The 55,185-nt window shown below is 59.9% G+C and carries 64 protein-coding genes (2 of these 64 running past the window's edge); 60 read left to right on the plus strand and 4 right to left on the minus strand.

Annotated features, from left to right (window positions below):
- From LOY69_RS05920 to rpoS, 3 genes are all read left to right on the plus strand, one after another.
- Positions 1–484, plus strand: the 3' portion of a protein-coding gene (locus LOY69_RS05920) for a protein-L-isoaspartate(D-aspartate) O-methyltransferase (RefSeq protein WP_170001073.1). Its footprint begins 152 nt before the window's first position; 484 of the gene's 636 nt are visible here — the last part of the coding sequence; the start codon falls outside the window, past its left edge; its stop codon occupies positions 482–484.
- Positions 485–696: 212 nt separating this feature from the next.
- On the plus strand, positions 697–1,557 hold the full coding sequence (locus LOY69_RS05925) for a peptidoglycan DD-metalloendopeptidase family protein (RefSeq protein ID WP_265074247.1): 861 nt from the start codon (positions 697–699) through the stop codon (positions 1,555–1,557).
- Between the two features lie 106 nt (positions 1,558–1,663).
- Complete coding sequence (gene rpoS / locus LOY69_RS05930; protein ID WP_016964675.1) at positions 1,664–2,671, plus strand: RNA polymerase sigma factor RpoS; 1,008 nt, start codon at positions 1,664–1,666, stop codon at positions 2,669–2,671.
- A gap of 517 nt (positions 2,672–3,188) precedes the next feature.
- Here rpoS and fdxA read toward each other — a convergent pair.
- Both fdxA and mutS read right to left on the minus strand, forming a co-directional pair.
- Positions 3,189–3,512, minus strand: coding sequence for a ferredoxin FdxA (fdxA, locus tag LOY69_RS05935; RefSeq protein ID WP_102861392.1), 324 nt, complete (start codon positions 3,510–3,512; stop codon positions 3,189–3,191).
- 142 nt (positions 3,513–3,654) lie between these two features.
- On the minus strand, positions 3,655–6,234 hold the full coding sequence (mutS, locus tag LOY69_RS05940) for a DNA mismatch repair protein MutS (protein ID WP_102861393.1): 2,580 nt from the start codon (positions 6,232–6,234) through the stop codon (positions 3,655–3,657).
- 186 nt (positions 6,235–6,420) lie between these two features.
- On the opposite strand from mutS, the gene LOY69_RS05945 reads away from it, so the two are divergent.
- From LOY69_RS05945 to recX, 55 genes are all read left to right on the plus strand, one after another.
- Positions 6,421–7,167 carry a helix-turn-helix transcriptional regulator gene (locus tag LOY69_RS05945; protein ID WP_102861394.1) on the plus strand — a complete coding sequence of 249 codons (747 nt, stop codon included), beginning with the start codon at positions 6,421–6,423 and terminating at the stop codon, positions 7,165–7,167.
- Positions 7,168–7,687: 520 nt separating this feature from the next.
- Positions 7,688–8,038, plus strand: coding sequence for a phage holin family protein (locus LOY69_RS05950; RefSeq protein ID WP_110596488.1), 351 nt, complete (start codon positions 7,688–7,690; stop codon positions 8,036–8,038).
- Between the two features lie 86 nt (positions 8,039–8,124).
- Positions 8,125–8,646 carry a hypothetical protein gene (locus LOY69_RS05955; RefSeq protein ID WP_170001071.1) on the plus strand — a complete coding sequence of 174 codons (522 nt, stop codon included), beginning with the start codon at positions 8,125–8,127 and terminating at the stop codon, positions 8,644–8,646.
- A complete protein-coding gene (locus tag LOY69_RS05960) occupies positions 8,643–9,233 on the plus strand; it encodes a phage baseplate assembly protein V (RefSeq protein WP_170001070.1) in 591 nt (196 codons plus the stop codon). The genes LOY69_RS05955 and LOY69_RS05960 overlap by 4 nt, the downstream gene beginning before the upstream one ends.
- 103 nt (positions 9,234–9,336) lie before the next feature.
- The gene (locus LOY69_RS05965; RefSeq protein ID WP_102861398.1) at positions 9,337–9,540 is read left to right on the plus strand and encodes a hypothetical protein; all 204 of its coding nucleotides are present in this window, start codon (positions 9,337–9,339) and stop codon (positions 9,538–9,540) included.
- Between the two features lie 4 nt (positions 9,541–9,544).
- Positions 9,545–9,871: a GPW/gp25 family protein gene (locus LOY69_RS05970; protein ID WP_102861399.1), complete on the plus strand. Its 327-nt coding sequence runs from the start codon at positions 9,545–9,547 to the stop codon at positions 9,869–9,871.
- The gene (locus LOY69_RS05975; protein ID WP_102861400.1) at positions 9,868–10,749 is read left to right on the plus strand and encodes a baseplate J/gp47 family protein; all 882 of its coding nucleotides are present in this window, start codon (positions 9,868–9,870) and stop codon (positions 10,747–10,749) included. Before LOY69_RS05970 ends, LOY69_RS05975 begins: the two co-directional genes overlap by 4 nt.
- A gap of 1 nt (position 10,750) precedes the next feature.
- Complete coding sequence (locus LOY69_RS05980) at positions 10,751–11,356, plus strand: phage tail protein I (protein ID WP_102878569.1); 606 nt, start codon at positions 10,751–10,753, stop codon at positions 11,354–11,356.
- A complete protein-coding gene (locus LOY69_RS05985) occupies positions 11,353–12,378 on the plus strand; it encodes a phage tail protein (protein ID WP_102878570.1) in 1,026 nt (341 codons plus the stop codon). Before LOY69_RS05980 ends, LOY69_RS05985 begins: the two co-directional genes overlap by 4 nt.
- Positions 12,378–13,148 carry a hypothetical protein gene (locus LOY69_RS05990; protein WP_146036617.1) on the plus strand — a complete coding sequence of 257 codons (771 nt, stop codon included), beginning with the start codon at positions 12,378–12,380 and terminating at the stop codon, positions 13,146–13,148. Before LOY69_RS05985 ends, LOY69_RS05990 begins: the two co-directional genes overlap by 1 nt.
- Positions 13,145–13,597, plus strand: coding sequence for a phage tail assembly chaperone (locus LOY69_RS05995; protein WP_265074248.1), 453 nt, complete (start codon positions 13,145–13,147; stop codon positions 13,595–13,597). Before LOY69_RS05990 ends, LOY69_RS05995 begins: the two co-directional genes overlap by 4 nt.
- 101 nt (positions 13,598–13,698) lie before the next feature.
- A complete protein-coding gene (locus LOY69_RS06000; protein WP_102878571.1) occupies positions 13,699–14,865 on the plus strand; it encodes a phage tail sheath family protein in 1,167 nt (388 codons plus the stop codon).
- Positions 14,866–14,877: 12 nt separating this feature from the next.
- Positions 14,878–15,387, plus strand: coding sequence for a phage major tail tube protein (locus tag LOY69_RS06005; protein WP_016965333.1), 510 nt, complete (start codon positions 14,878–14,880; stop codon positions 15,385–15,387).
- 12 nt (positions 15,388–15,399) lie between these two features.
- Positions 15,400–15,705 (plus strand): phage tail assembly protein, encoded by a 306-nt coding sequence (locus tag LOY69_RS06010; RefSeq protein ID WP_110596493.1) that lies wholly within the window; start codon positions 15,400–15,402, stop codon positions 15,703–15,705.
- Between the two features lie 408 nt (positions 15,706–16,113).
- The gene (locus tag LOY69_RS06015; RefSeq protein WP_413787140.1) at positions 16,114–18,420 is read left to right on the plus strand and encodes a phage tail tape measure protein; all 2,307 of its coding nucleotides are present in this window, start codon (positions 16,114–16,116) and stop codon (positions 18,418–18,420) included.
- Between the two features lie 9 nt (positions 18,421–18,429).
- Positions 18,430–19,275 (plus strand): phage tail protein, encoded by an 846-nt coding sequence (locus LOY69_RS06020; RefSeq protein ID WP_103741615.1) that lies wholly within the window; start codon positions 18,430–18,432, stop codon positions 19,273–19,275.
- A complete protein-coding gene (locus LOY69_RS06025) occupies positions 19,250–19,456 on the plus strand; it encodes a tail protein X (protein ID WP_047302087.1) in 207 nt (68 codons plus the stop codon). Before LOY69_RS06020 ends, LOY69_RS06025 begins: the two co-directional genes overlap by 26 nt.
- A gap of 61 nt (positions 19,457–19,517) precedes the next feature.
- Positions 19,518–20,561, plus strand: coding sequence for a phage late control D family protein (locus tag LOY69_RS06030; protein WP_265074250.1), 1,044 nt, complete (start codon positions 19,518–19,520; stop codon positions 20,559–20,561).
- Between the two features lie 105 nt (positions 20,562–20,666).
- Positions 20,667–21,818: a glycosyl hydrolase family 18 protein gene (locus LOY69_RS06035; protein WP_265074251.1), complete on the plus strand. Its 1,152-nt coding sequence runs from the start codon at positions 20,667–20,669 to the stop codon at positions 21,816–21,818.
- Between the two features lie 67 nt (positions 21,819–21,885).
- Positions 21,886–22,077: a hypothetical protein gene (locus tag LOY69_RS06040; RefSeq protein ID WP_019093183.1), complete on the plus strand. Its 192-nt coding sequence runs from the start codon at positions 21,886–21,888 to the stop codon at positions 22,075–22,077.
- A 90-nt stretch (positions 22,078–22,167) separates the two neighbouring features.
- The gene (locus tag LOY69_RS06045; protein WP_016964892.1) at positions 22,168–22,659 is read left to right on the plus strand and encodes a phage tail tube protein; all 492 of its coding nucleotides are present in this window, start codon (positions 22,168–22,170) and stop codon (positions 22,657–22,659) included.
- Between the two features lie 8 nt (positions 22,660–22,667).
- Entirely contained in the window at positions 22,668–23,018 is a 351-nt protein-coding gene (locus LOY69_RS06050) for a phage tail assembly chaperone family protein, TAC (protein ID WP_016964891.1), read from the plus strand.
- Between the two features lie 29 nt (positions 23,019–23,047).
- A complete protein-coding gene (locus LOY69_RS06055) occupies positions 23,048–23,302 on the plus strand; it encodes a hypothetical protein (RefSeq protein WP_019093181.1) in 255 nt (84 codons plus the stop codon).
- A gap of 59 nt (positions 23,303–23,361) precedes the next feature.
- The gene (locus LOY69_RS06060) at positions 23,362–24,768 is read left to right on the plus strand and encodes a phage tail tape measure protein (protein ID WP_265074252.1); all 1,407 of its coding nucleotides are present in this window, start codon (positions 23,362–23,364) and stop codon (positions 24,766–24,768) included.
- A 39-nt stretch (positions 24,769–24,807) separates the two neighbouring features.
- Positions 24,808–25,146: a phage tail protein gene (locus tag LOY69_RS06065; protein WP_047302098.1), complete on the plus strand. Its 339-nt coding sequence runs from the start codon at positions 24,808–24,810 to the stop codon at positions 25,144–25,146.
- A complete protein-coding gene (locus tag LOY69_RS06070; protein ID WP_265074253.1) occupies positions 25,143–28,010 on the plus strand; it encodes an RCC1 domain-containing protein in 2,868 nt (955 codons plus the stop codon). Before LOY69_RS06065 ends, LOY69_RS06070 begins: the two co-directional genes overlap by 4 nt.
- 67 nt (positions 28,011–28,077) lie before the next feature.
- Positions 28,078–28,761 (plus strand): phage minor tail protein L, encoded by a 684-nt coding sequence (locus LOY69_RS06075; RefSeq protein ID WP_019093175.1) that lies wholly within the window; start codon positions 28,078–28,080, stop codon positions 28,759–28,761.
- Between the two features lie 2 nt (positions 28,762–28,763).
- Complete coding sequence (locus LOY69_RS06080; RefSeq protein WP_265074254.1) at positions 28,764–29,540, plus strand: C40 family peptidase; 777 nt, start codon at positions 28,764–28,766, stop codon at positions 29,538–29,540.
- 55 nt (positions 29,541–29,595) lie between these two features.
- Positions 29,596–30,228: a tail assembly protein gene (locus tag LOY69_RS06085; RefSeq protein ID WP_110652370.1), complete on the plus strand. Its 633-nt coding sequence runs from the start codon at positions 29,596–29,598 to the stop codon at positions 30,226–30,228.
- Between the two features lie 66 nt (positions 30,229–30,294).
- Positions 30,295–30,903 carry a tail assembly protein gene (locus LOY69_RS06090; RefSeq protein WP_110652371.1) on the plus strand — a complete coding sequence of 203 codons (609 nt, stop codon included), beginning with the start codon at positions 30,295–30,297 and terminating at the stop codon, positions 30,901–30,903.
- Positions 30,904–30,963: 60 nt separating this feature from the next.
- A complete protein-coding gene (locus LOY69_RS06095; protein WP_265074255.1) occupies positions 30,964–34,053 on the plus strand; it encodes a host specificity protein J in 3,090 nt (1,029 codons plus the stop codon).
- 298 nt (positions 34,054–34,351) lie between these two features.
- The gene (locus LOY69_RS06100) at positions 34,352–35,050 is read left to right on the plus strand and encodes a hypothetical protein (protein ID WP_265074256.1); all 699 of its coding nucleotides are present in this window, start codon (positions 34,352–34,354) and stop codon (positions 35,048–35,050) included.
- A gap of 397 nt (positions 35,051–35,447) precedes the next feature.
- The gene (locus LOY69_RS06105; RefSeq protein WP_265074257.1) at positions 35,448–36,032 is read left to right on the plus strand and encodes a hypothetical protein; all 585 of its coding nucleotides are present in this window, start codon (positions 35,448–35,450) and stop codon (positions 36,030–36,032) included.
- The gene (locus LOY69_RS06110) at positions 36,029–36,211 is read left to right on the plus strand and encodes a DUF2635 domain-containing protein (protein WP_047302105.1); all 183 of its coding nucleotides are present in this window, start codon (positions 36,029–36,031) and stop codon (positions 36,209–36,211) included. Before LOY69_RS06105 ends, LOY69_RS06110 begins: the two co-directional genes overlap by 4 nt.
- Entirely contained in the window at positions 36,211–37,707 is a 1,497-nt protein-coding gene (locus LOY69_RS06115) for a phage tail sheath subtilisin-like domain-containing protein (RefSeq protein WP_265074258.1), read from the plus strand. Before LOY69_RS06110 ends, LOY69_RS06115 begins: the two co-directional genes overlap by 1 nt.
- Before the next feature lie 66 nt (positions 37,708–37,773).
- Positions 37,774–38,121, plus strand: a complete 348-nt coding sequence (locus LOY69_RS06120; RefSeq protein WP_011059564.1) for a phage tail tube protein — start codon at positions 37,774–37,776, stop codon at positions 38,119–38,121.
- A complete protein-coding gene (locus LOY69_RS06125) occupies positions 38,118–38,414 on the plus strand; it encodes a phage tail assembly protein (protein WP_102861412.1) in 297 nt (98 codons plus the stop codon). The genes LOY69_RS06120 and LOY69_RS06125 overlap by 4 nt, the downstream gene beginning before the upstream one ends.
- A gap of 130 nt (positions 38,415–38,544) precedes the next feature.
- Entirely contained in the window at positions 38,545–40,266 is a 1,722-nt protein-coding gene (locus LOY69_RS06130; protein ID WP_265074259.1) for a phage tail protein, read from the plus strand.
- Positions 40,256–41,500, plus strand: coding sequence for a DNA circularization protein (locus tag LOY69_RS06135; protein WP_265074260.1), 1,245 nt, complete (start codon positions 40,256–40,258; stop codon positions 41,498–41,500). Before LOY69_RS06130 ends, LOY69_RS06135 begins: the two co-directional genes overlap by 11 nt.
- Positions 41,501–41,503: 3 nt before the next feature.
- Complete coding sequence (locus LOY69_RS06140) at positions 41,504–42,544, plus strand: phage baseplate assembly protein (protein ID WP_265074261.1); 1,041 nt, start codon at positions 41,504–41,506, stop codon at positions 42,542–42,544.
- A gap of 108 nt (positions 42,545–42,652) precedes the next feature.
- Positions 42,653–43,159: a phage baseplate assembly protein V gene (locus tag LOY69_RS06145; protein ID WP_265074262.1), complete on the plus strand. Its 507-nt coding sequence runs from the start codon at positions 42,653–42,655 to the stop codon at positions 43,157–43,159.
- A gap of 2 nt (positions 43,160–43,161) precedes the next feature.
- A complete protein-coding gene (locus tag LOY69_RS06150) occupies positions 43,162–43,560 on the plus strand; it encodes a phage GP46 family protein (protein ID WP_265074263.1) in 399 nt (132 codons plus the stop codon).
- On the plus strand, positions 43,550–44,590 hold the full coding sequence (locus tag LOY69_RS06155) for a baseplate J/gp47 family protein (RefSeq protein WP_265074264.1): 1,041 nt from the start codon (positions 43,550–43,552) through the stop codon (positions 44,588–44,590). Before LOY69_RS06150 ends, LOY69_RS06155 begins: the two co-directional genes overlap by 11 nt.
- Positions 44,578–45,177, plus strand: a complete 600-nt coding sequence (locus LOY69_RS06160; protein ID WP_110596503.1) for a YmfQ family protein — start codon at positions 44,578–44,580, stop codon at positions 45,175–45,177. The genes LOY69_RS06155 and LOY69_RS06160 overlap by 13 nt, the downstream gene beginning before the upstream one ends.
- A gap of 15 nt (positions 45,178–45,192) precedes the next feature.
- Positions 45,193–46,278 carry a phage tail protein gene (locus LOY69_RS06165; RefSeq protein ID WP_265074265.1) on the plus strand — a complete coding sequence of 362 codons (1,086 nt, stop codon included), beginning with the start codon at positions 45,193–45,195 and terminating at the stop codon, positions 46,276–46,278.
- Positions 46,275–46,655 carry a phage tail assembly chaperone gene (locus LOY69_RS06170; protein WP_102878588.1) on the plus strand — a complete coding sequence of 127 codons (381 nt, stop codon included), beginning with the start codon at positions 46,275–46,277 and terminating at the stop codon, positions 46,653–46,655. The genes LOY69_RS06165 and LOY69_RS06170 overlap by 4 nt, the downstream gene beginning before the upstream one ends.
- A gap of 98 nt (positions 46,656–46,753) precedes the next feature.
- Positions 46,754–48,022, plus strand: coding sequence for a phage tail protein (locus LOY69_RS06175; protein ID WP_265074266.1), 1,269 nt, complete (start codon positions 46,754–46,756; stop codon positions 48,020–48,022).
- A gap of 12 nt (positions 48,023–48,034) precedes the next feature.
- Complete coding sequence (locus tag LOY69_RS06180; protein WP_265074267.1) at positions 48,035–48,463, plus strand: phage tail assembly chaperone; 429 nt, start codon at positions 48,035–48,037, stop codon at positions 48,461–48,463.
- Between the two features lie 47 nt (positions 48,464–48,510).
- A complete protein-coding gene (locus LOY69_RS06185) occupies positions 48,511–49,074 on the plus strand; it encodes a glycoside hydrolase family 19 protein (RefSeq protein ID WP_102878589.1) in 564 nt (187 codons plus the stop codon).
- A 156-nt stretch (positions 49,075–49,230) separates the two neighbouring features.
- Positions 49,231–49,737: a hypothetical protein gene (locus tag LOY69_RS06190; RefSeq protein WP_265074268.1), complete on the plus strand. Its 507-nt coding sequence runs from the start codon at positions 49,231–49,233 to the stop codon at positions 49,735–49,737.
- 77 nt (positions 49,738–49,814) lie between these two features.
- A complete protein-coding gene (locus tag LOY69_RS06195) occupies positions 49,815–50,009 on the plus strand; it encodes a Com family DNA-binding transcriptional regulator (RefSeq protein WP_253083960.1) in 195 nt (64 codons plus the stop codon).
- 5 nt (positions 50,010–50,014) lie between these two features.
- Positions 50,015–50,347, plus strand: a complete 333-nt coding sequence (locus LOY69_RS06200; protein WP_102861423.1) for a hypothetical protein — start codon at positions 50,015–50,017, stop codon at positions 50,345–50,347.
- A gap of 245 nt (positions 50,348–50,592) precedes the next feature.
- Complete coding sequence (locus LOY69_RS06205) at positions 50,593–51,093, plus strand: CinA family protein (RefSeq protein ID WP_110594973.1); 501 nt, start codon at positions 50,593–50,595, stop codon at positions 51,091–51,093.
- A gap of 83 nt (positions 51,094–51,176) precedes the next feature.
- Entirely contained in the window at positions 51,177–52,229 is a 1,053-nt protein-coding gene (gene recA, locus LOY69_RS06210) for a recombinase RecA (RefSeq protein WP_011059579.1), read from the plus strand.
- 8 nt (positions 52,230–52,237) lie between these two features.
- The gene (gene recX, locus LOY69_RS06215; protein WP_102878592.1) at positions 52,238–52,705 is read left to right on the plus strand and encodes a recombination regulator RecX; all 468 of its coding nucleotides are present in this window, start codon (positions 52,238–52,240) and stop codon (positions 52,703–52,705) included.
- 40 nt (positions 52,706–52,745) lie between these two features.
- Here recX and LOY69_RS06220 read toward each other — a convergent pair whose 3' ends face one another.
- Positions 52,746–53,864: an LOG family protein gene (locus LOY69_RS06220; RefSeq protein WP_102878593.1), complete on the minus strand. Its 1,119-nt coding sequence runs from the start codon at positions 53,862–53,864 to the stop codon at positions 52,746–52,748.
- A 453-nt stretch (positions 53,865–54,317) separates the two neighbouring features.
- Between LOY69_RS06220 and LOY69_RS06225 the strand changes: the two genes are divergently transcribed.
- Entirely contained in the window at positions 54,318–54,512 is a 195-nt protein-coding gene (locus LOY69_RS06225) for a hypothetical protein (protein ID WP_110594975.1), read from the plus strand.
- A gap of 1 nt (position 54,513) precedes the next feature.
- Here LOY69_RS06225 and LOY69_RS06230 read toward each other — a convergent pair whose 3' ends face one another.
- Positions 54,514–54,939, minus strand: a complete 426-nt coding sequence (locus LOY69_RS06230; RefSeq protein WP_102861428.1) for a quorum-sensing-regulated virulence factor family protein — start codon at positions 54,937–54,939, stop codon at positions 54,514–54,516.
- A 191-nt stretch (positions 54,940–55,130) separates the two neighbouring features.
- Between LOY69_RS06230 and LOY69_RS06235 the strand changes: the two genes are divergently transcribed.
- Positions 55,131–55,185, plus strand: the 5' portion of a protein-coding gene (locus LOY69_RS06235) for a tRNA-uridine aminocarboxypropyltransferase (protein ID WP_110594976.1). It continues 656 nt past the right edge of the window; 55 of the gene's 711 nt are visible here — the first part of the coding sequence; its start codon is at positions 55,131–55,133; its stop codon lies beyond the right edge, outside the window.

The raw sequence follows: 55,185 nt of genomic DNA on the forward strand, positions 1-55,185 counted from the left end.
GCCCATCGGCCATAACCAGACTATCTCCCAGCCTTATATGGTGGCTCGCATGAGCGAGTTGCTGTTGGCGGCAGGTCCGCTGGACAAAGTGCTGGAGATCGGTACCGGTTCCGGCTACCAGACGGCAGTACTGTCGCAGTTGGTTGAGCGGGTGTTTTCGGTGGAGCGGATCAAGGTCCTGCAGGATCGGGCCAAGGAGCGTCTGCAGGAATTGAACCTGCGTAATGTGGTGTTCCGCTGGGGCGATGGTTGGGAGGGCTGGCCAGCGTTGGCGCCTTACAACGGCATCATCGTCACCGCCGTGGCTACCGATATTCCTCAGGCACTGCTTGATCAACTGGCGCCTGGTGGGCGTCTGGTCATTCCAGTGGGAGCCGGAGAAGTACAGCAGTTGATGCTGATCATTCGTGAAGAACATGGCTTTGCCCGACATGTCCTGGGGGCGGTGCGGTTTGTACCGTTGCTCAATGGGCCACTGGCCTGAGCATTTATCGCCGCCTGGGTGAATTCTGTTTGCCGGGTTGTGTCTTAGTGCCGTATTGATCGGCAATGAGTGGGACGGCGATCAATGGCAACCTCTTGTGACTGTGTGTTGCGCTTTGCCAGCCGTAAAGCGCCTGCCTCCAGTTATACTTGCGTCATTTCATGCCTGAGCCAGGCAATTAATATCGTCAACCACCATAAAGGGAGCGGCGGGTGAGTCTCACAGTCATTGCGCAGCGTATGGGTATAACAAGCTTTCAGCGACTGATGATTGGCCTTGTCTTGAGTTCCTTGTTGGTCGGTTGTTCCAGCACCAAGTCCAGCAGTGTGGGTGTGGTTGAACGCAGTAATAATGCGGCGCCTCAGCGTCCAACTGTGACCACGGGACAATATGTAGTACGTCGCGGGGATACGCTGTTCTCCATCGCGTTTCGCTACGGCTGGGACTACAAGGCGTTGGCTGCTCGTAACAATATTGGCGAGCCCTATACCATCCATCCGGGGCAAACCATTCGTTTTGATGGTCGCACGGGTGTTGCGCCGACAACTGTGGTTACCAGCACCCAGTCTGGTGCATCGTCCTCCAGCAAGACCACGGTTATTCGTCGTCCGGCGGGGGCAACGACAGCCACCGCAACGGGCACTTCTACAGCTACTGCAAGCAAGCCGGCGCCCGCTCCGGTTACGCCTGCAGGCCCCGCTCCGACGGGCTGGGGCTGGCCTTCCAACGGTGTTCTGATTGGAAAATTCTCTTCAAACGGTAGTTTGAATAAAGGCATTGATATCGCCGGGGATTTGGGACAGCCTGTTTTAGCTGCGTCTGATGGGACGGTGGTTTACGCCGGGAGTGGCTTAAGGGGCTACGGCGAATTAGTCATCATCAAACACAACGAAACCTACGTCAGTGCTTACGGCCACAACCGCAAGCTATTGGTTCGGGAGGGACAGCAGGTCAAAGTCGGACAGACAATTGCCGAGATGGGATCAACTGGTACAGACCGGGTGAAACTGCACTTTGAGATTCGCCGACAAGGTAAACCTGTAGATCCGCTGCAATTCCTGCCACGTCGTTGATCCGTTACCAGCCTGTTCCGCTCACGTAGAGGGAACAGGCTCCAGCGTTGCCAAGGATTAAGGCGCCGCTTGAGCCTGAGGTCGAACTCACCAAAGGACTATAACAATGGCTCTCAGTAAAGAAGTGCCGGAGTTTGACATCGACGATGAAGTTCTCCTTATGGAGAGCAGTATCGATATGGATTCGATGTCGAATAATGAGGGGGCAACTCCACCTTCCGTTCGCGCCAAATCCAAAAGCTCCGCTTCACTTAAGCAACACAAGTACATTGATTACACGCGTGCCCTCGATGCAACGCAGTTGTACCTCAATGAAATCGGCTTTTCTCCATTGCTCTCTCCCGAAGAGGAAGTGCACTTTGCGCGTTTGTCGCAGAGTGGCGACCCCGCCGGGCGCAAGCGCATGATTGAAAGTAACTTGCGACTGGTGGTGAAAATTGCCCGGCGCTATGTCAATCGTGGATTGTCGCTGCTGGACCTGATTGAAGAGGGCAACCTCGGCCTGATCCGGGCAGTGGAGAAGTTCGACCCGGAACGCGGCTTCCGCTTTTCGACCTACGCCACCTGGTGGATTCGCCAGACCATCGAACGGGCGATCATGAATCAAACCCGGACCATCCGGTTGCCGATTCATGTGGTCAAAGAGCTTAACGTCTACTTGCGCGCCGCCCGTGAGTTGACGCAAAAACTCGATCATGAACCCTCTCCCGAAGAAATCGCCAACCTGCTGGAGAAGCCGGTGGCTGAAGTCAAACGCATGCTCGGTCTGAATGAGCGGGTTTCTTCGGTTGATGTCTCGCTGGGACCGGATTCGGATAAAACCCTGCTGGACACCTTGACTGACGATCGTCCAACGGATCCTTGTGAACTGTTGCAGGACGATGATCTGTCGCAAAGCATCGATCAATGGCTGTCCGAATTGACTGAAAAGCAGCGTGAAGTGGTGGTTCGCCGCTTTGGCCTGCGAGGTCATGAGAGCAGCACTCTTGAAGATGTTGGCCTGGAGATTGGCCTGACCCGTGAGCGGGTTCGACAAATCCAGGTTGAAGGCCTCAAGCGCCTGCGAGAGATCCTTGAGAAGAATGGGTTGTCCAGTGAGTCTCTATTTCAGTAGCTTCTGGAACTGACTCGCAAGAGCCCCGATCTGTTCGGGGCTTTTTATTGCGTGATTATTTTGACTCTGAGTTCTGGGATTCTGGTCAGGGTTGGGATTACTCTTCACTGGCGTGTAAGCAATAGATTACGTTTCCGTAAGTGTTCGGTTCTCGATTGCTTCAGACTTGCCTGAAATGCTTTAAGTGATTTTTTATATTGTTGATTTATAAGTATTTTTTAAGTCTTTCTGTTTGTGTTCGACAAGTTTTCCGGGGAATAGTGCGATTGCTCTTACCAGGGAATTCTCTAATATCAGCCCTGTGTCGACGGATAGACACAGCCATCAAGGACGATGGTCAGGACATCGCAGGAAGCGATTCATCAGGACGATGAAAAGGAACACAGGGACTAGGGAAAAATGTGGGCGGGTCATACCGCCCCTTTTTTTTGCCTGTCGAAAAGTCCCGAGGACAAGAGCCCTATTCCCAGAAATGCAAAAAGGCCCGCAAGGGGCCTTTTCAGGAACGCGGGGGCAATCAGCGTTCGAGGTCTTTGATCTTGCCTTTGACGCCATCCCACTCTGCGGCATCCGGCAACGATTCTTTCTTTTCAGTGATATTCGGCCAGATCTCTGCCAGCTCGACGTTCAGCTGAATGAACTCCTGCATCTCCTCCGGGACTTCATCCTCGGAGAAAATGGCTACAGCCGGGCATTCAGGCTCGCACAGCGCGCAGTCAATGCACTCATCCGGGTGAATCACCAGGAAGTTCGGCCCTTCGTAAAAGCAGTCCACCGGACAGACTTCTACGCAGTCGGTGTACTTGCACTTGATGCAGTTGTCGGTGACGACGAAGGTCATTTCTAATTCTCTCCTCAGGCGGCGGCAGCGGAGCCCCTACATGACGGGGTCGCCAGGTTTGGGAGCGATAGTCTGCGAACCAGGCTAATAGTCCGCAGCATCCCAAACCGCGCGAGATTCTAACAGCTTGAAGGCGTTCGCGTTAGATGCGTGTCTTCAATGTATAGAGCATTTCCAGTGCCCGGCGTGGTGTCAGGTCATCCAGATCCAGTTTGGCCAGTTCCTCGAGGACTGGGTGCGGCAGGCTGGCAAACAGGTCGCTTTGCTGCGGAACCGAGGCTTTGCCTGGCGCGGGGCGTGGTGTTTCATGGGGCAGGCTGGTGGTCTCCAGGCGGCTCAAATGTTCACGGGCTCGCCCGATGACAGCGCTGGGAACCCCCGCCAGCTGGGCTACCGCCAGGCCATAGCTCTGGCTGGCAGGGCCGGGCAATACATGGTGCAGGAAGACGATGCGCTCGTTGTGTTCAGTGGCATTGAGGTGCACGTTGGCCACCAGCGGCTCGCTTTCCGGCAGTACGGTCAGTTCAAAATAGTGGGTGGCGAACAGGGTGTAGGCCCGCAGATGGGCGAGACGTTCTGCCGCAGCCCAGGCCAGGGAAAGTCCGTCGAAAGTACTGGTGCCGCGGCCCACTTCGTCCATCAGCACCAGGCTGCGTTCAGTGGCGTTGTGCAGGATGTTCGCGGTTTCACTCATTTCCACCATGAAGGTCGAGCGACCGCCGGCCAGGTCGTCGCTAGAGCCGATCCGAGTAAAGATCCGATCCACCAGGGACAGCTCGCAGCTCGCCGCCGGGACAAAACTGCCGATATGGGCCAGCAGTACGATCAGCGCAGTCTGGCGCATGTAGGTGGATTTACCGCCCATGTTAGGACCGGTGATCACCAGCATCCGGGTGTTGTCGTCCAGATTCAGGTCGTTGGCCACAAAAGGTGTGGTCAATACTTGCTCCACCACCGGGTGACGGCCCTGGGTGATGCGCATGCAAGGCTCGCTGACAAAACGCGGGCAATTGAGGTCCAGGTTCAGCGCGCGTTCGGCCAGATTGCTCAGCACGTCCAGTTCCGCCAGGGCACCGGCGGTATCCTGCAGCGGCGGCAGATGGCTGATCAGGGTTTCCAGCAGCGCATCGTAGAGCATCTTTTCCCGGGCCAGGGCGCGGCTCTTGGCCGACAGCGCCTTGTCTTCAAACTCCTTGAGTTCCGGAGTGATGAAGCGCTCGGCGCCCTTCAGGGTCTGGCGACGAATGTAATCCGCCGGTGCCTGCTCGGCCTGTTTGCTCGGCAGCTCGATGAAGTAGCCATGAATGCGGTTATAGCCGACTTTGAGGTTGGCCAGACCGGTACGGGCTTTTTCCCGGGCTTCCAGATCGATCAGGAATTGCCCGGCGTTCTCGCTCAAGGATTGCAGTTCGTCGAGCTCGGCGTCGTAGCCGGTCTTGAGCACGCCGCCGTCGCGGATCACCGCCGGCGGGTTGTCGATGATCGCTTTGGCCAGCAGCGCGGCCAGTTCCGGGTAGGTGCTGGTGGTGACTGCCAGTTGCTTGAGGTGCTCTGCCTCCAGTTCGGTCATCGCCTCTTGCAGCTCTGGCAACGCTGCCAGGGCATCACGCAGGCGAGCCAGGTCCCGAGGACGGGCATTGCGCAAGCCGATTCGCGCGAGAATCCGCTCGATATCGCCGATTTCCTTCAACTGCGGCTGCAGCCGTTCGAAACGGTAGCCGTCCAGCAGGCAGGTGATCGAGGACTGACGCGCCTGCAAGACCTTGAGATCCCGTAGCGGGCGGTTCAGCCAGCGGGTCAGCAGACGGCTGCCCATGGCGGTCTGGCAGCGATCGACTACCGATTGCAGGGTGTTGTCGCGTCCACCGGCCAGGTTGGTGTCCAGCTCCAGGTTGCGGCGACTGGCACCGTCCAGCACCACCGTGTCGTCCAGGCGTTCGTGCCGCAGGCTGCGCAAGTGGGGCAGGGCGGTGCGCTGGGTTTCCTTGGCGTAGCTCAACAGACATCCGGCGGCGCCGATGGCCAGGGTCAGGGTCTCGCAACCAAAGCCCTTGAGGTCTTGGGTGGAGAATTGCTGGCAGAGGCTCTTGTGGGCCGAGTCGCGCTCGAAGTCCCAGGGGGCGCGACGTCGAACACCCCGGCGCTTTTCCGCCGGCAGGCCTTGTGGCCAGTCATCAGGGATCAGCAGCTCCACTGGATTGATGCGTTCCAGCTCCGCCAGCAAGTTTTCCCAACCCTTGATTTCCAGGACGCTGAAATTGCCGCTGGTGATGTCCAGCACCGCCAGGCCGAACAAGCGCTCATCGCCCAGCACGGCCGCGATCAGGTTGTCGCGGCGTTCGTCCAGCAGGGCTTCGTCGCTGACGGTGCCCGGGGTAATGATGCGCACCACCTGACGTTCCACGGGGCCTTTGCTGGTGGCCGGATCACCCACTTGCTCGCAGATGACCACCGACTCGCCGAGCTTCACCAGCTTGGCCAGGTAACCTTCGGCGGCGTGGTAGGGAATGCCACACATGGGAATTGCCTGTCCCGCCGACTGTCCGCGTGCCGTCAGGGTGATGTCCAGCAGCTTGGCGGCCTTCTTTGCGTCTTCATAGAAGATCTCGTAGAAGTCGCCCATGCGGTAGAACATCAACTGATCAGGGTGCTGGTTCTTGAGGCGCCAGTACTGCTGCATCATCGGCGTGTGGGAGGACAGATCGGAGGTATTTTTACTCATTGGTATTTAGGCGGATTCGTTGAATGGGTGAAGCAAAGGAGCGCTGGGCCCGGCTTTTTGCAGATGGCGGCAAGGTTACCATGGGCGCCCTGGCCTCGCAGACACCAAGGCACTACTGCGTTTGTCCGGTAAATGCAGCACAAATATGCAAAACAGCATTTGTCATGGGCTAAAAGTTCGAGCACTATGCGTTCTATGCAAATACGCAATGTTTCTACCGTCTTAAGAGAGCTGCTGGATCGTGATGGAATCTCCCCCACGGAGCTTCACCGTCGGACTGGTGTGCCTCAATCCACCCTCTCGCGGATTCTCAGCGGGAAGATCGTCGATCCTTCGGATAAACACATCTCGCGGATCGCTGAATACTTCCAGGTGAGCACCGACCAATTGCGCGGGCGCGTGGATATCGCGCCTGCCCGGGTTGCTGCGCCCCGCGACGAGATTCATTCGGAACTCAAGGACATAAGCCTGTGGGACGACGATACCCCTGTCGATGACGACGAGGTGTCGGTTCCTTTTCTGCGTGAGGTTGAATTGGCTGCTGGATCAGGAAGATTCGTCATCGAGGAGAGCGAGCGCGCCAGCCTGCGCTTCGGCAAGCGCAGCCTGCGGCACAACGGCGTGCAGTTCGATCAGGCCAAATGCGTCACGGTGCGGGGCAACAGTATGTTGCCGGTGCTGCGCGATGGTGCCACGGTCGGGGTCAATGCTGGCAAGTGCGCCATCGGCGATATCGTCGATGGCGACCTGTATGCGATCAACCACAATGGCCAACTGCGAGTGAAGCAGCTGTATCGCTTGCCCACCGGGATTCGCCTGCGCAGCTTCAACCGCGATGAGCATCCGGATGAGGACTACAGCTTCCAGGAAATCCAGGAGGAGCAGATCAGCATCCTCGGTCACGTCTTCTGGTGGGGCATGTACGCCCGCTAAGCCATCACTGTCAGACAAAGCCCGCCACTGAGCGGGCTTTTTTTCGCCCTCGAAAAATCCCCCCCCGCCCTGCATCTATGCGGCTCTCATGCATTCGCGCAATTCGCATGCATAAATAAATGCATTTACGCATTGACTGCATATGCACGAATGCATATTATCCATCTCAAGCCGTTCAACAACGGCTGCAACGACGCTCTTTAGTGGCAAAGCAAAGGCAGCGATGAACCGGCCTCGACGGTTCAGAGGGTTGGCAACTGACCCGGGTGTGCAGCGTAAAGCACCAGAAGCAGTTATCCGGCGGACAGGGTCGCGGTCGGAGGAACAATTTGAATGGGTCCGTACCGCACCAGTCGTGCCGAAAGACCAAGGTTTGCATTACTGAAAAGCCCGGGCGACCGGGCTTTTTGGAATGCCTGCCTAACGTGGGCCACCAACAGACAGGGACCCCTTGAAACATCGTTATCAGCCTTCTATCAACTGGCCATCTCGCTGGCCTCAATCCGCACGGGAGACGTGAATGACAAACGAGCAACAAGCGTTGCTGGACATGCCGATCTGGCTGGTCATCGTCCTGGCGCTGGTCGGTGGCGTTTCCGGCGAAATGTGGCGCGCCGACAAGGAGGGCGCTCGTGGCTGGTCGCTGCTGCGGCGCCTGGCGCTGCGCTCCGGAGCCTGCGTGGTCTGCGGGGTCTCGGCGATCATGCTGCTGTATGCCGCCGGCGTCTCGATCTGGACCGCCTGCGCCTTCGGCTGCCTGACCGCCATGGCCGGCGCCGACGTCGCCATCGGCCTTTATGAGCGCTGGGCGGCCAAGCGCATCGGGGTTTGCGAACCGCCTTCACGGGATTCGAACTCGGATCGGCCTTGAGCCCCGATCGGCTTCGGCCCTCAACAAGGTCCACCGGCCCAGGCCCCTGTGACTAGGCTGCCTCGCTCTTATTCTGGAACTAGACAATGAACGAACTGACCCAGCTAAAAGACGCCATCACGTCCACGATCAAGCTGGCGATGCCCCATCTGCAGACGGTTGAGGCATTCCCCAAGGCGTTTGAAGGCGCCACTGAGCCGGCGCTCTACTTTGCCGTCACCGGCCTGGACCAGGCAGCCGACCCGGGTGACGGTCGCTGTTGCATGCGGGCCACTTTGGAGGCCCGGGTACGGGTTGACCCCGAGCTTGCACAGGCACCTTTGCAGGCGGCCATTCTGGCGGCTCAGTTAATCGAGCTGCTGCGTTGTCAGCAGTGGGATCTGGACTTTGTCGAAGGCGCGACGGCCGTGTGGGCCAAGCCTGTTGGTACGGCTGCAGAGTCGGTTTACCGCGCCGAGTGGATCGTGCAGTGGCAGCAGCTTATCTACCTGGGTCAGGAGCAATGGCCCTGGCCGAATCAACCACCGGGCACGCTGGTGTTGGGTTTCAGTCCCGACACTGGCTCCGGTCATGAGGGCGGCTACCAGTCGCCGGAGCACATGGCGTGAGTTACGTGTCTGCAACCCACGACCGCATGATTGCCGGCCTGATCCTGCCTTGCAGCGTGGTCGGCGTGGATCTGGCTGCCGGCCTGGTGCGGGTGTCCGATGGCGCCGGCTGGACCAGCGCCTGGGTGCGCTGGCACAGCCAGGCCGCCGGCAAGGCCCGGCACTGGCGGGCGCCGAGCCTGGGGGAGCAGGGCGTGCTGATCAGCCCCAGCGGCGAGCCGGCCCAGGGCACCTTCGTTCCCGGCCTGTATGGCAACGCCGGTCCCCAGCCGGACAACCGTGACCACGTCGAGGTCTGGCGTTTCGAGGATGGTGGCTCGCTGGTCTATGACTGGCAGGCCAAGAGTTACAGCATCAGCCTGCCCAGCGGCACGGTGACCATTCAGGTCGGCGGCAGCTCGGCGGTGGTGACCGACAGCGCCCTGACCGGCAAGGCCGACAGCATCACCCTGACCGGAGCGATCACCTTGAATGGCGATGTGCACATCAACGGTGGGAGCTTGAAGCACAACGGGGTCAACGTCGGCTCGACCCATACCCATCTGGGTGTGATGCCGGGTCCCGGTTCAACTGCAACGCCGCAGTGACCCATGCGGGTCGTGGCCCTCACGACTCAGCGCTCACGTCTCACCTATCACCGAACACCCCATCAACCCGCCCCGAGCGGCTTTTTTGTACCCGGAGATACCTATGGCCACCCCTAAGAAAACTCCCGGTCGCCCTGTGGGCGCCGGCACTGTGGTGTTTCGCGACACCCTTTACACCTCGCGCAATTTGATCCTGCCGGATGGCCGCCAGTTGCGGGTTGCCCAGGGACAGGTGTCGGTAAAGGCCGGCGACCTTGTCGCCCTGGACTACCTGAACGCCCACCCGGATCTGCAAGCGCAGGAGTGACACGATGATCGGAATGGATCGCCGTACCGGCCTGTCGCTGTCCGGCATCGAGCATGTGCGGCAGTCCATCGAGGACATTCTGACCACGCCGCTGGGCAGTCGGCGGATGCGCCCGGAGTACGGCAGCAACCTGCGCCGCTACGTCGACTTGCCGGTAACCGGCGGGTGGAAAAGTGCGGTGCAGGCCGAAGTGGCCCGAGCGCTGTTGCGCTGGGAGCCCCGGCTGAAGCTGGAACGGGTAAGAGTGGTTGCGGTGGTGGGTGGTCAGATCAGTTTTCAACTGACCGGCCAGTACCTGGGTGATAGCGCGGTTTTGGAGGTGACGGCATGAGTACGTTGGACTTGTCGGCGCTGCCGGCGCCGCAGGTGCTTGAGGCCCTGGATTTTGAGGCCTTGTACCAAGGCAAGCTGGCCACCTTTCGCCGGCATATGGGCGATAACTGGACGGCCAACCTGGAAAGCGACCCGGTGAGCAAACTGCTGGAGCTATCGGCCTACGGCGATATGCAATTGCGGGCCCGGGTCAACGATGCAGCCAAGGCGCTGCTGTTGGCCCATGCCAAGGGCACGGACCTGGATCACCTGGCGGCCAACGTCAAACTGCAGCGCCTGGTGATCCTGCAGGGTGACCCGCAGGCGGTGCCGCCGGTGGAGGAGGTCAAGGAAGCCGACGACGCTCTGCGCGAGCGCGTGCAATTGGCCTATGAAGGACTGACCACGGCCGGCCCGCGCAACAGCTACATCCTGCATGCCCGTAACGCTTCTGCACTGGTAGCAGACGCCGAGGCCGAAAGCCCGGCACCGGCCCGGGTGACGGTCACGGTGCTGAGCCTGGAGGGAAATGGCGCGGCCAGTCCTGACTTGCTGGCGACCGTTGCCGCAGCCCTCAACGATGAAGACGTGCGACCGCTCGGCGACCGGGTCACGGTCCAGAGTGCCCAAGTCTTGCCGTATCGCATCGACGCGGTGCTGCACATGAAGGGCTCCGGCCCGGAAGGTGACGCTGCCCTGGCAGAGGCCGAGCGCAAGCTGGCTGCCTGGGTCAACCCACGCCGGCGCCTGGGCATCGAGGTGGCCCGTTCGGCCATTGATGCGCAGTTGCATGTGGCCGGCGTGGCTCGGGTCGATCTGGCGGGTTGGCAAGACATCACCCCGACCAAGGCTCAAGCGGCGTATTGCACTGGTTACAGCGTCACGCTGGGGAGCTGAGATGACCAGCCTATTGCCGATCAATAGCACGCCGCTGGAGCGCGCCCTTGAGGCGGCCAGCGCAGGCGATACCGCCATCATGCTGCGCACCCTGTACAACCCGTCCACCTGCCCGGTGCATCTGCTACCGCAGTTGGCCTGGGCCTGGTCGGTGGATCGCTGGGACCCGCGCTGGTCCGAGACGGTCAAGCGCAACGCCATTCGTGCCTCGTACTTCATCCACGCTCGCAAAGGCACCATCGGTGCACTGCGCCGGGTGGTGGAACCGCTGGGCTACCTGATCGAAGTGGTCGAATGGTGGCAGACGGTCCCTGAAGGCGAACCGGCCACCTTTGCCCTGAAAGTCGGCGTTCTGGACACCGGTATCACTGAGGAAATGTACCAGGAGCTGACCCGGCTGATCGACGACGCCAGGCCCGTCAGCCGGCACATGACTGGCCTGGCCATCAGCCTGGAAAGCTCCGGAGTGATTGGTCTTGGCGCCTATGAATATCAGGGCGAAGACATCGACGTTTACCCCCCGACACCCCGCGATATCGAAGTGACCGGCCGTTATGGCCAGGTCATGTGTATTGATGAAACAGACACCCTGGATGTGTACTCATGATTGATTCCAACAGTCAGTTCTTTGCCATTCTCACGGCGGTGGGCGAGGCGAAACAGGCCAACGCCACGGCCCTGGGCACGCCCTGGACCTTCAAGGAAATGGCGGTCGGCGATGCCAACGGCACCGACCCCATCCCGAACCGGGCTCAGACCAAGCTGATCAACGAATGGCGCCGCGCTCCGGTCAACCAGGTGCGCACCGACCCGGCCAACCCCAACATCATCATCACCGAACAAGTGATCCCGCCTGATGTTGGCGGTCGCTGGATTCGTGAGATCGGCCTGTTCGATGCCGACGGTGACCTGGTGGCGGTAGCCAACTGCGCCCCGAGCTTCAAGCCCCTGTTGGCCCAGGGCACCGGCAAGACCCAAGTCATCCGCATGAACTTCATCGTCGCCAACACCGCGCAGATCGTGTTGAAGATTGATCCGGCGGTGGTGCTTGCTACCCGCCAGTATGTGGACGACTCCCTGGCTGCTGCACTTCCGGCGGATAAGGTGGCTGGTACTTATCGGCAAGTCACGATCGATAAACGAGGCCTAGTTGTTAGTGGTATCAACCCCACAACTCTGTCTGGTTATGGGATTGCTGATGGGGCAACAAAGGCAGAGCTGACTAGCGCAGTCAGCAAGCTCCTTCCCATAACGGGTGGACGGTTGAATGGCTCAATATTACTGTCGAGTGAAGGTAGCGACTCTCCGGAGTTCGGTTGGGTGACGCCCAGCAGCGAAGCCCGCATGGATCTTCTGAATGACAATGTGAGGATTTTTGCAAATTATGGCGGGGAAACAATAACGCCGCTTCTTCTGAGCCTTGCCAACAAGTCCGCAACCGTCTTTGGCAACTTGCTATGGGACGCCGCCAATTTTGACCCGACACGCAAAGCAGACAAGGCGACCACCCTTGCGGGATACGGCATCACCGATGCATTGCCGGCCAACCGTTTTATCTACTCTCCAAATGCCCCTAAACCAACTGACGGTTCGGTTGGTACGCTTTGGCTGCAATACGAGGAACCATAATGAACTTCCACGTAAAGCTGGATGGAGGTTACCGACCTGGTGTTATGCCTTATGTAAAGCTTGCAGATGGCTGGCGAGAAGGGGCAGAGCTGTTCATCAAAACCGAAAGTGGGTGGCGCACGGTCTGGCGTCGAACCGTTGTGTTTATCAACACAGTAGAACGAGCAGGTGCGAGCATTTTTGACCTCATGGGCAAGCCGACCAAGGCGCGACGTTATCTCTTTATCAACCGGGCAATGATTTACGGCGGTGGTACGGGGTTTTCATTGAGAACGGGAGTCTTTCCACCAGGCTCCACGCTAAAAATCGTCAATGAACACTACATCCGTGGTGCGGGTGGCGCGGGGGCTTATCCCGCTCGGCCTTTGCCAGGCGCCACAGCTGTTGTTCTTGATTTTCCTGCAACGCTCGATAACCGCAATGGCTACATTTTCGGTGGCGGAGGTGGCGGCGGGGATGCCTACTGGCCCAACGTACTGCATACCGGAGGTGGCGGTGGCGCGGGACGTCCTGGCGGCGCAGGTGGCGGAATGTATCAAGTTTCTACTTACGGCTATGGCTACCCAGCGGCAGGCAGTTTGGATGCTGGTGGCGCTGGGGGCTGGTATACAGCCGGATGGAACGGTGGCGCAGGCGGCGCTCCTGGTAGCCCCGGTGCAGCGTCGACCAATGCACCTGGTGCTGGTGGCTATTCGATTGAGAAAAATGGCAACAACTTGATCTTTGAAGGGGGCAACAGCCCTGATCGAGTAAAGGGGAATATCTTGTGAGTGGATTTAAAGTTCTCTCTGTGTCGGCTACCGCTGGCACCATGCTTGTCGACTGGGGAAATGTGACGTTAAACCACTACATCCCCCAAGAAATCTTAACTAACCCTGACATCGACTCGGTGGCATTGGCAAAAGTCATCGAAGGTATGCGGCCGGCACCAGCTGTCACGTTGCCGCTGCCTGATGCGCTCCACGCTATGGTTGAACCTTTCAACCTGGGGGAGGATGAACGAATCTGGCGAGCTGCCGAGTTGGCGGCCGTTACATGGCTGCGCGACCGCCATCGAGATCAGCTTGAAATCAAAGTGCCTACTGCCCTTTCGGACAATCAGTACAACGAGCTGCTTGTGTACATGCAATCCCTACGCGACTGGCCGCAATCCCCGGACTTTCCACAGATTGAACATCGCCCGGTGGCGCCGCCCTGGATCGCCGAACAAACCCAATAAACGCCCCGCACCGCCGGGGCGTTTTCTTTCCCGCTTTCCCTTAACTCAACATCCCTTACAGCCCCCTTCACCCGGGGCTTTTTCATGTCTGGAGTTTATCCATGAGTGGTTTTTTCCACGGCGTTACCGTTACTAACGTCGACACCGGCACGCGCACTATTTCGCTGCCGTCGTCTTCGATCATCGGCCTGGTGGACACCTTCACCGAAGGCCCGACCGCCGCTGCCAAGGTCAATGACCTGCTGCTGATCACCAACGAGCGTGAGGCCATTGCGGCCTGGGGCCCGGATGCGGCCATCACCAAGGCCTGTCAGGCCATCTATCAGCGGGCTAAGGCGGTGATCGTCGCTTGTGGCGTGGCCAAGATGACCGACGCGGCCGAGCAGACTTCGGCGATCATCGGCGGGGTGCTGGCCGACGGTAAGCGTACCGGTCTGCAGGCGCTGCTGGACGGCAAGAGCCGTTTCAACGCCCAGCCACGTCTGCTGGTCACCCCCAAGCACAGTTCGACCCTGGCCATCGGCACCGCCCTGGTGGCCCTGGCCGACAAGCTGCGTGGCCTGGCCATTCTCGATGGTCCCAATACCACCGACGAAGCGGCCATGGCCTACGCCAAGAACTTCGGCGCCAAGCGCGCCTATATGGTCGACCCGGGTGTTCAGCACTGGGACAACGGCGCCAATGCCACCGTCGATGCGCCGGCATCGGCCTGGGTTGCCGGTCTGTTTGCCTGGACCGACAACGAGTACGGCTTCTGGGCCTCGCCGTCGAACAAGGAGTTCGTCGGCATCACCGGCACCAAGCGGCCGATCGAGTTCCTCGACGGCGATGAAACCTGCCGCGCCAACCTGCTGAACAACGCCAACATCACCACCATCATTCGTGATGCGGGCTTCCGCCTGTGGGGCAACCGCACGCTGTCCAGCGATCCGAAATGGGCCTTCGTCACCCGGGTGCGGACCATGGACATCGTCATGGACGCCATCCTCTTCGGCCACAAATGGGCCGTGGACCGCTCGATCACCGCGACCTACGTCAAGGACGTCACCGAGGGCCTGCAAGCGTTCATGCGTGATCTGAAGAACCAGGGCGCGATCATCAATTTCGAGGTCTACGCCGACACCGAGCTCAACACCGCCAGCCAGCTGGAGCAGGGCAAGGTGTACTGGAACATCCGCTTCACCGACGTACCGCCCGCCGAAAACCCCAACTTCCGGGTCGAGGTCACCAACCAGTGGTTGACCGAAGTCCTCGACCAAGCCGCTTAAGGAGCCGCAGTAATGGCAATGATTCCCGAAACCCTGGCGAACATGAACCTGTTCGTCGATGGCATCAGCTTTCAAGGCGACGTGCCGAGCCTGACCCTGCCCAAGTTGACCCTCAAGACCGAGGAACACCGCGTCGGTGGCATGGATGTGCCGGTGGAACTGGATATGGGCATGGAGAAACAAGAGGCCGGCTTCACCACCACCGGCGTGCGCCGCGAGTCGCTGAAGATGTTCGGCCTGGCCGATGGCAGCGGCTTCAACGGTGTGTTCCGTGGCGCCTTCAAGGGCCTCAAGGGCAAGGTCACCCCGGTGATCGTGACCCTGCGCGGCCTGCTCAAGGAGGTCGACATGGGCGACTGGAAATCCGGCGACAAGGCCGAGATCAAGCACAACGTGGCCCTGACCTACTACAAGCTGGAAGTCGACGGTCGCCTGATCTACGAGATTGATGCCCTGGGCATGAAGCGTGTGATCAACGGCGTCGACCAGCTCGCCGCTCAACGTTCGGCCCTGGGCCTGTAAGGAAGACACCTCATGTCTCAAGCAATCGACAAGACCCCGGCCTGGATGACCCTGAGCAGCGACAGCGTGGTGGTGGCGCTGAGCAAGCCGGTAGAGATGAACGGCGTGGTCTGCGACCGGCTCACCCTGCGAGCGCCGACGGTGCGTGATGTGCGCGCCGCCAGTGCGGCCGGCGTTGGTGACGATGAACAGCGCGAGCTGATGCTGTTTGCCAGCCTCGCGCAAATCAGCACCAAGGACCTGGAGAGCATGGCACTCAAGGACTATCAGCGCCTGCAGGCCGGCTATTTTCGCCTGGTGCAAGACGACGAGCTTTGATCCGGCGGTGATGAAGGTGGCGGCGAAACGGCTCGCTCGCGAGCTGCATTTCGCCGCTGAGGAAATCATGACCATGAGGTTTTCCGACATGGTCTGGTGGCTCACGGATTGAGCCCGTCACCCAAGGATCAGGAGAAGCACATGGCGAACAAACTGGTATCGGGGCTGGTGGTAGTGGGTACTGCCCTCAGTTCGACCTGGGACGCCGCCTTCAAGACGGTGGAAGGCCGGATCAAGCAGCTGGAACAGCAGGGCAGCAAGGCCAGGGTGCTGGAAAAGACCATTGGCCAGACCCTGCGCCTGCAGGATGAATGGAAAAAGGCCCATGACACCGGCGCCGCTTCCGCGGCCGGGCTGTTGCGCCGGTTGGAGGAGAGCCGGGATGGGCTGCGCCGGCAGGGGATTCAGGTGCACAAGCTGCGCCAGGAATATCAAGCGCTGGGCAATGTAGCGCGGGGCTCGGCGCTTCAGGCCCGAGGACTGCAGCAGGTTGCCCAGGGCAAGGCCGACTTCAAGGCGGCTTATGACTGGGCAAAGTTTGGCGTCGATAAGCTCCGCGCCCCGGTCAAGATCAGTGCTGATTATCAAGCGCTGATCCGCGACATGGCGATCAAGGCCAATGTGGTCAACCAGCCTCAGGAAGCGCAGCTGAGCCGCACCGTCATTCAGACCTCCCGTGACACGGGCATGGCCCGTAACGATGTGGCGGCTCTGGTGAGCCAGATGATGGCCAGCGGCATGTCGCTGGACAAGGCGCAAGGCTACACAGGGCTGGCCGCCAAGTTTGCAGTGGGGCAGGGCGCGAGTGTCGACGATACCGCGAAGCTGATGCGGGCCCTGGAGCTGAAGGCTGGGATCAGCGATCCCAAGGTTATGGAGCAGGCTCTTGAGGCCATCGCCCTGCAGGGGCAGGCCGGCAATTTCGAGGCGGCCGACATGGCGCGCTTGCTCCCGGCGCTGCTCAAGAGCGCGAGCGCGGAAGGACTCACCGGCATGGAGGCGGTGAGTCAGTTGGGGTCCATGCTGCAAGTGCAGATGAACACTGCGGGCAGTGCTGATCAGGCCGCTGGCCAATTGCAGAACTGGATCGAGAAAATCGGCTCCAGTGAGGCGGTCAAGGCTTATGAAGACGCTGGCATTGATTATCAGGCTTCGCTGAACACCGGTATCCAGAAGGGCATGTCGAGCCTGGAGGCGAGCTTTGCCCTGGCCATGCGTTACGTCAGGGCCATCGACCCGGCCAAGGCGGCGAAGATGGCCGAGGCCCAGGCGAAGATCAGCCAGGAAACAGACCCGGCCAAGGCCAAGGCCATGCTTGAGGCTTTGGAAGAGTCCCTGCGTACCGGTGACCTGTTTACCGATATGCAGATCAAGGCGGCCTTGCTGGCCCAGACCCAGGGCCGGCAGCAGTATGAGCAAGTGAAGAAGGACTCGTTGAGCGCCTCGGCTGTTCTCGACAAGAACCTGGCCGAGCGTCGACAAGCCTCCGCGCAATTGTGGAAGGAGAGCGAGCAGGCGGTCGACGATGGCATGCGTGCGGTGGGAGAGGCCCTGCAACCGGCGACGGATCTGGTGGCCAAAAACATCACGGTTGTGGTTGGCAAGCTGACCGAACTGGCAGAGCAGAACCCATCGTTGGTGCAGGGTGTGGTTGCCCTGGGCGCTGCTTATGTCGCGGTGAAAAAGCTCATGGCCGTCTACACCATGGGCAAGGGCCTGATCAATGTCTTGCGTGGTGGGTTGAAGGTTGACCCCAACGTTGTCCAGCGCGTGTTTGTCACCAATGCGCTGGGAATGGGCGCGGGTGATTTCGACGTGGACGGTGGTAGGAACAAGAAGGGCAACAAAGGCGGCAATGGCCCCGGTGGTGCAAGACCCAAGCGTGGCGTGCTCGGTCGCATTGTCCAGACACTGAAAAATGTATTCAGCCCTGGCAATTTGAGTCGCCTTGCCAATGCTGGGATGAGAGTCGCCCAGGTTGTCGGAAGCGGCTTGAAGTCTCTGTGGAGTAACGGCAAGAAGTTATTCAAGCGGGGTGGTGCCCTGTCGATACTGGATGCCGGTCTGCAGATCGCAGACACCTATCAGAATGCCAAGACCCGCGATGAGAAGGCCGAAGGCTATGGCGGTGCGCTCGGAGGTTTAGCAGGCACATTGGCCGGGGCCAAAGCGGGGGTTGTTGCCGGGGCTGCCATTGGCTCTGTCGTGCCAGGCCTTGGAACAGCCATTGGCGGCGCCATAGGTTCCGTCATCGGTGGCGCTCTTGGTTACTGGGGCGGTGGAGCCTTGGGCTCCTATGCTGGCAAGGCGATGTTCGGCTCCGACGACTCGCTCAAGAGAATGCCCGCAGCCGGTCCGCTGATGATGCGCAACGCCGGGCAGAACATCCCGCCGGTAATGGGCGATATCGCCAAGTCCTTCCAGCCGGGGCAGACACCTCCGCTGATGGGGCAGGCCGTGCGTTCGATGGCCAGCCCGTCGCCGTCGGCATCGACCTCTTCGCTGCTCAAACCGGCGGAGCCGTTCACATCGGCGACGCCACCTTCGATCGAACAGCAGTTCAGCTTCGCGCCTTATCTGTCGATTTCGGTGCAGGGCGATGTCAGAGATCCGGCGCAATTGGCCCGGGAGCTGGAACCCTATCTGCGCTTTCAGTTCGACGAATACAGCCGTCAGGCGGCAGGTCGTCAGTTGTTCGACGCGGCACACGTTTAAGGAGGCGGCATGGCCTATATGGAACAGCTGCAATCGGGGCTCACGTCCCTGGTGGCGGCAGCGGAGGCGGGGCGGCGCAGCGCCGATGAAATGCTGGGGCCCATGAACGGCGCCATCAGCGACATCACTGGCGCCGCCTCGGAGCTGGAAAATCTGCCCTGGGTCGGCCCGGTGCTGGGCGCCAAGCTGCAACGCACGATGCGCAGCATCGGCGCGGCGCAGTCGGCGGTGGGTGAAGTCGCGGCCAAGTACAGCCAGGCCGTGACCGTGGCGGGGCAGATGCAGCAGCGTCTTGGCGCCTTGCAGGAGCAGGTGGCCAAGGCCGGCGCGGCGATCAACCGCATCGGCGGGCAGATCAGCCCGGCCCTGGGCAATATCTTTCCTTCCGGCGCGCTGGCGCCTCAGGACACCCCGGCGGCGGAGGCGGTGAAACCCTTCCCGCACCTGCTGATTCTGCAGCCCCTTGGGGCCGCGGCCGAGCCGTTCTACTTCAACCTCGATACCGCGGCCTTCGATGAGTTGCGCCGGCAAACCGGCTTTCGCTGGGCGGCCCAGGAGCGCCTGAGCCGCAGCATCGCGCAGCAGGCGGTGGGGCAGGGCGACGACAAGATCTCCCTCAAGGGCGCGATCTTTCCCGGGTTCAAGGGTGGGTTGGGGCAGTTGCAGGCGTTGCGCAGCATTGGCCGGCGCTTGCAGCCCCTGAGTCTGACCACGGGCTACGGTGAAGTGCTGGGCACCTGGTGCCTCACCAGCATCGACGAGGAACAGAGCCACCTGCTGGCGGGCGGCATTCCCCGCAAACAAGGGTTTTCACTGGAGTTTGTGAGCTATGGCAACGACCTGCAGAACCTCTGACGGTGATCTGCTCGACACCCTGTGTCATCGCTACTACGGGCACCTCAATGGCAGCGTCGAGGCGGTGCTGGACGCCAACCAGGGCCTGGCCGATGAGCCACAACCCTTTCGGGCCGGGGTACTGATCCTGCTACCGGAGCTGCCGATTCGCACAGAGGCGATGGTTCAGCTATGGGACTGACCTTGCCTCCACTCAACAGACCCCGCTGCGTGCGGGGTCTTCATTTTCTGGAGCACAGGCCATGACCCCGGTCTTTCGTATCCTCGCCGATGGCCGCGACATCACCGCGCAGATCAATGACCGGCTGCTGACCCTGCGCACCCTGGACAAACCGGGAATGGAAGCGGATGAGTTCGAACTGCGCATCGATGACCGTGACGGTGCGGTCGCCTTGCCCAGTCGTGGCGCCGCCATCGAAGTGTTCCTCGGCTATGCCGGGCAGGCATTGACCCGCCTGGGGCGCTACACGGTGGATGAAGTGGTGGTCAACGGACCGCCGGATTCCATCGAGATCCGCGGCAAGGCCAGCGACATGCGCGGCAGTGGCAAGACCACCCGCAGCGGCAGCTGGGAGAACGTGGCGCTGGCGCAGATAGTCCGCGATCTGGCGGCCCGCAACGGTTGGCAGCCGGTCTGTCCGGTGGCGACCAAGGTGCCGCGGATCGACCAGCTCAACGAGTCCGACTTCAACTTCATCACCCGCCTGGCCCGGCAGTACGACTGTACCGCCAAGGTGGCCGAAGGCAGGTTGCTGGTGCTGCCCCGGCAGTCTGGATTGAGTGCCAGCGGCAAGGCCCTGGGCGTTGTCAGCCTCAGCCGTCGCGACGTCAGCCGCTATCAGTTCCGCCTCAGTGACAGCAGCACCCACAAGGCGGTGCAGACCAAGCATCAGGACCCGAAGAGCGGCACGCTCAAGGTCATCGACCTGGGCAACAGCGACTCACCGGCCAGCGTGCCGGCGGTGCACATCGATCGGCACCTGTACCCCAACAAGTCCGCCGCCGAGCAAGCGGCCAAGGCCCGCTTGGCGGCCTTCAACCGCAGCAGCGCCAGCCTGCGCCTGGAAATGCCCGGGCGCACCGATCTGTTTGCCGAGCGCCTGATCAATGCCCAGGGCTTCAAAGCCGGACTGGACGGCGAGTACCTGGTGGACTCGGTGGAGCAGCTGTTCAACCCGTCGGGGTGGAGCACCACGGTCGAATGTAACGGCGGCAAACAAGGCAAGGCCAAAGCCAAGGCCAAGAAAACCCCCGCCAAAAAACCACTCAGGGTGGTGCAGCTTTAACCCTTCAGTGGTGCCGCGAGCATCCTCGCGAGCGGCTCATTCGGATCGTCCCCGATCCAGCATTCACTTCCTTTCAATCCACGCGGAAAGTCCGCAGGAGCATTCATGAATCCAGGCTTCAGCAGCCCGGCCTCGAAGCGAGGCATCCGGCATTTTTTTCAGGCATTGATCGCTGGCTGCACTCTGTTGCTGGCAACCGCAGCCCATTCCGGGCCCTTTGTTCTGGCCTACACCGATGGCCAGGTCGAAGCGTCCTACAGCAACCTGCAAGCGTTCCACCGCCACCTTTCTGCTGTCGGTCTGGGCAGCATCTACGGGCTGACCGTCACCGGCCAGTTGCACCAGGAAGGGATGAACCCAACCAGCGAAAACATCATTCGCTTCGCCCAGTCCAAGTCCCTGCCGCTGTACCCCACCGTCTCCGACTACAACGAAGGCATTGCTGATTTCGACCCGGCGATTTCCCACTCCATCGTCAACGACAAGAGCTTGAGTGCCGGCAGCATCAAGCAACTGGTGAGGCTGGCCAAGGAGGGCGGTTTTGCCGGGATCAACCTGGACTTCGAAAAGGTCGAACCGAGGAATGCCAAGGCCTTTTCCGCCTATGTCAAAGCCCTGGGCAACGCACTGCATGCCAGCGGCAAGAAACTGATCATCAGCGTCCCGCCCAAGTCCAGCGACCGCGAGCCCGAGTACCTGCAAGGCTACGACTACAAGGCCCTGGGCGCGGCGGTGGATTACTTCCAGGTCATGACCTACGACCAGGTCGGCCCCGGCTGGAGCAGTGGCGGTTTCCACGACGAAGCCTGGCCCGGCCCCGTGTCCGGTGCCGACTGGCAGCAGATGCTGCTCAGCTACGCCGTGTCGCAAGTTGCGCCGAGCAAGGTCCTGGCCGGGCTGCCGGCCTACGGTCAGGACTACAGCATTGGCAATCGAGTGCACTGGTCGGCCTATCAGGAAGTGATTGCCGAGCACCGCGCCGTCGCCCACCGGGACGCCGCTTCCGCAACGCCTTACGCCACCTGGGGGCCGCTCAAGAGCTTCGCCGATGGCGTGGAGTGGACCCCGGAGCGCGCGCAACCGGTGCTCTGGTACGACGATGCCGCGAGCATCAAGACCAAGACCGCGCTGATGACCAAGCTGGGCCTGGGTGGTACCAGTGTCTGGGCCATGGGCTATGAAAATGCCGAGTTCTGGACGGCGCTGCAGGCGGGGCTCAAGGTCGGTGCTGAGCTGTTGCCGGCGGGGCGGGAGTGAGCCAGGCCGGTACCAGAGTTCCGGGACTGCCCCGGGTAACGTTCGACGGATAGAGAGTACTGCCCCCATGAATGACGAAGACCTTGCGGCGATCAATCGACTGATCGCTGCGCTCCAGGCCCAGACCGATGGACAGGCCGCCCTGAACAGCGCGATCCGCCTGCTGGCGCAGAGCAATCAGGCACTGGTGGACTTGATCAAGAGTCGCGAGCCAGACCCCAACGCGCCCCCTTATCTGGATGGCTCGCCGGCTCCCTGAACCCAGGGTTCCAGCGTCTTGAGCTTCCTCCCCGAGTAACACTCACAGCCCGCCGTCGCGGGTTTTTTATTGTTTGATGGAGAACACCTGATGTCGATTCTTACCCAAGGTACGCAAATCTTTGCCCTGGTTCCGCCTGTCTCCGGCAGCGGCCCCTACACCGTGCTGGAAATCGAGCACGCCACTTCCTTCGACCCGGGCGGTGCACCCGCCGAGCAGATCGAAGACACCAGTCTCAACGCTGAAGAACGCAGCTACAAGAAGGGCCTGCGCACTCCAGGCACTGCCAGTCTCGGGCTGAACGCCGACCCGGCCAACGCCAGCCATATCCGCCTGCACCAACTGTCCGAAGCCAATGGCGATACCAGCGTCAAATGGGTCGTGGGCTGGTCCGATGGCAAGGGTGTAGTCCCTACCCTCAATACCAAGGGTGACAACTTCGAACTGCCCACCACCCGTACCTGGTTCGCCTTCGACGGCTACGTCTCGGACTTCCCGTTCAACTTCGCCCTGAACGCTGTAGTGACCACCACCGTCACCATTCAGCGCACCGGCGGTTCCACCTGGATCAAGAAGGCCTGAGCCACGCCATGAACCTCAAGCAGCTGAAAGCCAAGGGCGGCATCGTCGATGCCCTGCCCGTGAAGAAACAGGTGAGCTGGACTCACCTTGACAGCAAGACTGGCAAGGAAGTGACCGACACCTTGACCCTGCATGTTCGCCGGCAGTCTTTCGGGGTTATCGAGCGCCTGTTTGCCGAGAGTGACAGCGAGCTGAGCCGTAATGCCCGCTACATCGCCGCGTCGGTGGCCTTGGGCGCTGACGGCTCGGAAGCCCTCAGCTACGACGATGCCTACGGGCTGGAGCCGTCCCTGGGGTTCCTGATTCTCAATGCGGTGAATGAGGTCAATGGCACCGGTGGCGCCGCGGCAAAAAACTGACCGCCGCCGATGAGTTCTGGCACGAGTTGGTGCTGAACGGAGTCGGCGGCCGGACCATTGCCGAAGCCAAGGAACGCATGACCTACCAGGAAGCCCTGGCGTGGGGGCGCTATATCGACCGATATGGTTCCTTGCATACCGGTAGGCGGCTGGAGGCGGGCAGTGCCCTGGTGGCGCTGCAGACCCACCGGCTGGGCGGAGGCATGGCGGAGTTGCTGGACTTCATGCCTCACGAACAACGTTTGGGGTTGTCACTCGAACGTGCAATGAACGAGTGGCGCTGACCTCAGGCCACTTTCCCCAAACCCGTTTCGACGGGTTTTTTCATGACCCGGAGAAACCTATGGCAACTGCTTCCCAAGGGAATCTGCAGCTGGACCTTGGCAGCCTGGAGCGGGCCCTGGACAAGGCCCAGCGTATTACCGACCAAGGCATGCGCAGCATGCAGAGGCGTGTCGAGGAGGCCAGCAAGAAAATTGCCGAGGCGCTGGCGACTTCGTCTGCTTCCGCGTTGGGCGCTACCTCCAATGCCTTTGATGGCCTGCGTAAGGCCTATGACCCGGCTGCCAGAGCGGCCGATGATTTTGTAAAGAGTCAAAGTTCCTTGAGCGCACTGCTCCAGCAGAACAAAAGTGCTGGAACCGAGTACCGGCAATCCCTGGAAGTATCTGGAAAAAAACTGGGGGCCTACTCCGACGAGATGGAGAAACTGCGTAATTCAGGTGCTCTAGCTGTCTCTCAGTTAGGCAGGGGGAGTCGTCAACAGGCGCTGGCCGCCCAACTTAGCGCGAACGATGAAGAATATGCGTTGGCGCGTAAGGCTCTGGATAAGCAATTTCCTCAAGGCGCGGCACAGTCGCCAGCGACCTATGCCGACAAGTCGGGGATCAAGTTCCCGGCGGGAGATGCCTATGGCCGTGGGGCCGAACAGGGCGACGACTATGCCACCAAGCTTGATGAGCTGAAGACCAAGCACAGTGACATGGCCCTGCAGATTCAAAGCAATTATGTACAGATGAGCGAAGCACTCGGCGACTGGAAAAATGGTGCCTCGTCGGCTTTGGATGACTACATGAACAACGCCGGTAACGTCGCCGCTCAGTCGAAGGCGGTGTTCACCAGTGCGTTTGAGCAGATGGATGCAGCGATCCTCCAGTTCGCTACCACGGGCAAGTTCTCCTTTTCCGATTTCGCCAAGTCTGTGCTCAAGGACATGGCGATGTTGGCGGCGAAGACGGCGGCGTCCAAAGCGTTGAGTTCGTTGTTTGGAATGGCCAGTTCGGCGGTCATGGGATGGTTTGGTTCTACTGCTGCGCCTGCCCCAACGACCGCTTCGGTCGGCTCCTCAAGCTACACCTTCGATCCTCAGTTGAGCCTGGACTCCAGCTTCAAGTATGCCAACGGTGGTGTCTTCACCAATGGTGTTGCTACCGGTCCGACTCTGGCTCCTATGGCCCTGTTCGGTGAGGCCGGACCAGAAGCAATCATGCCCCTGAGTCGTGGTTCCGATGGCTCGTTGGGGGTCGTTGCGCTGGGCGGGGGACAATCCGGCACCACCAGCAACCAGCAGGTGGTCATCCAGCAGACCATCAACGTACCCGACGGACAGACCGGTGCCTCGGGTGCAGGCACGAACTCCCAGAGCCTGGCCAACGCCTACGCCAGCGCGGCGAAGCAGGGCGCGGCCGAACAGATTGCCCGAGACCTGAAACCGGGCGGCCAGATCTGGTCCGTCATCAACGGCCGCTGATTTCCAGCGGCCGCAACGGCTCACGCCCGGAGAAAAGACATGACTATCGAAACATTCACTTGGGTACCCAAGATCGAGCCCGTGGGCAGCGTCGAGTTTCGCCTCAAGTCGGCGCGCTTTGGTGATGGCTATCAGCAGGTTGTCCAGGACGGGATCAACAACAAGACCCAGTCCTGGCCGCTGACTTTTGTCGGTGACGACAAGAAGATCAAGCCGATCATCAACTTCATCGACGCCCATCAAGGAGCCAGGCCTTTCTATTGGACCCCGCCGTTGGGCGAGCAGGGGTTGTACCGCTGCAAGACCTACCAGCCCTCGCCGTTGGGCGCAGGGATTTACTCGCTCAGCGCAACTTTTGAACAGGCATTTCATCCATGACTATCGATCCGATCCACCTTGGCAGTGCTCCCAACGATGGCACCGGGCAAAACCTGCGTTCGGGGGGGCAGACTATCAATGAAAATTTCGCTGAGCTGGACACCCGTACGGCAACAGCACAGGCCACAGCCGAGCAGGGTGTTGAACAGGCTTTAGCCGCCAAGGCCAAGGCTGATGCGGCGATTCCGGCATCAGCTCTAGGAGCCACTGTGGCTCAATTGGTCAATGGAACAGTACCGCAGTCGCAGTTACCCAGTGATGTGCTGGAGTTCGCGACGCTGGCCGGTTTTCCAGCGACGGGTGAGAGCGGGAAGATCTATATCGCGGTCAATGATGGTGGCAGCCTGAGCAATCCCAGTAAGCAATATCGCTGGAATGGCTTGTCCTTCGTGCTGATCCCTTCCTCCCCAGGGTCAACGGATCAGGTGGCGGAAGGGGCGACCAACCAGTACTTCACAGCGGCGCGTGTGCGTTCGACGACGCTGACGGGCCTGGGAGCGCCGGTCAACGCTGCTGTCGTCGCCAGCGATACGCTGTTGCAAGGCATTGCCAAGTTGCAGGCGCAGGTCGACGCCAAACTCGGCAAGAGCGAGAAGGCTATCGATTCGGACAAGCTGGCAGGCCAGACTGCGGCTTACTATCGTGCCCCCATGGGCGGAGCGACCGCCACCGCCTCCGGTACTCAGGGGCTGGTGCCTGCGCCGCCTCAGCTGGAAACGGATAAAGACCGCTTCCTGTGCAGCGATGGAACCTTCAAGGAAGTCAGCAGCGGTACTGGTTTGCCGGTGGGAGCGACGATTCCCTGGAATTTGCCAGCGGACACGATTCCTGCAGGCTTTGTCGAGCGTTCTGGACAGATTTTGCAGCGCGCCGTATGGCCGGGATTGTGGGCAAAAGTTCAGGACGCATCGGTATCGGATGAGCAATGGAAGTCCAACTCCGTATTTCGCGGTTGCTATTCCAGTGGTGACGGTTCCACGACCTTCCGGATGCCGGATGACAATGGCAAGTACGACCAGCGTGGTGTCGGCGGCGTTACCTATCGGGGATACGGCTTGAATTCGACAGGCATCGTGGGAATGCACCAGGCTGACCAAGTGCAAGGCATGAAGCATCGAACCCCTGTAAATGGGGGGGGAGGCAACTCGACGGGATTGAACCCGATGTTCGGTGGTGATACCAATCAGAGCACCCAAGTTGGAAACGTGACGGTGGCAACAGGCTGGACTGCCTACACTGCTGGTGCGGTATCCGATGGTTCCAATGGCACGCCTCGGGTTGGCGCAGAAACCCGCATGGCCAACTCCACCGTGATCTGGATCACCATGGCTGCAGCCTCTGCTTCTGCCCCTGGTGAGGTCAATATCCCTGCATTGGCTACTCAGGTGGACAACAACGCTCAGCGAGTGACAGCCATGGAGGCTGTCCTGGGGCCTGTAAAACCTATATGGATGAGTAGTTGCAACGTCAACAGTGTCTTTGCGATTGTCAATGGGGTGTTGTGGTCTACTTGCGGGGCGGCGGGGGTGTATGGCAACTACAGCGCAGGCCGTGGACCTAACGCTTTGACCACGTTCTATGGACTGAACAATTTCAGTCGAGTGAACATTCCCAGTACCTCTCCTGTGGTCAAGGCAGGGGCTGTTGGCCATAACGCCTATGCCTTACTGAATAACGGCGAGTTGTGGGTATGGGGATATAACAATAATGGCCAGTTAGGCATGGGGCATGTGTCGATTGTTCTTACTCCGAGCTTGTCTACGGGGGATGTACTGGATGTTTATTTCCATGAATCCAACTCGGGCCATAACTGGGATGGAGGCAAGGCTGTTATCCGCAAGGCAGATGGCTTGTATGTCGCTGGCTACAACGGATACGGGGCCTTGGGCACTGGGGATACCACATCACGTAATGTTTGGACGAAAGTCTGGGATATACCCAGCAGGGGGAATGTCAAACAGGTGTGGAACGTTGGTAGTTCATTTGGACGCACCTGGATCCAGACCTCTGACAACCGCTTATTCGTGAGTGGTTACAACGGTCAGGGTCAGGCCGGTATTGCTACTCCGGCCAATATTGTTTCGTTCACCGATGTGACTGCCGCCTGGGGGGGGGCGGACGAAATTGCCAAGCTGGTCAGTATTAAAGGGGGAAGTGGGTGGGCGGACAGTGCTGCGAATGCCAACGGATTTACTGTGATTCAATTTACTGATTCGATGCGTACCTGTGGCATTAACACCTATGGCCAGTTGGGGAACGGCAACACCAATACCTTGATGACCCCTTTCAAAATCTCGCTGACATTCTCTCAATTGAGCGTTTGTGGTGGAGGGGTGGGCTCCTGCTATGCGGTGGATAACGAAGGTGCGCTTTGGGTCTGGGGCCATAATGGCAACTCGGCTTTGGGTACTGGTAATACCACTAATCTTTCGTCGCCCACCAAACATCCTACGTTTGACGGAACCACGGCTGATCGCAAGGTCAAAAAAATCATGACCCTCGACTACGACCGACCTTATTACAGTTACTGTTTCCCTATGTACATCCAGACTATCGCAGGGGATGTCTACCACATGGGGGTCAATGGCTATGGCGAAGGTGGCAGGGGGATAGTAGGAACTCTCAGCACGCCAAGTCTCGTAACACTGCCCAAGCTGGGCAATAGCGGAAAACCAATCACTATCGAAAGTATCGGCTTCTTAAGTACCTCGCATGCCGCTGCTGGAGCAACGGTTGTCTATGCCATAGACAACGAGGGCATGCTCTACGGCTGGGGACATCAGGGCCAATACGGGGTTTACCTCTCTAACGCTGCAGTTGACTGCCTGGTTCCTTTGCAAATGAAACCTAACTGGATGCTTTAGCCGCTAAACCGCTGCGAGTTACCCCCTGCCCGCCCTGTGTGGGCTTATTTTTGCCCGAGGAATCACTATGCCGATCACGGCCGATATCCAGACCCTGGAGCCAGGCGCGTGGGTGGAGCTTTTTGAGCTCGACGCCACCAGCCTCGGCGCCGAGCTTTATCGCTTTCACGGTTACCCCCAGCAGTCGTCGATCTTCTGGCAGGGGCTTGAGTACTCACCCTGGCCGATTCAGGCCGAGGGTTTTGAAATGACCGGCAAGGGCGCGCAGCCGACTCCGACGCTGTCGGTCGGCAACGTCGGCGGTTTCATCACTGCCCTGGTGCTGTATTTCGAGGACCTGGTCGGGGCCCGGTTGATTCGTCACCGGACCCTAGGCAAGTACCTGGATGGCCAGCCTGAAGCCGACCCCGAAGAAGAGTTGCCGCCAGACATCTGGTATGTCGAGCGCAAGTCTAGCGAAGACAACGAAGTGGTGAAGTTCGAACTGGCCAGCGCCCTGGACTTCAACGGTGTGCAACTGCCACGACGGCAAATCGTTGCCAACGTCTGCTGGTGGCTCAGTTGTGGAGGCTATCGCGGGCCTTATTGCGGCTACAACGGTGGTCCGGTAGCGGATCTCAACGATGTGATCGTCACCGATGCGGCCAAGGATAAATGTGGTGGTCGGTTGAGCAGCTGCAAGCTGCGTTTCGGTGAAAACAACCCGCTGCCTTTCGGTTCGTTTCCAGCGGCAGGGTTGCTACGGAGCTGAGCATGAACAAGGCAAATCGGGCCGCCATCGAGCGCCACGCGCTGGCCGAGTACCCCAAGGAATGTTGCGGGCTACTGATCCGCGAGGGGCGCAAGCGGGTCTACGTGCCCTGTCGCAACACCGCTGTCACGCCCAGCGAACATTTTCGCCTGGCCCCCGAGGATTACGCGGCGGCGGAAGAGCGCGGCGAGGTGCTGGCGGTGATCCACAGTCACCCGGATTATCCACCGGCTCCCAGCGAGGCGGATCGGGTGGCCTGCGAGGCGTCGGGCTTGCCCTGGCACATCCTGGAAGTGCGCAAGGACGATGACGGCACTTTGCACAAGGGCGACTGGGCGAGTCTGCTGCCCACGGGGTATCAAGCGCCGTTGATTGGCCGAGCCTTTGCCCACGGCATTCACGATTGCCTGAGCATCATCCTGGACTACTACCGTCGTGAACTGGGTATCGAATTGGGTAGCTACCAGCGTGAAGACGGTTGGTGGGACAAGGGCGGCAACCTTTATTTAGAGAATCTGCCTCAGGCCGGATTCGAGCGAGTCAATGACCTGCGCCAAGGCGATGTGGTGCTGATGCAGATCCGCTCGCCGGTGCCCAATCATGCGGCGATCTATCTGGCTGACGGCGTGCTCAAGAGCGAGCCGGAGCACTTCCCCGCGCCAGGCTCGATCCTGCATCACCTCTATGGACGCGACAGCAAACGGGACACCTATGGTGGTTACTGGGACGAGGTAACAGTCAGCATCTGGCGACATCGCCAGCTTATGGCGATGGATTGAAGTGCATCGTCTTTCCTTGAAATCAACCGGGGATCTTGTTCCTGGGAGTGATGTGATGAATCAGCAAAAAATCCGCGTCATCCGTCTCTACGGCACTCTGGGCGCACGTTTTGGCCGAGTGCACAGGCTGGCGGTCAGTAATGCCTCGGAAGCGGTTAGAGCCTTGTGCATCCTGATTCCGGGGTTCGAGGCTTTCCTGATGGAGTCCAAGGACCGCGGACTGACCTACTCGCTGTTTCTTGGCCGCGACAACATCGGTCACGACCGCTTGAATGCCCCCTGTGGTGCCAGTGATATCCGAATCGCTCCGGTATTGATCGGTAGCAAGCGTTCAGGTGGATTGCAAACCATCATTGGGGTCGCATTGGTGGTGGCTGCGTCGTACTTCTCCGGGGGCATGTTTGCTGCGGGGGGGAGTTCGACATTGATAGGCACCACCGGCACCACGGGCTGGACCATGGCCGCGCAGATGGGCATCGCCCTCGCCATGGGTGGGGTCATGCAGATGATGTCTCCGCAGCTCAAGGGGCTGGGGGCCATGGACCGTCCCGACAACCGCGCCAGCTACAGTTTCAATGGTGCGGTCAATACCAGTGCCCAGGGTAATCCGGTGGGGTTGCTGTACGGTCAGTTGACCGTTGGCAGCTCGGTGATCAGCGCCGGGATCTATGCCCAGGACCAGCTCTGAACCCGGCTGGGTCCACCCTTTACTTGAAGCCCGCCTTGGCGGGTTTTTTATTGCCAGGAGAACCCCATGGGCTTGGCCGTAGAACGACAAAAGATGCAAACCGTGCTGTTGTCCGGCTCCCTGGCAAAGATGTTCGGACGTGAGCATCGAGTGGCCATTACGGGTGGCTTCAAGGAGGTGATGGGGTACTTCCGTCAGTTCCCCGGCTTCGAGCGCTACATGCTGCAGAGCGCGGACCAAGGCTTGCGATTCGCGGTGTTCAATGGACGGCGCAATTTGTCCGAGACCGATATTCATCAGCCTTTGGGCAAAGAAGTGATTCGCATCGCCCCGGTCCTCAGCGGTTCGAAGCGCGCCGGTGGATTGCAGACCATTCTGGGCGCGGTGTTGATGGCCGTGGCTTATTTCAACCCCTTTGGATACCTGACCGGCCCTGCTGCCTCGTTTCTGTTTATGACGGGGGCGAGCATGGCGATGGGGGGCGTCATGCAAATGCTGGCGCCTCTACCAAAGGGGCTCGCTGCTCAGGATCGGCCGGAAAATCGCCCCAGCTACAGCTTCAACGGCCCGGTCAACACCAGCGCCCAGGGTCATCCAGTGGGCCTGTTGTACGGTCAGTTGACCATCGGCAGCGCCGTGATCAGTGCCGGCATCTACGCCGAAGATCAACTCTAACCCCTCCTGTCTTCAACCTGCCTGCCGTTGCGCGGGCCTTATTTCGCCTGAAGGAAAGCCATGACTGACCTTACTCTCGCTGGCAGCAAAGGCGGCGGCTCCAAGCCCCGTCCCTCCGTGGAGGCGCCAGACAGCCTGCAAAGCACGGCTTATGCTCGGATCCTCGATCTCGTCAGCGAGGGCGAGATCGTGGGCTTGAAGAATGGCAAGCGCTCGGTGTTTCTCAACGAAACGCCCCTGGCCAACGCCGATGGCAGCTTGAACTTCTCCGGGGTCACCCTCGAGACCCGCAATGGCAGCCAGGACCAGACCTACATCCCGGGATTCCCGGCGGTGGAAAACGAATCTTCGGTGGCGGTGGAGTTGCGCAGTGACCAGCCCTGGAGCAAGGCCATTACCAACCTGCAACTGTCGGCCGTGCGCATTCGCCTGGCGGTCTCGCGGCTGGCGCAGACCAACACCAGCAATGGCGACACCAACGGTTATACGGTGCGCTATGCCATCGACCTTTCCACCGATGGCGGTGCCTTCGTGGAAGTGCTGCAAGCAGCCTTCAGCGGCAAGACCTCGAGCAAGTACGAGCGCTCCCATCGCGTCGATCTACCTGCCGCTACTGCTGGCTGGACGGTTCGTGTACGGCGCCTGACACCGAACTCCACCAGCGGAGCGATCGCCGACACCACCAGTGTCGAGTCCATCACCGATGTGATCGACGCCAAGTTGCGCTACCCCGGATCGGCGATCATCGGCCTGCAATTCGATGCCTCGCAGTTCCAGTCGATCCCCACCCGATCCTTCGAACTGCAGGGGCGGATTATCCGCGTACCCAGTAACTACGACCCGCTGACCCGGATATACAGCGGCGTCTGGGATGGCACCTTCAAGTCGGCCTGGACCGACAACCCAGCCTGGATCTACTACGACCTGCTGCTGCACCAGCGCTATGGCCTGGGGCATCTGCTCAACGCCGCCCAGGTGGACAAGTGGGAGCTGTACCGCATTGGCCAGTACTGCGACCAGCCGGTCTCCGATGGCAAGGGCGGTACCGAACCACGCTTCACTTGCAACCTCTACCTGTCGGTTCGTGCCGACGCCTTGAAAGTGCTGCAGGACCTGGCAACCACCTTCCGCGGCATGGCCTATTGGGGCGCCGGTTCGGTGATGGCCGTGGCCGATATGCCGGAAGACCCGGTGTACACCTACAGCAATGCCAACGTGGTCGACGGCAAGTTCGTCTACGGTGGTTCGGCGAAAAAGACCCGCTACAGCGTGGCCCTGGTCAGCTGGAACGATCCGGCGGACTTCTACCGGCAGAAGGTGCAGTACGTCGATGACCCTGAAGGCATTGCCCGCTACGGCGTGCAGCAGACCGAAATCACCGCCACCGGTTGCACCTCCCAGGCCCAGGCTCAGCGCATCGGTAAATGGGCGCTGCTGACCAACCGCCTGGAAACCGAAAGCGTGAGTTTCGCCGTGGGCCTGGATGGCACCCTCGCACGCCCTGGGCAGATCATCCGGGTGGCGGACAACGACAGGGCAGGGCGCCGGATTGGCGGCCGACTGCGTTCCGCGACCCTGGATACCCTGGTGCTCGACGCCGACGTGAAGGCCTATCCGGGGGACACCGTCACCCTGATCATGCCCACCGGCAAGGCCATCTCGCGGGTGATCAAGTCAGTGGGCTATCCACTGACCTGGGACAGCACGGGGATTACCTGGGACAACGGTGACATCACCCTTGATAGCACCGGCTTTCCTGCCGAAGTTCAGCGGGTGGTGCTGGAGAAGAAGCTGGAGGAACTGCCGCCAGAGCAATCGATGTGGGCGATCGATTCGCCGACCTTGGCAGCCCAACAGTTTCGGGTGCTGTCGGTGGCTGAAGACTTCAGCGATGACTCCATCAAATACAGCATCAGCGCGGTCAAGCATGTACCCAGCAAGTTTGACGCGATTGATAACGGCGCGCGGATTGAGCGGCCGCCGGTGACAGTGATACCGCCGAGTGTGCAACGGCCGCCGAGTAATGTTCGGGTGAGCAACAATCACTTTGTCGATCAGGGCAGTGCGGTCAGCGTCATGACCATCGAATGGGATCGCCCAGAAAGCGCGATTGCTTATGAGGTTTACTGGCGCAAGAACGATGGCGAGTGGGTATTTGCCGGGCGCACCGGTGCGACTTCGATCGAAGTGAGCGGGATCTATGCCGGTCGTTATGTGGCCAAGGTTCGAGCGATCAACTCGCTGGATATTGGTTCGGTGTTCGCGACTTCTACCGAGACGATACTGAATGGCAAGACCACGCCACCACCGGTGGTGGCGTCGTTCACCGCCGAGTCGATTGTGTTTGGCATCAAGTTGAAGTGGGGCATTCCGGCGGGTGTCGCCACTGCGGATCTGCAGCGAACCGAGATCTGGTACAGCCAGACCAATGACGTCGGAACGGCTATCAAGTTTGGTGATTACGCTTATCCGCAGACGGATCTGACGATCATGGGCTTGGCTGCTGGAGTGCGGTTTTTCTTTTGGGCCCGGCTGGTGGATCGCATTGGCAACGTGGGGGCGTTTTATGGCCCGGTTACCGGGCAGTCATCGTCGGACGCCGGGCCAATTCTTGACTACCTCAGCGATCAGATCACCGAGACGCAGTTGAGCCAGCAGTTGCTGGCGAAGATCGACTCGGGCGGTGGCGCTCAGGTCGAGGTTGAGGCCCTGAAAACCGAACTGGCGGCCATGTACTCGATCAAGACCCAGCTCACGGTCGACAACAAGCCATACCTGGCCGGCATCGGCGTCGGGGTCGAGAACAACCAAGGAATCATCACCAGCCAGGTTCTGATCGCGGCCAGTCGATTTGCGATTATCGACCCAAACACCACCGATGTTTTTTACCCGTTCGTTGTGCAAGGAAACGCTGCTTATATCAAGTCTGCGTTTATTGAGAACGGATCGATTACTAATGCCAAGATTGGTGACTACATCCAGTCGAATGACTACGTTTCAGCTCAGGCAGGGTGGAAGCTTGATAAAATAGGGAACTTCGAAAATAACGGATCGGGCGACGGTTTTCGCGTAACCCAAACCAACCGCTACTGGCGTTTGTACGTTAATGGTCTAACGCCTCCGCTTGTTGAGCTTGGAGTGCTTAGTTAATGTCTGATTTAGTTGGTCTGCGTGTAAGGGATAAGTTGACTGGTGCAATTGTGCTTGATATTACCGACAGGCTCACTAGGGTTTTGGGTACTGTCGAAACTGGCACGTCTCCTGGGTCAATACAGGTTCCAGAGTTTGCGACTGGTAGCGGGTGGGTTACTAGGTTTGATGTGGTTCCTGATATTGTGACAACCGGAATGCGGCCGGTGGCTACAATATCGGGTACTACCCTATCTTGGTATTTTCCATCGGGTTATAACTACTTTATCGGTGCGACTCTTGTTTATGGAGTTTATTAATGGATGCCGTAGGGTTTAGGGTTCGCAATAAAGAAAAAATATTGCAAATAGACGGACAGTACAAAAATCACGCGCTTTTACAAAAGGTTACGCTTCAGCCGACCAATCAAGTTTTCGGGGACAACAGTCTAAGGTACATAGATATCCCAATTCCTCAATCCTCAACAATCCCGCTTCTTGCGCTAAGGTGCGATTTCTATTGCTTCTACACAATGGCAGACGCAAGCACATATAGGATTTTCACCAAGAGAACTCCGTCAACTGAAGCGCCGCCAACAGTTGATGTCTATATCTTCGGCAGTCCACCAGCCACTAGTGCATCGGGAGGTATAGGTTTTAGAGTGAGGAATCAGGTAACTGGAGCTGTTGTTTTCGATTCGAATTACAAATATCTAAGGGTTCTAGGGCACTATACCAACACTAGCGCCACCCCATCATCACCAATAACGTTTTCTGGTCGAAAGGTTGCGTTAGTGCAGGGCGTCAGATCATATGGAGCTTTTAAGGATAGATCCGGGTTTGTGGTGATCGACTCAACATATTCCGGGGTGATGTCAACTCCATCAGAAAGCGCAGCAGTGTATCAGTACATTATAGTTAGATCTTTCAATCTTCCTTGGGATGGTGGTTCATATCCTAGATATGATTACTCCAGTCGTTCAAACTCTTTCATGGTTATTGATGTGACAAACTTTTAATGAGAAATGTTGATGCCGATCACTGAGCAGCAGCTGCTGCAGATCCTCCCCCAAGCCCGCCAAGTCGCGGGCTTTTTTGTGCCTGGAGTTTGACCATGACAATTCAGAACGCCCGCGGCGTCCGCAACCGCAACCCTGGAAACATCGACTACAACCTCATGCTGAATTGAACGCTGAGCCTGGTAAGTAGTTCGGATTTTGTCGTTCGTCGCCCTGGACCCTTGGCTGGCCGCTCGACATTACCAATACGGAACTGGCTAAAGCTAAGGCCAGCGAGACAACCCGGAAGCGCTAGTAGGCGCGAAGGGCAGAAAGTCGGTGCCCCGAGCCTTTCTGGTGGGTGCAAAACGCTACGCAAAATCCTTTCGCCAGCCCTCTACGATCATTTGGAAAAACCATGAAAATTACTCCTGTCTATACCCAGGTGCGTACTCACTGTCCCAGTTTTTCCAATCATGTAGTGGTTGGTACTGATATGTCCTCTTTGGACACAGCTGATGCTTCGCAAACTCCTGCTGCTCATGTCGTGTCCTTGGCCGATATTGCAAGTCGGAGCACCATTCAAAATGCCACTTCTTCAACCATCCGCGACCGCTTCGAAGTCGCCTTGCTCCTCGACGCCAGCAACCCACAACAAGCCCTGGACCAACTCCACGACCTGCGCGCCGAACTATGGCGCGCCCTGGTCGGTTTCAAGCCCGGCGCCGAGTACAACCCGATCCAATACGACGGCGGTGAAATGGTGTCGTTCGACGCCACCCGCTTGCTCTACCGCCTGCGCTTCTTCGCCGAATTCCAGCTGGGGCGCAATCTGCCCGGGCAGCCGGCGGAAACCTGGCATGAGCGTGAACTCGACGGCTTGCCGTCCTTGACCGGGGTCACGGTGCGGGTCGATGCCATCGATCCGGCGGACCCCAATTTGAAGAAACCGGGCCCCGATGGGCGCCTGGAGCTGACTTTTTCAGGAGAGCTGAAGCAATGAGCAAACGCATCACCGTGCTGCCGGTCGCTGGCCGCGCCGTACCGGACCCGGAAGCAGGCGATCTGCTGCCCGCCTCCGGCCGTGAAGTGCCGGACAACGCCTGGTGGCGCCGGCGTCTGGCCGATGGCGATATCACTAGCAAAGCCGTGAAAGCGGCGAAATCTCAAGGAGCCAAATAATGGCGATCGGTTTCAGCAATATCCCGGCGGACATCCGTGTTCCGCTGTTCTACGCCGAGATGGACAACTCGGCGGCCAATAGCGCGTCTTCGGCCATGCGCCGTCTGATCGTCGCCCAAGTCAATGACAACCAGACCGGCGATGACCTCGGCAAGCTGGTGCTGGTGTCCAGCGTGGCCCTGGCCAAGAGCATCGGCGGGCAAGGTTCGATGCTCGCCTCGATGTATGAAACCTGGCGCAAGACCGACCCGGTGGGCGAGATCTGGTGCCTGCCGCTGCACAGCACTGAAGGCAGCGTGGCCAAGGCCGAGTTGAAGCTCACCGGTAGCGCCAGCGCCGCCGGCCTGCTCAATCTGTACGTCGGCGGTGTGCGGGTGCAGGCCTCGATCGTCAGCGGCGCCACTGCCGCTCAGGCGGCCAGCGCCCTGGCGCTGAAGGTCAATGCGGCAGTGGATCTGCCGGTGACCGCAGCAGCGGTCGACGGCACGGTGACCCTGAGTGCCAAGTGGACCGGCGACAGCGGCAATGACATCAGCCTGCAACTCAATCGCCTGGGCAAGAGCAATGGTGAAGAAACCCCGGCAGGCCTGACCCTGGTGCTGGGCAAGATGGCCGGCGGCACCGGCGTGCCGGATCAGGTCGAGGCCCTGGCGGCCCTGGGCGATGAGCCGTTCGAGTTCATCTGCATGCCCTGGACCGACACCGCCAGCCTCAATGCGTGGCAAGCGGTGATGGACGACAACACCGGCCGCTGGTCCTGGGCCAAGCAGCTGTTCGGTCATGTCTACAGCGCCAAGCGCGGCACCGTCGGCACCCTGGTGGCGGCCGGTCAGGCGCGCAACGACCAGCACATCACCATCCAGGCCCTGGAAACCGGCGTGCCCCAACCCGTGTGGGTTCAGGCCGCAGCCCTGGCGGCGCGGACCTCGGTGTTCATCTCCGCTGACGCCAGCCGTCCGACCCAGAGCGGTAGCCTGCCGGGGATCGATCCGGCGCCGGCCAGCGAACGCTTTACCCTGACCGAGCGCCAGTCGCTGCTCAGCTACGGCATTGCTACTGCCTACTACGAAGGCGGCTACATGCGCATTCAGCGGGCGATTACCACCTACCAGAAGAACGCTTACGGCCAGGCTGACAACTCCTACCTGGACAGCGAAACCATGCACCAGTCGGCGTTCATCGTGCGCCGGCTGCAAAGCGTGATCACCAGCAAGTACGGGCGCCACAAGCTGGCCGCCGACGGCACCCGCTTCGGCGCCGGCCAGCCGATCGTGACCCCGAGCACCATTCGCGGTGAGCTGATCGCCCAGTACGCCAAGCTGGAGCTGGAAGGCCATGTGGAGAACGCCGAACTGTTTGCCGAGCACCTGATCGTTGAACGCGACGTGCAGGACCCGAGCCGGGTCAACGTGCTGTTCCCGCCGGACTACATCAACGGCCTGCGGGTGTTTGCGCTGCTCAACCAATTCCGTCTGCAGTACGACGCCGCGGCCTGAGCCGGACCTGCATCACTGCGCTTTTTCAGCCCGCCTTGAGCGGGCTTATTTTTTGGGAGAAACATCATGGGTCAACTGATTGCGGGCACCTGCTACGTCAAAGTGGACGGCGCTCAACTGACCATCAGCGGTGGCTGCGAAGCACCGCTGATGGCCGTCAAGCGGGAAACCGTGGTTCCGGGTTTCTACAAGGAAACCGACCTCACCCCGTCGTTCAAAGTCACCGCGCTGCACACCCCGGACTTTCCGCTCAAGCAGCTGATCGAAGGTGTCGACATGACCGTCACCTGCGAGTTCGCCAACGGCAAGGTCTACGTGCTGGCTGGCGCCTACCTGGTGGACGAGCCTATTGCCAAGGGCGACGACGCCAGCATCGAACTGAACTTCGAAGGGCAGAAGGGGACCTGGCAATGAGCAACACGGTGAAGCTGCAAGTGCCCATCGAGGCCCACGGCGAGCCCCTGGCCGAACTCACCCTGCGCCGTCCGACGGTGCAGGAAGTGCGGGCGATCAAGGCGCTGCCGTACAAGATCGACAAGAGCGAAGAAGTCAGCCTCGACATGGACGTCGCGGCCAAATACATCGCGGTCTGCGCCGGTATTCCACCGTCCTCGGTGAACCAGCTGGACCTGGTGGACCTCAACGCCTTGAGCTGGGCGGTGGCGAGTTTTTTCATGAGTGCGGCATCGCAGCCATCGCCGACCTGATCGCTGTCGCCTATGACCTGGCCTGGTTCTGGAAGGTCGACCCCGAACAGATGATGGCCAGGCCACTGGATGTGCTCCGGGAATCCCTGGAGCACGCGCAACGGATCAATGCGATGCAGCAGGTGCAGTGATGGCAGACACACAAACCGTAGAGAAGAAGTCGGTGCTGTTGACCGGCATCGACGAACTGTCACCCAAACTCGTCGCCCTTCAAGGCAAGGTCGACTCTTTCAAGAAAAACCTTGAGCAGACCGGGCTGGGCAAGCTGGATATCAGCGGTCTGTTCAAGGGCGGCAGCTTGATCACCCCGTTTCTCGACGGGATCAAGGCCTGCGACGCGTTCAAGGGCAAGCTGGCCGAGGTTGGCGATTCCAGCGCGTCGGCCGATGCAGCCAAAGGCATGAATGTATTCAGTCAGTCCATGGCCAAGGTGTCCTCGGCCATTGATGCTGCGCTGGCGCCGGCGGTGGGGGCACTGGTGGTCGGTCTGGAGCCCATGCTCAACAGCCTGGGGACGCTGCTCGACGACAACCCCAAGCTGGTTGAGGGGCTGGCGATGGGTGCCATTGCCTTTTCGGCGATGCAAACCGCCGTGACCGGTGCGACCCAGGTGCTCGACCTGATGGGCACCGTGGCCAAGGCCAATCCGGTGATGCTGATTGCTATGGGCATTGCCCTGGCGGCCGGTGTGATCATTGCCAACTGGGGGCCGATCTCGGCCTTTTTTGTCAGTCTCTGGGAGGGCGTAAAGACTCTTGCGACGCAGGCGTTGGAAGGGCTGAAAACCCTGTTCAGCTGGACGCCCTTGGGCATGCTGATCGGCAACTGGGGGGCCATCACGGCGTTCTTTGCCGGGCTTTGGGACAGTATCAAGGCGATGACGGCTTCGGTCGTTGGCTTCCTCAAAGAAGTGTTTTCCTGGTCACCTCTGGGACTGATCATCGATAACTGGGCTGGGTTGACGGGCCTGTTCGCATCCATCTGGGAGTCGCTCAAGGCCTTGACGGTACCGGCGATGGCCTTTCTAAAAGGCCTGTTCGACTGGGTGCCGATGGACATGATCACCAAGAGCTGGGGCGCGGTCACCGGCTTCTTCGCGTCGCTCTGGGGAGCGTTGAAAACGGGCATCCAGGCGATCAAAACGGTGTTCCAGACGCTGTTCGACTTTTCTCCGTCCGTGTTGCTTTACAACAACTGGGGGGCTGTCAGCAGCTTCTTCAGCTCGATCTGGGCGGCGCTGCAACCGGGTATCGATGCGATCAAGAAGGTCCTGCAAACGCTATTCGACTTCTCTCCGCTGGTGATTCTTTACAACAACTGGGGCGCGGTTACGGGCTTTTTCAGTTCGATCTGGGCCGAGTTGCAACCGGGTATCGACTCGATCAGGAAGGCCATTGAAGCCCTGTTCGACTGGTCGCCGATGGAGCTGATCATGACCAATTGGGCCCCCATCGCCGATTGGTTTTCCGGGCTGTGGAGCAAGCTTCAAGAGTTGATGGTGCCGATCAAGGAGCTGTTCGAGGGCGGTTTCGGAGGGCTGATTGCCACGGTCACCGGTAAGGTCGAAGGCTTTACCGAGGCGCAAAGGCAAATCAACGCCGAGGGTAAAGGCGGGCTGGCATCACCCTTTGCCGCAACCCAGGGCAGCTCGCTGACCCAGCACTCCAGTGCCCTGATCCAACAGAACGCTGCCAACAACCGCACGCAACTCGAAGGCGGGTTGACCGTACGTTTCGAAAACGCCCCGGCAGGCCTGCGTGCCGAACAGGCCAAGACCAATCAACCAGGCCTGAACGTGGCTTCGACCCTGGGCTATCGCTCACTTTCCCTAGGAGGTTCCAATGGCGGATAACTGGCGTGATCGTTTGTTGCCCGCATCCTTTCGCGGCGTGCCGTTCTGGGTCGATCAGGCGAAAACCCCGGTGGGCCAGAAAGGCCAGTTGCACGAGTACCCACAGCGCGACCAGCCGTTTTTCGAGGGCCTTGGCCAGCAGGCGAAAATCCACGATCTGACGGCCTTTATCGTCGGCGCCGATTGCCTGGAGCAGCGCGACAAGCTGCTCAAGGCCCTGGAGGAGGGCAGCGGCGAGCTGGTGCACCCTTGGCTCGGGCGGATGCAGGTCAAGGTCGGCGAATGCGAGATGACCCAGAGCCGCCAGGACGGCGGCCTGGTGACTTTCAGCCTGAAGTTCTATCCGGACCAGCCGCTGCGCTTTCCCTCGGCAGTGGTCAACACCCAGCAGCAGGTGCTGGTGGCCAGCGATACCTTGCTGGGGGCGGCGGTGCTGCGGTTCGAATTTACCACCAACCTGATCAAGCAGGCACGGATCGGCGTGGCGTCTTTGCGTCAGGGGCTGGCGGACGTGTATCAGGTCATCGAGCACGAGTTCAAGCCGTTGATCGAGTTCTATGGCGATCTCAACACCCTGGTCAAAGCGGTCAAGGAAATACCCAAGGAGCTGAGCACGGAGTTCAAGGGGTTGCTGGACGATGTACGCGGGCTCAAGGACTTTGCCCGTACCGGCTATCGGCAGATGCTCGCCGATATTTCCCAGCAGGTGGAGGCGGCCCGGCGCATCGATGCGCCGAAGCTGACCACCGGCAAGGACACCACGGCGGCGGCCGAGGCGGTGGCCAACCTGGTGCAGGATGCGCTGCTGGTGCAGATCGCCCGGCTGGTGTCGGCGTTACCGGTGGCCACGCCCGTGGTGAAGCTCAAGAACACGCCGCCCCTGGCGCAGCAGGCCAGCCGGCCGGTGCAGCGCCTTGAAGTGCCGGTGGCTGACGATGTGCTGGCGCTGCGCGATCAGTTCAATGAGCTGATCTGGCAAGCCGCGCTCAAGGCCGACGCGGTGCATTACCAGGCGCTCAACACCCTGCGTCAGCAGGTGCAGGGGCACCTCAATGCGGTGGCGTCCTCGGGGGTGCGGCTGGTCAGCCTCAGCCCCAAAAGCAGCGTGCCGGCGCTGGTACTGGCCTATCAGCGGTTTGCCGATGCGACGCGGGTCGGCGAAGTGGTGCAGCGCAACCGGGTGGCTCATCCGGGCTTCCTGCCGCCGGCTGATCTGCAAATCGCTCGGGAGTGACCCATGGACGAATTGGCAAATATCGTCACCCTGACGGTGGACGGACTGGATTACAGCGGCTGGAAAAGCGTCGAAATCAGTGCGGACCTGGAGCGTCAGTTCCGTACCTTCAGCCTCAACATCACCTGGCAATGGCCGGGGCAGGATGCGCAGGTACGCATCCGCCCGGGCGCTCGCTGCCAGGTGCGCATCGGTTGCGACCTGGTGCTCACCGGGCATGTCTACAAGGCGCCGATCAGTTACGACGGCCAGCAGATCAGCCTGAGCATCCAGGGCAGTTCCTTGACCCAGGATCTGGTGGATTGCGCGGCCATCAACCGGCCGAGTCAGTGGCGCCAGCAGGACGTGCTGAGCATCGTCCGCGCCCTGGCCGGCTCCTATGGGGTCGGGGTGCGCAGCGAAATCGCTCCAACCAGCAAGCTGCACACCCACAGCATCGTGCCGGGGGAGACGGTGTTCGCCTCCATCGACCGTTTGCTGACCCTGTACCGAGTATTTTCCACCGACGACGCCGACGGTTACCTGCTGCTGGCGGCGCCGGGCAGTGGTGGGCGCGCCAGCGATGCCCTGGAGCTGGGCAAGAACATTCTCTCGGCCAATGCCGCCATGGATTTTTCCGCGGTGTTTTCCGAGTACCGGGTGATCGGCCAGCACAAGGGTAGCGACCAGAGCAGTGGGGCTGCAGTCAGCGAAGTATCCGGCCAGTCCAGCGATGCCAGTGCTTCACGCAAACGGGTGACGGTGATCAGCGAGGCGGCGCAACTGAGTGCGGAACTGGCTCAGCAGCGCGCTGACTGGGAGCGCGGCACCCGCACCGGCAAGGCCCTGACCACCACCTATCAGGTGCAGGGCTGGCGCCAGAGCAATGGCGACTTGTGGAGGCACAACACCCTGGTGCGAGTGATCGATCCGGTGCTGGGGTTTGATCAGGACATGCTGATCTCCAAGGTCACCTGGTCGCTGTCCGAGCAGGGCTCGATCACCACCCTGCAGGTGGCCCCGCCTCACACCTTCGACGCCAACCCGACACCCGGCAAAACCTGAAACCCGCGCCCATCCGTAGGAGCCGGCTTGCCGGCGAAGGCATCCGGCACGAAACCGCGCAACCCCTGTTCGCCGGCAAGCCGGCTCCTACCCTCCAAGGAACTCAGCATGAGCCTACTGACACGCCTGTTGGCGCGGGGCACCGTGGTGCTCGCCAACTCGGCCAACAAACTGCAATCGCTGCAAATGCGCCTCACCGCCGGCGAGGTCAACGACGACATGGAGCATTTCGAGCCTTACGGGTTCACCAGCAATCCCCTGGCCGGCGCCGAGGGGATTGCCACCTTCCTCGGTGGCGACCGTTCCCACGCGGTGGTGCTGGTGGTGGCGGACCGGCGCTACCGCTTGCAGGCCCTGGCCGCCGGCGAAGTGGCGATCTACACCGACGAGGGCGACAAGATCCACTTCAAGCGCGGTCGGGTCATCGACATCGACACCGCGACCTTGAATATCCGCGCCAGCAGCGGCGTCAACATCGACAGCCCGACCCTGAGCATGAGCGGCAAGATCGTCTCCCAGGGCGATCAGGTCGCCGCCGGTATCAGCCAGATCAACCACGTCCACAGCGGCGTGCAACCCGGCCCGGGTCAGACCGGCGTGCCGGTGGGAGGTTAAGCATGTTTGCCACCTATGACCTGAAGAACGCCCTGACCCGGGCCGTGGAAATCAGCCTGTTCACCTGGCGCCGTGCCGCCGATGACGACGCCCTGGACGACGACCAGCGCTACGGCTGGTGGGGCGACAGCTTTCCCACGGTGGCCGACGACCGCATCGGCTCGCGGCTGTGGCTGCTGCGCCGGGTCAAGCTCAGCCGGCAGACCCAGCTCGACGCCGAGTTCTATGCCCGCGAGGCCTTGCAGTGGCTGATCGACGATGGCCACTGCAACGCCGTGGAGATCATGACCGAGCGACTCGACGCCAAGCGTCTGAACCTGCGCACGGTGCTGATCCTGGCCGACGGCGAACGCCTGGACCTCAACCCCACTCACAGTTGGCAGGTGACCTATGCCGTTTGAAACCCCTTCGCTGCCGGTGCTGATTCAGCGCACCCAAAGCGACCTGGCCAGCGACTCGCTGCGCCAGTCCGATGCCCAAGTGCTGGCCCGTACCCTGAGCGGTGCCGCCTTTGGCCTGTATGGCTACCTGGATTGGATCGCCGAACAGATCCTCCCGGACAAGGCCGATGAGTCGACCCTGGAACGCATCGCCGCGCTGCGTCTGAACCAGCCGCGCAAGGCTGCTCAGGCGGCCCGTGGCAGCGTCAGTTTCAACGCCGCGGCCGGTGCCGTGCTGGATGTCGACACCCTGCTGCAGAGCAGCGACGGCCGCAGCTACAAGGTGACGGCCGCCCGCACCACCATCGCGGGGCTCAACAGCACCACGATCCAGGCGGTCGATGGCGGGACCCTGGGCAATGCCGATGCGGGCCTGGAATTGACCGCGGTGCAGCCGGTGCAAGGCATCGGCAACGCGTTCACCGTCCTGGCCCCGGGGCTGAGCGGTGGCGTGGCCCGGGAAAGCCTCGAATCCCTGCGCTCCCGGGTGATTCGCTCCTACCGGATCATTCCCCACGGCGGCTCGGCGGACGACTACGAAACCTGGGCCCTGGAATGCCCGGGTATCACCCGCGCCTGGTGCCGGCGCAACTACCTGGGGCCAGGCACTGTGGGCCTGTTCGTCATGCGTGACGATGACCCGCTGCCTATCCCCAACGCCGAGCAACTGGCGCAGGTCCAGGCCTATATCGAGCCGCTGCGCCCGGTCACCGCCGAGGTGCATGTGCTGGCCCCGGTGATGCTGCCGGTGACCTACAGACTGCGCCTGACTCCCGACACCAGCGCGGTGCGCGCCGCCGTCGAGGACCAACTGCGCGATCTGCACAGCCGCGAGGCCGGCCTGGGCCAGACCCTGTTGCTCAGCCATATCCGCGAAGCCATCAGCAGCGCCACCGGCGAGCAGGATCACCAACTGCTGGCGCCCTTGGCCGATGTTCCGGCGGCGAATAATCAGTTGCTGGTATTCGGAGGTTGCCAATGGCAGCAATAAGAAGCGCCACCCAGTACCAGGATCAGCTGCGCAGCCTGCTGCCCAGCGGCCCGGCCTGGGACCCGGAGCGGGTGCCGGAGCTTGAGCGAGTGTTGCAGGGCATCTCCCAGGAGCTGGCGCGCATCGACGCCCGGGCCGTGGACCTGCAAAACGAAATGGACCCGGCCAGCGTCAGCGAACTGGTGACCGATTGGGAAAAGGTCATGAACCTGCCCGATCCCTGCCTGGGCCTGACCCCGCTGTTCGAAGACCGGCGCCTGGCCGTGCGCCGCCGCCTGTTGGCGGTGGGCAGCCAGCGCGCCGCCTACTTCGTCGAAATCGCCCGCAGCCAGGGCTACCCCAATGCCAGCGTCACCGAACTGAGCACTCCGCGCATGGGCCGCTCACGTTTTGGTCACGCGCATTTCGGCACCTGGCGGGCGAATTTCATGTGGACCCTCAATACCGGCGGCCGCCTGCAACTGGGCCGGCGCTTCGGCGCGAGCTATTGGGGCGAACGTTTTGGCATGAACCCGGGCAGCGCCCTGGAGTGCCTGATCCATCGCAGTGCACCGGCGCATACCCAGGTGTACATCAACTATGACTAGAGAAGACAAGAACAAGTGGATTATCCGAAAAGTGTTCCCAGCGTAGGGCTGGTGAACGGCAAGTTTGTCGACGAGAACCCGGTCACGGGGCAAGTCGGCTCACTGATTTCCTCGCAATGGGGAAACGCGGTTACCGACGAATTGCTCAACGTGATTCGTGCGGGTGGCAAGGTGCCGGCCGAGGCCGAGCATGACCAGTTGCTGGCGGCGATCAAGGCGATCGTCCGTGATTCGATACCGCCAGAGAAGATTCGCACCACCTTGGCCGAGTACGGCATCACCGACGCCTACACCAAGTCGGTGACCTACACCAAGGCGGAGATCGAGGCACTGTTGAAGAACATGTCGGCCCTGCCGGTGGGGGCCATGGTGCCGTTTCCCAAGGGCACCGTGCCGCCGGGGTTCCTGGAGGTGGATGGCAGTGTGCAGAGCGCTGCGACTTATCCGGATTTGGCGGCTTATCTGGGGACTACGTTCAACACCGGGGGCGAGGGCGCGGGGAACTTCCGTTTGCCTGAGTCGCGGGGGGAGTTTTTGCGGGGTTGGGATCATGGGCGGGGGGTGGATGTAGGACGGGGGCTTGGCAGTTGGCAGGCGGATGAGTTCAAGTCTCATACCCACCGTGTGCAATACGGAGCATACGCAGGTACTGGGTTAGGGTCACCAGGGTATACGTCAGCAGGTGTATTGTCGTCAGTTGGCTTGGAAGCGACAGGAGGGGCAGAAACCCGGCCTCGCAACTTGGCAGTCATGTGGTGCATCAAGGCCTGGAACGCACCTGTCAATCAGGGAAACATCGACATCGCAAGCCTGGCCGCAAACGTTGCGGCACTTGAGGCCAGACCACGTGGCCTGGGCGATGGTCAAGTCTGGCAGAACCTTACAACGAGCCGGGTTTCTGGAACGGTCTACACCAACACGACAGGGCGGCCAATTCAGGTGCATGTGGCGATCTCGAGTGGAGCTGTTTACGCCCGGGTAGGTCCTGTTGACGTATCTTTCTCGGCCTATCACGCAGCGTTCGTAGTGCCAGCAGGAGCCACTTATACAGTCACACTCAACAATCCAGTTAACTTGTGTTGGTCGGAGTTGCGCACATGAAGTATTTCCATAACCCCGAGACCAACGCAGTCCATGCCTACGATGAGGATGCCCCTGAGTACTTCATCTCGAGCAGCTTGTTGCCAATGTCCGAAACGCAGGTACAAGCCTATATCGACAGTGCAACAACTGCCTTGCCTACCAAAGAAGATTCGGAGCGCAACTGGCGTGATACCGAACTGACTTCGGTGATGTGGCTGCGTGAGCGGCATCGCGACCAGCTCGAAATTCAAGCCCCGACGAGTATTGATGGGGAGCAATTCAAGGAGCTGCTGGTGTATATGCAAGCCCTGCGCGACTGGCCGCAATCGGTGGATTTCCCCGATGCCGGGCTGCGTCCGCTAGCGCCCCCCTGGATTGCCAAACAAGTTCAATAAACGCCCCGTCTCGCCGGGGCGTTTTCTTTTCCAGTTTTCTAACTATGTCCACGCCGAGCTGTGTCGGTGTGGATGAATGACAACGAGAGGACAGACGAGTGGATTATCCAAAGAGTGTGCCAAGTGTTGGGTTGGTTAATGGGAAGTTTGTCGACGAGAACCCGGTCACGGGGCAAGTCGGCTCACTGATTTCTTCCGACTGGGGAAATGCGGTGACCGATGAATTGCTCAACGTGATTCGTGCGGGTGGGAAGGAGCCGGCCGAGGCCGAGCATGATCAACTGCTGGCGGCGATCAAGGCGATCGTCCGTGATTCGATTCCACCGGAGAAGATCCGCACGACCTTGGCCGAGTATGGGATCACTGATGCGTATACCAAGTCGGTGACCTACACCAAGGCCGAGATCGAGGCGTTGCTGAAGAACATGTCGGCCTTACCGGTGGGGGCCATGGTGCCGTTTCCCAAGGGTACGGTGCCACCGGGATTCCTGGAGGTGGATGGTAGTGTGCAGAGCGCTGCGGCCTATCCGGATCTGGCGGCATATCTGGGGACGACCTTCAACACCGGGGGCGAGGGCGCGGGTAACTTCCGTTTGCCGGAGTCGCGAGGCGAGTTTTTGCGGGGTTGGGATCATGGGCGGGGGGTGGATACGGGGCGAACGCTTGGTAGTGGCCAGATGGATGCGTTGCAGAACATCACCGGTACCATGACGGTTTATACGGCGTTTGGGCCTTTAAACTCAGCAACAGGGGCGTTTACTTTAGAGGACGGCGGGGGGCAGGGTGAAAGCGTTGCCTACGCATCAACACGGCCCCGTTTTACATTTGATGCTTCTCGAGTAGCTCGTACAGCTGATGAGACCCGCCCTCGCAACCTGGCGGTTATGTGGTGCATCAAGGCCTGGAACGCGCCGACCAATCAGGGAAGTATCGACGTTGCTGCACTGGTTCCTTTGGCTGCCCAAGCCACTGAAACCAATCGAGGTACAGCACTGATAGCCAGTCAAACGGACGTAAATGCTGGAAGCAGTACCTCGAAAATTGTGACACCGAGACAGTTGCGTCTTGGATTTTCTATTAGTCTTGCTGCAAATGGCTATGTGGCTTTTCCCTCTTGGTTAGGAGGTGTAATTGTCCAATGGGGCAATACTCTTCCCTTGAGTGCAGGTGGGCAAACAACTACTTATCCACTTGCATTCCCCAACGCATGTTTTGTCGTTGTCCCTAGTGTCACCTCAGGCATCGCGATGAATGAGTATGGGTTGACCGTTACCGCGAAAAATCAATCCTCATTTACAGCAGTTTGTAAGGTTTTTAACGGGATATCGGCGAATCAGTCTGCAAACTATATTGCAGTCGGTTTCTGACAGGAGGTGTAAGTGAAACGTTTATACAGTCCGAGTACCGGGACAACCTATCTGGTTGGGGTGCACTCGGTGCTCCCAGCAGATGTAGTTGAAATATCAGAAGAGTTGTATCTCTCCGTGATCGGTAATCCAGAACCTGGAAAAATTCGAGTTCACAACGATAGCGGATTGCCTTATTTAGTAGATGCACCCGAACCAAGCATTGATCTCCCTTCACAGGAGCGGAGTTGGCGTAATGCTCAGCTATCGGCTGTCATGTGGCTTCGAGAACGGCATCGCGATCAAGCCGAAGCCGGTGTGGTGCCAACTCTCAACAATGAGGAATTTAAGGAGTTGATTAGCTATATCCAATTGCTGCGCGATTGGCCGCAGTCTCCTAACTTTCCCGATAGCCAATATCGCCCGGTTGCACCACCGTGGATCACTGAACAGACCCAATAGACGCCCCTTTTCAATGGGGCGTTTTCTTTTCTGATTGAAGATTGTGTATGCCAATCACCGAACAACAACTGCAACAAATCATGCCTAACGCCCGCCGCCAAGCGGGCGTTTTTGTTTCTCCACTCAACACCGCCATGGCCCATCGGCAGATCGATACGCCGAAGCGCCAGGCGGCCTTTCTCGCCCAGATCGGTCACGAATCCGGGCAACTGCAATACGTGCGCGAGCTGGGCAGTGATCAATACCTGAGCAAGTACGACACCGGCACGCTCGCGGCACGCCTGGGCAACACCCCAGAAGCCGATGGCGACGGCCAGCGGTATCGCGGGCGTGGGCTGATCCAGATCACCGGGCGCAGCAATTATCGCCAGTGCAGCCTCGGGCTGTTTGGCGATGAGCGCCTGCTGGAGTTGCCGCAGTTGCTGGAGCAGCCGCAATGGGCCGCCGAGTCGGCGGCTTGGTTCTGGGAGCGCGGCGGGCTTAATGCCCTGGCTGATCGCGATGAGTTCAACAGCATTACCCGCCGTATCAATGGCGGTTTGAACGGCTTGCAGGATCGCCTGCAACTCTGGGCCAGGGCGCGGGCGGTGCTGTGCCTGCCCGTGGTCTGAGTTCATGGGGAGGCGGGCACCTTCTGTAGCCGCTGCCGTAGGCTGCGATTGGACCTGGAGGGAAGGTCCTGCGGACCTTTTCGCAGCCTGCGGCAGCGGCTACAGGGATTTTTGCAGGCCACTTGATGCATTTCACATCGGTCAAGGGAGGGCGTGATGAGTATCCGCAGTTGGCTGGCTCTCGCCGTCGTAGCTGGGTTGCTCTATGCCCTTGGCTTCGTCAGCGGTGCCGGCAGCGAACGCAGTAAGCAGCAGCGCCTGGACGAGGCACGACTGCAGCAATCCTTCGAGCAGGGCCAGGCGTTGGGCCGGGTCAAGGAGAAGGTGGTGGTCGAGTACGTCGATCGCGTCGTCAAGGTCTATCAGGCGGGCACCACTATCACCAAGGAGGTTCCTATCTATGTTTCGAAAGCGGCTGATAACGCCTGCGTTGTACCTGCTGGTTTTGTCCGGGTGCACGACGCCGGCGCCGCCAACCTGCCCATGGCCGCAGGCCCCGGCGTCGCTGATGACGCCGCCTCGGGCCTTGCACTCTCTACCGTCGCCGCCAGCGTCGTCGACAACTACAGCCAATGCCACGCAAACGCCGAGCAACTGAAAGCGTTGCAGCAGTGGGTGCGGAAGTCTCAGGCGTTGCTGCAAGGTGCCCCGGCGATGCGCTGAGGGCCTTGAGGCGCGTATGAAAATGGATCGCTGCCGCGGTTTGTGTAGGCGCGTGGAGTGACTGAAATCAAATGGACTTGCAGATGTTAAAAGAATGCAGATGCGGCAATTGCAAACGACTGCTCGCCCGTGTGGGCGAGTTTACCGAGCTCCAGATCAAATGTTCCCGCTGTGGAACCTTGAACCATGTGAAGGCCTCGAGCCCTGGGCAATCGCCTTTGAGCGACATGAAAACGGCACTCTCAGTGACCGACCATTCCATTCAAAGGTGAAAAATATGAACGCAGTAACCATGGGCAAGCACTTCATTACCGTATTCCCAAAAGGGATTGTGGAGATCGTTTCGGCAGCTCAAAACACCGGTGGCCTGATCATCCAGACGGGGTTGATCAAGACCTCGACCGGTGTTGTCGACCTGTATGTGGGACCGACCGGCTCTTCCATCTCCAATTCGGCCGTCATCTTCTCTGGCAACGGCTCTAGCATTTCCGGCAGCGACTCCGAGATTGTCATGCCGTACCCGATCCGTATTCCCGCAGGCCAGGCATTGTGGGCATACGCATCCACTCCGGGTGGCGCTATAGCTTTGACTTGGGACTTGCTGGCCTGACCTGTCTGCGCAGAGAAGGTGGATCAACAGGCGCCGGTGCTTTTGCTCATTTCGGCAGGCTTTGATCACTGGACTGGCCGCGTCAGCTTGGTGGCTGGTGCTGTTCCTGGCGCAATGATGGACTGTTCGCGTCAGATCCTCTGAAGCCTTGTTCCAGAGCCGTTGGTTTTCCTGACAGCTTGTCACTTGCAAGCCTTCTTTCCTGGTGTACGGTAAGCACACGCCAGCCCCATCAGGAGAGAACTGTGAAAGAAATTACCCAGCTTGCCGCTGAACTCGGCCGGCGTCTGCAGGTTCTGAATGCCCACGTCACCACGGCGGAGTCCTGCACTGGCGGCGGGATTGCCGAGGCGATCACGCGGATCCCGGGCAGTTCGGCCTGGTTTGAGGCCGGTTATGTCACCTATTCCAACCGCCAGAAGACCCTTCAATTGAATGTGCCGGCCGATTTGTTCAATTCGGTTGGTGCGGTCAGTCGTGAAGTGGTAGAGGCCATGGTCCGTGGGTCACAGGCCAAGAGTCATGCGCATTTTGCGGTGGCGGTCAGTGGCATCGCTGGGCCGGATGGCGGTTCTGCGCAGAAGCCGGTGGGTACGGTTTGGCTAGCCTGGGGCGCGGGAGAGACGTTGACCTCCGAGTGCCGGCACTTCCCCGGGAATCGCGATGAGGTTCGCCGACAAACGGTGAAGGCCGCGCTAGAGGGGTTGCTGCAACACGCTGCAGCAGAAATCGCAAATCAGGGGTAGGCGATCCTCGAGCGCTGTGGAATAATACTGGCTACTTATACAGGTGTTGGCCGTCAGGCCTTATTGATTACGTGAGGACTTTAATGGACGACAACAAGAAGAAAGCCTTGGCTGCGGCCCTGGGTCAGATCGAACGTCAATTCGGCAAGGGTGCCGTAATGCGTATGGGCGATCACGACCGTCAGGCGATCCCGGCCATTTCCACTGGCTCTCTGGGCCTGGACATTGCTCTGGGCATTGGCGGTCTGCCAAAAGGCCGTATCGTTGAAATCTACGGCCCTGAGTCGTCCGGTAAGACCACTCTGACCCTGTCGGTCATTGCCCAGGCGCAGAAAGCTGGTGCCACTTGTGCCTTCGTCGACGCCGAGCACGCGCTGGATCCGGAATACGCCGGCAAGCTGGGAGTCAACGTCGACGACCTGCTGGTTTCTCAGCCGGATACCGGCGAGCAGGCCCTGGAAATCACCGACATGCTGGTGCGCTCCAACGCGGTTGACGTGATCATCGTCGACTCCGTGGCGGCCTTGGTGCCCAAGGCTGAAATCGAAGGCGAGATGGGTGACATGCACGTGGGCCTGCAAGCCCGCTTGATGTCCCAGGCGCTGCGTAAAATCACCGGTAACATCAAGAATGCCAACTGCCTGGTGATCTTCATCAACCAGATCCGCATGAAGATCGGCGTGATGTTCGGCAGCCCGGAAACCACCACCGGTGGTAACGCGCTGAAGTTCTACGCTTCGGTTCGTCTGGATATCCGTCGTACCGGTGCGGTGAAGGAAGGCGACGAGGTGGTCGGTAGCGAAACCCGAGTCAAGATCGTCAAGAACAAGGTGGCTCCGCCGTTCCGTCAGGCCGAGTTCCAGATTCTTTACGGCAAGGGTATCTACCTCAACGGCGAAATCATCGATCTGGGCGTGCTGCATGGTTTCCTGGAGAAATCCGGTGCCTGGTACAGCTACCAGGGTAACAAGATCGGCCAGGGCAAGGCCAACTCGGCCAAGTTCCTGCAGGACAATCCGGAAATCGGCAACGCGCTGGAGAAGCAGATCCGCGAGAAGCTGCTGACCGCTTCGCCAGACGTCAAAGCCAATCCGGTGAAAGAGACCGAAGACGATATGGCCGACGCTGATATCTGATTGATCCAATGACCGCCGTACTCGATACCCTCGTCGCGGTGCGGCGAACTGCAATGGACCTGCTCGCGCGACGCGAGCACGGTCGAGTCGAGCTGACGCGTAAACTGCGTCAGCGCGGCGCTCCTCCTGAAATGATCGAAGCCGCCCTGGACCGTTTGACGGAAGAGGGGCTGCTGTCCGAATCTCGTTATCTCGAAAGTTTTGTTTCCTATCGTGCGCGCTCAGGTTACGGGCCGATGCGTATTCGCGAAGAGCTCAGCCAGCGTGGCTTGCAGCGAGGTGATATCGATCTTGCTCTGCGCGAGTGCGGTATCGACTGGCAAGAGCAGTTGCGAGACGTCTGGCAGCGCAAGTTTGCCGGGCAGTTTCCTGTGGATGCCCGTGAACGGGCCAAGCAAGGGCGCTTTCTGAGTTATCGCGGGTATTCCATGGACATGATCGGCCGTCTTTTGAGCGGCCGAGGCATGGATGACTGAGGTTGTACCCGCTGCCTAGTGCAGCGGGTGATGGTGCAGGTCAGCTGACTTTGCTGGTTTCTCGTGCGCGCTGGCGGGTCTCGGATTGTTGCCTGGTCCAGTTCTCCGGCAGGTTGATAAAGTCGATCAGTTCCCGCAGGCGGCCGTTGTCACGTGCGTTGAAAACGAACGATAGCCGCGTCAGATGGCTGAACTGAACTTCGTCGTGCTCCTCTCCACTGTAGGTATGTTGCCGAAACTGGCCACTCAGGCACAGGTCGGCGAATGCTGTCTGCATGTGTTCCAGCGCCTGCTCATTGAGGCTGTGGTTCATGCGAATGACAAACTCCTGTTTTAGCCAGCGGCTGGAGTGGAAGTTGGCGTAGAACTGCTGGATTTCCTTAACTGCTTCTTCGGTGCTGTGTACCAGGCGCACCAGCTTCATGTCGCTGGGCAGGATGTAGCGATTGGCCTCCAACTGGTTATGGATGAAGTCCAGGGCGCCTTGCCAGAACTGCCCGCCAGGTGCGTCCAGTAATACCACTGGTACCAGAGGGCTTTTGCCGGTCTGGATCAGGGTCAGGACCTCCAGGGCTTCGTCCAGGGTGCCGAAACCACCAGGGCAAAGCACCAGGGCATCGGCTTCCTTGACGAAAAACAGCTTGCGTGTGAAGAAGAAGTGGAACGACAGCAGGTTTTCCGTGCCGCCCACGGTGGGGTTGGCATGCTGTTCGAAGGGCAGGGTGATGTTGAAACCCAGGCTGTGCTCCAGCCCTGCGCCATCATGAGCCGCTGCCATGATGCCGCCGCCAGCGCCGGTGATCACCATCAGGTCCGAGCGGGCCAGGGCTGCTCCCAGTTCCTTGGCCATGGCATAAAGCGGATGTTCGCTGGGCGTTCGCGCCGAGCCGAATACCGTCACTTTGCGCCGGCCCTTGAACTGTTCCAGTACCCGGAAGGCATGTTCCAGCTCGCGCAGCGCTTGCAGGGTAATCTTGGCGTTCCAGCGGTTGAGGTCGTCCTCGGCCATGCGCAGGACGGTGAGAACCATGTCGCGGTAGAGGGGGATATTCGGGCTGTTGGGGGCAATCTGGTTGAGTTGCGCTTCGACCTGGCTTGTGAGGTCGACGCCCTTGCTTTGGAAATGACGAGTTAACAGGTCATTCGATTGGTAAGGCATTCAGCTTCTCCTTCTGCACAGAACCTTGTGCACGGCCGAGGTATTCGAACGTGCCACGACACAGCCTGTGTCGCTGCCAGCTCAGCCCAGCGTGTGAGCAACTCTCTTGGCCCGATCACCGCTGACCGTCGCTGGGCAGCAATCGAGGTATCCACAGAGGTTCTGCTTTCCTTTATTAAGAAAAAATTGCACTGCAAGACGCACAAGAACGGCCTCCTGAACCGTCCTGGAACAATCGATGGGAACCTTCGGACATGACTTGATCATGTGCCCATAAAGTCTTGGCTGGCAACCGCTTCTTAGTGAATTTAGCGGCCTTGGCACCATTGGTCAGGCGCCGCGGCAAGGGCTCGAGCCTCTGATTTACTAAAGTGCAGCGCTTGGTTCAGGAGCCGGCTCCAGGAAGGGGGCGCGGCCATCCGTCCGTGCAAGCCGAGGGCAGGGAGGCAAGGGATGACCACTGTCGTGCTGGAAGTCGATCCGCAGTTGTACCAGCTGTTGCAAGCTGCGGCGGCAGCCCATCATTTGAGTCTTGAGGAAGAGTGCCGGCGTCGCTTGGCGGGGGAGGAGCGGCCTTCGCGATATCTGCAGGCCCTGGTAGCGGAGTTGCGCGCCGATGATCAGCAGCGGCGCGCGTCCCGTTCTTGATTCACTTCTTCTTGGGCGTGTTTTGGGAAGGGCAATCTGATTCCTGGAAGCGCGCCGAGGCTACAGGGCGATTGGTGCGGTTTTCGGTGAACTCGTAGCGCATGACTGCGCCTTTGGCCATCAGCTTGCGGTAGTTGGGGTTGCGGCAGACGCTGGCACCCAGCTGTAAGTAGACGGCCTTGGGGTTGGCGCGCATTTGTTCGGCGTGGCCGGCCTGGACACTGAGGTGATTGATCAACTCCTTGCCTTCAACGGTATAACCCTGATCGAGAATGTTCTCGTTGACTTCCCGGGGAGTGCCGACGTTGCTTTCCGCAGCGACCTTCTCCAGCATTTTGCTCAGTTCGAACTCTTGCAAGGACGCAGCCTGGACACCCAGGGGCAAGGCCAGCAGAAGGGCGACGGTAGGGATGGTAAAGCGCAACATGAAACTCTCCTGGTGCAGTGACTGATGCTTCGACCAGCCACTCGACTGTGCGTTCAGTGGCGACGAATTATAGGGGGAGAGCTAGGAAGGCGGTACAGGTTTGAACAGATGGCTCTGATAAACTTGTCCGACTTTTTACCCCTTCGAGTTATTTCCGTGTCGATTCCTGTCCTTTGCCGGTGTGCTCAGCGATGAGCCATGCGGTATCCCGTCTACGTGATCTGCGCATGGCTCGTGCGGTCAAAC

It is taken from the genome of Pseudomonas sp. B21-059, assembly GCF_026016285.1.
Taxonomy (GTDB): Bacteria; Pseudomonadota; Gammaproteobacteria; order Pseudomonadales; family Pseudomonadaceae; genus Aquipseudomonas; species Aquipseudomonas danubii.

What these genes read in the sequence shown, in the direction of transcription:
- rpoS (WP_016964675.1), top strand. Translation starts at nt 1,664, where the DNA reads ATGGCTCTCAGTAAAGAAGTGCCGGAGTTTGACATCGACGATGAAGTT.
- fdxA (WP_102861392.1), bottom strand. Translation starts at nt 3,512, where the DNA reads ATGACCTTCGTCGTCACCGACAACTGCATCAAGTGCAAGTACACCGAC.
- mutS (WP_102861393.1), bottom strand. Translation starts at nt 6,234, where the DNA reads ATGAGTAAAAATACCTCCGATCTGTCCTCCCACACGCCGATGATGCAG.
- LOY69_RS05945 (WP_102861394.1), top strand. Translation starts at nt 6,421, where the DNA reads ATGCGTTCTATGCAAATACGCAATGTTTCTACCGTCTTAAGAGAGCTG.
- LOY69_RS05950 (WP_110596488.1), top strand. Translation starts at nt 7,688, where the DNA reads ATGACAAACGAGCAACAAGCGTTGCTGGACATGCCGATCTGGCTGGTC.
- LOY69_RS05955 (WP_170001071.1), top strand. Translation starts at nt 8,125, where the DNA reads ATGAACGAACTGACCCAGCTAAAAGACGCCATCACGTCCACGATCAAG.
- LOY69_RS05965 (WP_102861398.1), top strand. Translation starts at nt 9,337, where the DNA reads ATGGCCACCCCTAAGAAAACTCCCGGTCGCCCTGTGGGCGCCGGCACT.
- LOY69_RS05970 (WP_102861399.1), top strand. Translation starts at nt 9,545, where the DNA reads ATGATCGGAATGGATCGCCGTACCGGCCTGTCGCTGTCCGGCATCGAG.
- LOY69_RS05975 (WP_102861400.1), top strand. Translation starts at nt 9,868, where the DNA reads ATGAGTACGTTGGACTTGTCGGCGCTGCCGGCGCCGCAGGTGCTTGAG.
- LOY69_RS05980 (WP_102878569.1), top strand. Translation starts at nt 10,751, where the DNA reads ATGACCAGCCTATTGCCGATCAATAGCACGCCGCTGGAGCGCGCCCTT.
- LOY69_RS05985 (WP_102878570.1), top strand. Translation starts at nt 11,353, where the DNA reads ATGATTGATTCCAACAGTCAGTTCTTTGCCATTCTCACGGCGGTGGGC.
- LOY69_RS05990 (WP_146036617.1), top strand. Translation starts at nt 12,378, where the DNA reads ATGAACTTCCACGTAAAGCTGGATGGAGGTTACCGACCTGGTGTTATG.
- LOY69_RS06000 (WP_102878571.1), top strand. Translation starts at nt 13,699, where the DNA reads ATGAGTGGTTTTTTCCACGGCGTTACCGTTACTAACGTCGACACCGGC.
- LOY69_RS06005 (WP_016965333.1), top strand. Translation starts at nt 14,878, where the DNA reads ATGGCAATGATTCCCGAAACCCTGGCGAACATGAACCTGTTCGTCGAT.
- LOY69_RS06010 (WP_110596493.1), top strand. Translation starts at nt 15,400, where the DNA reads ATGTCTCAAGCAATCGACAAGACCCCGGCCTGGATGACCCTGAGCAGC.
- LOY69_RS06020 (WP_103741615.1), top strand. Translation starts at nt 18,430, where the DNA reads ATGGCCTATATGGAACAGCTGCAATCGGGGCTCACGTCCCTGGTGGCG.
- LOY69_RS06025 (WP_047302087.1), top strand. Translation starts at nt 19,250, where the DNA reads ATGGCAACGACCTGCAGAACCTCTGACGGTGATCTGCTCGACACCCTG.
- LOY69_RS06030 (WP_265074250.1), top strand. Translation starts at nt 19,518, where the DNA reads ATGACCCCGGTCTTTCGTATCCTCGCCGATGGCCGCGACATCACCGCG.
- LOY69_RS06035 (WP_265074251.1), top strand. Translation starts at nt 20,667, where the DNA reads ATGAATCCAGGCTTCAGCAGCCCGGCCTCGAAGCGAGGCATCCGGCAT.
- LOY69_RS06040 (WP_019093183.1), top strand. Translation starts at nt 21,886, where the DNA reads ATGAATGACGAAGACCTTGCGGCGATCAATCGACTGATCGCTGCGCTC.
- LOY69_RS06045 (WP_016964892.1), top strand. Translation starts at nt 22,168, where the DNA reads ATGTCGATTCTTACCCAAGGTACGCAAATCTTTGCCCTGGTTCCGCCT.
- LOY69_RS06050 (WP_016964891.1), top strand. Translation starts at nt 22,668, where the DNA reads ATGAACCTCAAGCAGCTGAAAGCCAAGGGCGGCATCGTCGATGCCCTG.
- LOY69_RS06060 (WP_265074252.1), top strand. Translation starts at nt 23,362, where the DNA reads ATGGCAACTGCTTCCCAAGGGAATCTGCAGCTGGACCTTGGCAGCCTG.
- LOY69_RS06065 (WP_047302098.1), top strand. Translation starts at nt 24,808, where the DNA reads ATGACTATCGAAACATTCACTTGGGTACCCAAGATCGAGCCCGTGGGC.
- LOY69_RS06070 (WP_265074253.1), top strand. Translation starts at nt 25,143, where the DNA reads ATGACTATCGATCCGATCCACCTTGGCAGTGCTCCCAACGATGGCACC.
- LOY69_RS06075 (WP_019093175.1), top strand. Translation starts at nt 28,078, where the DNA reads ATGCCGATCACGGCCGATATCCAGACCCTGGAGCCAGGCGCGTGGGTG.
- LOY69_RS06080 (WP_265074254.1), top strand. Translation starts at nt 28,764, where the DNA reads ATGAACAAGGCAAATCGGGCCGCCATCGAGCGCCACGCGCTGGCCGAG.
- LOY69_RS06085 (WP_110652370.1), top strand. Translation starts at nt 29,596, where the DNA reads ATGAATCAGCAAAAAATCCGCGTCATCCGTCTCTACGGCACTCTGGGC.
- LOY69_RS06090 (WP_110652371.1), top strand. Translation starts at nt 30,295, where the DNA reads ATGGGCTTGGCCGTAGAACGACAAAAGATGCAAACCGTGCTGTTGTCC.
- LOY69_RS06095 (WP_265074255.1), top strand. Translation starts at nt 30,964, where the DNA reads ATGACTGACCTTACTCTCGCTGGCAGCAAAGGCGGCGGCTCCAAGCCC.
- LOY69_RS06100 (WP_265074256.1), top strand. Translation starts at nt 34,352, where the DNA reads ATGGATGCCGTAGGGTTTAGGGTTCGCAATAAAGAAAAAATATTGCAA.
- LOY69_RS06105 (WP_265074257.1), top strand. Translation starts at nt 35,448, where the DNA reads ATGAAAATTACTCCTGTCTATACCCAGGTGCGTACTCACTGTCCCAGT.
- LOY69_RS06110 (WP_047302105.1), top strand. Translation starts at nt 36,029, where the DNA reads ATGAGCAAACGCATCACCGTGCTGCCGGTCGCTGGCCGCGCCGTACCG.
- LOY69_RS06115 (WP_265074258.1), top strand. Translation starts at nt 36,211, where the DNA reads ATGGCGATCGGTTTCAGCAATATCCCGGCGGACATCCGTGTTCCGCTG.
- LOY69_RS06120 (WP_011059564.1), top strand. Translation starts at nt 37,774, where the DNA reads ATGGGTCAACTGATTGCGGGCACCTGCTACGTCAAAGTGGACGGCGCT.
- LOY69_RS06125 (WP_102861412.1), top strand. Translation starts at nt 38,118, where the DNA reads ATGAGCAACACGGTGAAGCTGCAAGTGCCCATCGAGGCCCACGGCGAG.
- LOY69_RS06130 (WP_265074259.1), top strand. Translation starts at nt 38,545, where the DNA reads ATGGCAGACACACAAACCGTAGAGAAGAAGTCGGTGCTGTTGACCGGC.
- LOY69_RS06135 (WP_265074260.1), top strand. Translation starts at nt 40,256, where the DNA reads ATGGCGGATAACTGGCGTGATCGTTTGTTGCCCGCATCCTTTCGCGGC.
- LOY69_RS06140 (WP_265074261.1), top strand. Translation starts at nt 41,504, where the DNA reads ATGGACGAATTGGCAAATATCGTCACCCTGACGGTGGACGGACTGGAT.
- LOY69_RS06145 (WP_265074262.1), top strand. Translation starts at nt 42,653, where the DNA reads ATGAGCCTACTGACACGCCTGTTGGCGCGGGGCACCGTGGTGCTCGCC.
- LOY69_RS06150 (WP_265074263.1), top strand. Translation starts at nt 43,162, where the DNA reads ATGTTTGCCACCTATGACCTGAAGAACGCCCTGACCCGGGCCGTGGAA.
- LOY69_RS06155 (WP_265074264.1), top strand. Translation starts at nt 43,550, where the DNA reads ATGCCGTTTGAAACCCCTTCGCTGCCGGTGCTGATTCAGCGCACCCAA.
- LOY69_RS06160 (WP_110596503.1), top strand. Translation starts at nt 44,578, where the DNA reads ATGGCAGCAATAAGAAGCGCCACCCAGTACCAGGATCAGCTGCGCAGC.
- LOY69_RS06170 (WP_102878588.1), top strand. Translation starts at nt 46,275, where the DNA reads ATGAAGTATTTCCATAACCCCGAGACCAACGCAGTCCATGCCTACGAT.
- LOY69_RS06185 (WP_102878589.1), top strand. Translation starts at nt 48,511, where the DNA reads ATGCCAATCACCGAACAACAACTGCAACAAATCATGCCTAACGCCCGC.
- LOY69_RS06190 (WP_265074268.1), top strand. Translation starts at nt 49,231, where the DNA reads ATGAGTATCCGCAGTTGGCTGGCTCTCGCCGTCGTAGCTGGGTTGCTC.
- LOY69_RS06200 (WP_102861423.1), top strand. Translation starts at nt 50,015, where the DNA reads ATGAACGCAGTAACCATGGGCAAGCACTTCATTACCGTATTCCCAAAA.
- recA (WP_011059579.1), top strand. Translation starts at nt 51,177, where the DNA reads ATGGACGACAACAAGAAGAAAGCCTTGGCTGCGGCCCTGGGTCAGATC.
- recX (WP_102878592.1), top strand. Translation starts at nt 52,238, where the DNA reads ATGACCGCCGTACTCGATACCCTCGTCGCGGTGCGGCGAACTGCAATG.
- LOY69_RS06220 (WP_102878593.1), bottom strand. Translation starts at nt 53,864, where the DNA reads ATGCCTTACCAATCGAATGACCTGTTAACTCGTCATTTCCAAAGCAAG.
- LOY69_RS06225 (WP_110594975.1), top strand. Translation starts at nt 54,318, where the DNA reads ATGACCACTGTCGTGCTGGAAGTCGATCCGCAGTTGTACCAGCTGTTG.
- LOY69_RS06230 (WP_102861428.1), bottom strand. Translation starts at nt 54,939, where the DNA reads ATGTTGCGCTTTACCATCCCTACCGTCGCCCTTCTGCTGGCCTTGCCC.